The sequence below is a fragment of the Pseudomonas sp. JY-Q genome (genome assembly GCF_001655295.1).
Lineage (GTDB): Bacteria > Pseudomonadota > Gammaproteobacteria > Pseudomonadales > Pseudomonadaceae > Aquipseudomonas > Aquipseudomonas alloputida.
In genome coordinates this window covers 6054047-6109793 of sequence record NZ_CP011525.1, presented here as the reverse complement: position 1 = coordinate 6109793, position 55747 = coordinate 6054047, and the positions used below count along the sequence as shown (strand labels likewise).

The 55747-nt window shown below is 59.6% G+C and carries 57 protein-coding genes and 2 pseudogenes (2 of these 59 cut by a window edge); 33 read left to right on the top strand and 26 right to left on the bottom strand.

The window, feature by feature from the left end:
- On the top strand, nt 1–1566 hold the 3' portion of the coding sequence (locus AA098_RS27390; RefSeq protein WP_010951466.1) for an MFS transporter. Its footprint begins 54 nt before the window's first position; 1566 of the gene's 1620 nt are visible here — the last part of the coding sequence; the start codon falls outside the window, past its left edge; the stop codon is at nt 1564–1566.
- 174 nt (nt 1567–1740) lie between these two features.
- On the opposite strand, the gene AA098_RS27385 is transcribed toward AA098_RS27390, so the two are convergent.
- From AA098_RS27385 to glyQ, 4 genes are read right to left on the bottom strand one after another with little or no spacing between them, the layout of a single operon-like run.
- Nucleotides 1741–2526, bottom strand: coding sequence for a 1-acyl-sn-glycerol-3-phosphate acyltransferase (locus tag AA098_RS27385; RefSeq protein ID WP_010951467.1), 786 nt, complete (start codon nt 2524–2526; stop codon nt 1741–1743).
- 47 nt (nt 2527–2573) lie between these two features.
- Nucleotides 2574–3101 (bottom strand): D-glycero-beta-D-manno-heptose 1,7-bisphosphate 7-phosphatase, encoded by a 528-nt coding sequence (gene gmhB, locus AA098_RS27380; protein ID WP_003253129.1) that lies wholly within the window; start codon nt 3099–3101, stop codon nt 2574–2576.
- Between the two features lie 3 nt (nt 3102–3104).
- The gene (gene glyS, locus AA098_RS27375; RefSeq protein ID WP_003253127.1) at nt 3105–5159 is read right to left on the bottom strand and encodes a glycine--tRNA ligase subunit beta; all 2055 of its coding nucleotides are present in this window, start codon (nt 5157–5159) and stop codon (nt 3105–3107) included.
- A complete protein-coding gene (gene glyQ / locus AA098_RS27370; protein WP_003253126.1) occupies nt 5156–6103 on the bottom strand; it encodes a glycine--tRNA ligase subunit alpha in 948 nt (315 codons plus the stop codon). Before glyQ ends, glyS begins: the two co-directional genes overlap by 4 nt.
- Nucleotides 6104–6186: 83 nt before the next feature.
- Here glyQ and AA098_RS27365 point away from each other — a divergent pair, with 83 nt between their 5' ends.
- Nucleotides 6187–6738: a DNA-3-methyladenine glycosylase I gene (locus AA098_RS27365; RefSeq protein WP_003253123.1), complete on the top strand. Its 552-nt coding sequence runs from the start codon at nt 6187–6189 to the stop codon at nt 6736–6738.
- A gap of 41 nt (nt 6739–6779) precedes the next feature.
- Nucleotides 6780–7667: a lysophospholipid acyltransferase gene (locus AA098_RS27360; RefSeq protein ID WP_003253121.1), complete on the top strand. Its 888-nt coding sequence runs from the start codon at nt 6780–6782 to the stop codon at nt 7665–7667.
- A 97-nt stretch (nt 7668–7764) separates the two neighbouring features.
- On the opposite strand, the gene AA098_RS27355 is transcribed toward AA098_RS27360, so the two are convergent.
- The 5 genes from AA098_RS27355 to def are packed head-to-tail and all read right to left on the bottom strand — an operon-like array spanning nt 7765 to nt 12294.
- The gene (locus AA098_RS27355; RefSeq protein ID WP_060538151.1) at nt 7765–8079 is read right to left on the bottom strand and encodes a tetratricopeptide repeat protein; all 315 of its coding nucleotides are present in this window, start codon (nt 8077–8079) and stop codon (nt 7765–7767) included.
- 11 nt (nt 8080–8090) lie between these two features.
- On the bottom strand, nt 8091–9464 hold the full coding sequence (trkA, locus tag AA098_RS27350; RefSeq protein WP_003253117.1) for a Trk system potassium transporter TrkA: 1374 nt from the start codon (nt 9462–9464) through the stop codon (nt 8091–8093).
- A gap of 23 nt (nt 9465–9487) precedes the next feature.
- On the bottom strand, nt 9488–10798 hold the full coding sequence (gene rsmB, locus AA098_RS27345) for a 16S rRNA (cytosine(967)-C(5))-methyltransferase RsmB (RefSeq protein ID WP_003253115.1): 1311 nt from the start codon (nt 10796–10798) through the stop codon (nt 9488–9490).
- Nucleotides 10795–11727 (bottom strand): methionyl-tRNA formyltransferase, encoded by a 933-nt coding sequence (gene fmt / locus AA098_RS27340; protein ID WP_003253113.1) that lies wholly within the window; start codon nt 11725–11727, stop codon nt 10795–10797. The genes rsmB and fmt overlap by 4 nt, the downstream gene beginning before the upstream one ends.
- 60 nt (nt 11728–11787) lie before the next feature.
- The gene (def, locus tag AA098_RS27335) at nt 11788–12294 is read right to left on the bottom strand and encodes a peptide deformylase (protein WP_003253111.1); all 507 of its coding nucleotides are present in this window, start codon (nt 12292–12294) and stop codon (nt 11788–11790) included.
- Between the two features lie 206 nt (nt 12295–12500).
- On the opposite strand from def, the gene dprA reads away from it, so the two are divergent.
- From dprA to AA098_RS27315, 4 genes are all read left to right on the top strand, one after another.
- Nucleotides 12501–13598 (top strand): DNA-processing protein DprA, encoded by a 1098-nt coding sequence (gene dprA, locus AA098_RS27330; RefSeq protein WP_064615147.1) that lies wholly within the window; start codon nt 12501–12503, stop codon nt 13596–13598.
- Nucleotides 13599–13640: 42 nt separating this feature from the next.
- Nucleotides 13641–14198, top strand: a complete 558-nt coding sequence (locus AA098_RS27325) for an L-threonylcarbamoyladenylate synthase (RefSeq protein ID WP_003253107.1) — start codon at nt 13641–13643, stop codon at nt 14196–14198.
- A 133-nt stretch (nt 14199–14331) separates the two neighbouring features.
- Nucleotides 14332–14532: a hypothetical protein gene (locus AA098_RS27320; RefSeq protein WP_003253106.1), complete on the top strand. Its 201-nt coding sequence runs from the start codon at nt 14332–14334 to the stop codon at nt 14530–14532.
- A gap of 429 nt (nt 14533–14961) precedes the next feature.
- Nucleotides 14962–15276, top strand: a complete 315-nt coding sequence (locus AA098_RS27315) for a hypothetical protein (RefSeq protein ID WP_172835044.1) — start codon at nt 14962–14964, stop codon at nt 15274–15276.
- A 126-nt stretch (nt 15277–15402) separates the two neighbouring features.
- Here AA098_RS27315 and AA098_RS27310 read toward each other — a convergent pair whose 3' ends face one another.
- Nucleotides 15403–16380, bottom strand: a complete 978-nt coding sequence (locus tag AA098_RS27310) for an NADPH:quinone reductase (RefSeq protein WP_064615146.1) — start codon at nt 16378–16380, stop codon at nt 15403–15405.
- Between the two features lie 134 nt (nt 16381–16514).
- On the opposite strand from AA098_RS27310, the gene hemF reads away from it, so the two are divergent.
- Both hemF and aroE read left to right on the top strand, forming a co-directional pair.
- Entirely contained in the window at nt 16515–17426 is a 912-nt protein-coding gene (gene hemF, locus AA098_RS27305) for an oxygen-dependent coproporphyrinogen oxidase (protein ID WP_064615145.1), read from the top strand.
- 25 nt (nt 17427–17451) lie between these two features.
- Nucleotides 17452–18276 (top strand): shikimate dehydrogenase, encoded by an 825-nt coding sequence (gene aroE / locus AA098_RS27300; protein ID WP_003253098.1) that lies wholly within the window; start codon nt 17452–17454, stop codon nt 18274–18276.
- Nucleotides 18277–18404: 128 nt separating this feature from the next.
- Here aroE and AA098_RS27295 read toward each other — a convergent pair whose 3' ends face one another.
- From AA098_RS27295 to betC, 3 genes are all read right to left on the bottom strand, one after another.
- A complete protein-coding gene (locus AA098_RS27295; protein WP_064615144.1) occupies nt 18405–19970 on the bottom strand; it encodes a SulP family inorganic anion transporter in 1566 nt (521 codons plus the stop codon).
- 128 nt (nt 19971–20098) lie between these two features.
- On the bottom strand, nt 20099–21022 hold the full coding sequence (choX, locus tag AA098_RS27290) for a choline ABC transporter substrate-binding protein (RefSeq protein WP_003253093.1): 924 nt from the start codon (nt 21020–21022) through the stop codon (nt 20099–20101).
- Between the two features lie 14 nt (nt 21023–21036).
- Nucleotides 21037–22554 (bottom strand): choline-sulfatase, encoded by a 1518-nt coding sequence (gene betC / locus AA098_RS27285; protein WP_064615143.1) that lies wholly within the window; start codon nt 22552–22554, stop codon nt 21037–21039.
- A gap of 108 nt (nt 22555–22662) precedes the next feature.
- On the opposite strand from betC, the gene AA098_RS27280 reads away from it, so the two are divergent.
- Nucleotides 22663–23562, top strand: a complete 900-nt coding sequence (locus AA098_RS27280) for a LysR family transcriptional regulator (RefSeq protein ID WP_064615142.1) — start codon at nt 22663–22665, stop codon at nt 23560–23562.
- A 121-nt stretch (nt 23563–23683) separates the two neighbouring features.
- Here the strand turns inward: AA098_RS27280 and AA098_RS27275 are convergent, their stop codons facing one another.
- Entirely contained in the window at nt 23684–24301 is a 618-nt protein-coding gene (locus AA098_RS27275) for an NAD(P)H-binding protein (RefSeq protein ID WP_003253087.1), read from the bottom strand.
- Between the two features lie 52 nt (nt 24302–24353).
- Between AA098_RS27275 and AA098_RS27270 the strand changes: the two genes are divergently transcribed.
- Complete coding sequence (locus tag AA098_RS27270; RefSeq protein WP_003253084.1) at nt 24354–24686, top strand: DOPA 4,5-dioxygenase family protein; 333 nt, start codon at nt 24354–24356, stop codon at nt 24684–24686.
- 120 nt (nt 24687–24806) lie between these two features.
- Here the strand turns inward: AA098_RS27270 and trpA are convergent, their stop codons facing one another.
- Nucleotides 24807–25616: a tryptophan synthase subunit alpha gene (trpA, locus tag AA098_RS27265; RefSeq protein ID WP_047603773.1), complete on the bottom strand. Its 810-nt coding sequence runs from the start codon at nt 25614–25616 to the stop codon at nt 24807–24809.
- Nucleotides 25613–26830, bottom strand: coding sequence for a tryptophan synthase subunit beta (trpB, locus tag AA098_RS27260; RefSeq protein ID WP_004575268.1), 1218 nt, complete (start codon nt 26828–26830; stop codon nt 25613–25615). The genes trpA and trpB overlap by 4 nt, the downstream gene beginning before the upstream one ends.
- Before the next feature lie 110 nt (nt 26831–26940).
- Between trpB and AA098_RS27255 the strand changes: the two genes are divergently transcribed.
- A complete protein-coding gene (locus AA098_RS27255; protein ID WP_011953132.1) occupies nt 26941–27837 on the top strand; it encodes a LysR family transcriptional regulator in 897 nt (298 codons plus the stop codon).
- Here AA098_RS27255 and AA098_RS27250 read toward each other — a convergent pair.
- Entirely contained in the window at nt 27834–28157 is a 324-nt protein-coding gene (locus AA098_RS27250) for a YqjD family protein (protein WP_004575266.1), read from the bottom strand. The genes AA098_RS27255 and AA098_RS27250 overlap by 4 nt on opposite strands.
- 150 nt (nt 28158–28307) lie before the next feature.
- On the opposite strand from AA098_RS27250, the gene AA098_RS27245 reads away from it, so the two are divergent.
- Nucleotides 28308–28523 (top strand): dodecin, encoded by a 216-nt coding sequence (locus tag AA098_RS27245; protein ID WP_003253076.1) that lies wholly within the window; start codon nt 28308–28310, stop codon nt 28521–28523.
- Nucleotides 28524–28623: 100 nt separating this feature from the next.
- The gene (locus tag AA098_RS27240; RefSeq protein WP_003253075.1) at nt 28624–28845 is read left to right on the top strand and encodes a DUF1161 domain-containing protein; all 222 of its coding nucleotides are present in this window, start codon (nt 28624–28626) and stop codon (nt 28843–28845) included.
- 72 nt (nt 28846–28917) lie between these two features.
- On the opposite strand, the gene AA098_RS27235 is transcribed toward AA098_RS27240, so the two are convergent.
- Nucleotides 28918–29922, bottom strand: coding sequence for an LLM class flavin-dependent oxidoreductase (locus AA098_RS27235; RefSeq protein WP_003253072.1), 1005 nt, complete (start codon nt 29920–29922; stop codon nt 28918–28920).
- A 152-nt stretch (nt 29923–30074) separates the two neighbouring features.
- On the opposite strand from AA098_RS27235, the gene AA098_RS27230 reads away from it, so the two are divergent.
- Entirely contained in the window at nt 30075–30500 is a 426-nt protein-coding gene (locus tag AA098_RS27230) for an OsmC family protein (protein ID WP_003253070.1), read from the top strand.
- 75 nt (nt 30501–30575) lie between these two features.
- Nucleotides 30576–30809, top strand: a complete 234-nt coding sequence (locus tag AA098_RS27225; protein ID WP_003253067.1) for a DUF1161 domain-containing protein — start codon at nt 30576–30578, stop codon at nt 30807–30809.
- 35 nt (nt 30810–30844) lie between these two features.
- On the opposite strand, the gene AA098_RS27220 is transcribed toward AA098_RS27225, so the two are convergent.
- Both AA098_RS27220 and AA098_RS27215 read right to left on the bottom strand, forming a co-directional pair.
- Complete coding sequence (locus tag AA098_RS27220) at nt 30845–31258, bottom strand: hypothetical protein (protein ID WP_003253065.1); 414 nt, start codon at nt 31256–31258, stop codon at nt 30845–30847.
- A 55-nt stretch (nt 31259–31313) separates the two neighbouring features.
- Nucleotides 31314–31727: a hypothetical protein gene (locus AA098_RS27215; protein ID WP_003253063.1), complete on the bottom strand. Its 414-nt coding sequence runs from the start codon at nt 31725–31727 to the stop codon at nt 31314–31316.
- 85 nt (nt 31728–31812) lie between these two features.
- On the opposite strand from AA098_RS27215, the gene AA098_RS27210 reads away from it, so the two are divergent.
- Complete coding sequence (locus tag AA098_RS27210; RefSeq protein ID WP_064615141.1) at nt 31813–32886, top strand: aminopeptidase; 1074 nt, start codon at nt 31813–31815, stop codon at nt 32884–32886.
- A gap of 104 nt (nt 32887–32990) precedes the next feature.
- Here the strand turns inward: AA098_RS27210 and AA098_RS27205 are convergent, their stop codons facing one another.
- Entirely contained in the window at nt 32991–33641 is a 651-nt protein-coding gene (locus tag AA098_RS27205; RefSeq protein ID WP_003253059.1) for an HAD family hydrolase, read from the bottom strand.
- Nucleotides 33642–33700: 59 nt separating this feature from the next.
- Nucleotides 33701–34249, bottom strand: a complete 549-nt coding sequence (locus AA098_RS27200; RefSeq protein ID WP_003253057.1) for a gamma carbonic anhydrase family protein — start codon at nt 34247–34249, stop codon at nt 33701–33703.
- Between the two features lie 102 nt (nt 34250–34351).
- Here AA098_RS27200 and prlC point away from each other — a divergent pair, with 102 nt between their 5' ends.
- The 6 genes and pseudogenes from prlC (at nt 34352) to AA098_RS29410 (ending at nt 40157) form a co-directional block, all read left to right on the top strand.
- Nucleotides 34352–36403 (top strand): oligopeptidase A, encoded by a 2052-nt coding sequence (gene prlC, locus AA098_RS27195; RefSeq protein ID WP_256545107.1) that lies wholly within the window; start codon nt 34352–34354, stop codon nt 36401–36403.
- Nucleotides 36400–36681: a YheV family putative zinc ribbon protein gene (locus AA098_RS27190; protein ID WP_003253053.1), complete on the top strand. Its 282-nt coding sequence runs from the start codon at nt 36400–36402 to the stop codon at nt 36679–36681. Before prlC ends, AA098_RS27190 begins: the two co-directional genes overlap by 4 nt.
- A gap of 124 nt (nt 36682–36805) precedes the next feature.
- Nucleotides 36806–38800: a M3 family metallopeptidase gene (locus AA098_RS27185; protein ID WP_064615139.1), complete on the top strand. Its 1995-nt coding sequence runs from the start codon at nt 36806–36808 to the stop codon at nt 38798–38800.
- 70 nt (nt 38801–38870) lie between these two features.
- Nucleotides 38871–39098: pseudogene (locus AA098_RS29035) on the top strand (radical SAM protein); the annotation flags it as partial.
- 116 nt (nt 39099–39214) lie between these two features.
- Complete coding sequence (locus AA098_RS27180) at nt 39215–39895, top strand: hypothetical protein (protein ID WP_064615138.1); 681 nt, start codon at nt 39215–39217, stop codon at nt 39893–39895.
- Nucleotides 39888–40157, top strand: coding sequence for a hypothetical protein (locus AA098_RS29410; protein ID WP_156747535.1), 270 nt, complete (start codon nt 39888–39890; stop codon nt 40155–40157). The genes AA098_RS27180 and AA098_RS29410 overlap by 8 nt, the downstream gene beginning before the upstream one ends.
- Before the next feature lie 1355 nt (nt 40158–41512).
- Here the strand turns inward: AA098_RS29410 and AA098_RS27175 are convergent.
- Nucleotides 41513–43147 (bottom strand): hypothetical protein, encoded by a 1635-nt coding sequence (locus tag AA098_RS27175; protein WP_064615137.1) that lies wholly within the window; start codon nt 43145–43147, stop codon nt 41513–41515.
- Between the two features lie 244 nt (nt 43148–43391).
- On the bottom strand, nt 43392–45014 hold the full coding sequence (locus AA098_RS27170) for a recombinase family protein (protein ID WP_064615136.1): 1623 nt from the start codon (nt 45012–45014) through the stop codon (nt 43392–43394).
- A 38-nt stretch (nt 45015–45052) separates the two neighbouring features.
- Between AA098_RS27170 and AA098_RS27165 the strand changes: the two are divergent.
- The 3 genes and pseudogenes from AA098_RS27165 to AA098_RS27155 all read left to right on the top strand — a co-directional run.
- Nucleotides 45053–45889, top strand: a pseudogene (locus AA098_RS27165) (PA0069 family radical SAM protein); the annotation flags it as partial.
- Nucleotides 45890–46192: 303 nt separating this feature from the next.
- Entirely contained in the window at nt 46193–46912 is a 720-nt protein-coding gene (locus tag AA098_RS27160) for a carbonic anhydrase (RefSeq protein ID WP_003253046.1), read from the top strand.
- Nucleotides 46913–47104: 192 nt separating this feature from the next.
- Nucleotides 47105–48637: a SulP family inorganic anion transporter gene (locus tag AA098_RS27155; RefSeq protein WP_004575261.1), complete on the top strand. Its 1533-nt coding sequence runs from the start codon at nt 47105–47107 to the stop codon at nt 48635–48637.
- 147 nt (nt 48638–48784) lie between these two features.
- Here the strand turns inward: AA098_RS27155 and AA098_RS27150 are convergent, their stop codons facing one another.
- Entirely contained in the window at nt 48785–49426 is a 642-nt protein-coding gene (locus AA098_RS27150; protein ID WP_064615135.1) for a hypothetical protein, read from the bottom strand.
- A 369-nt stretch (nt 49427–49795) separates the two neighbouring features.
- On the opposite strand from AA098_RS27150, the gene coxB reads away from it, so the two are divergent.
- Genes coxB through AA098_RS27130 form a run of 4 tightly spaced genes read left to right on the top strand, consistent with a single transcriptional unit; the run spans nt 49796 to nt 54036 of the window.
- A complete protein-coding gene (coxB, locus tag AA098_RS27145; RefSeq protein WP_003253039.1) occupies nt 49796–50923 on the top strand; it encodes a cytochrome c oxidase subunit II in 1128 nt (375 codons plus the stop codon).
- A 43-nt stretch (nt 50924–50966) separates the two neighbouring features.
- On the top strand, nt 50967–52556 hold the full coding sequence (ctaD, locus tag AA098_RS27140) for a cytochrome c oxidase subunit I (protein WP_003253037.1): 1590 nt from the start codon (nt 50967–50969) through the stop codon (nt 52554–52556).
- Between the two features lie 9 nt (nt 52557–52565).
- A complete protein-coding gene (locus tag AA098_RS27135) occupies nt 52566–53132 on the top strand; it encodes a cytochrome c oxidase assembly protein (protein ID WP_003253035.1) in 567 nt (188 codons plus the stop codon).
- A gap of 16 nt (nt 53133–53148) precedes the next feature.
- Nucleotides 53149–54036: a cytochrome c oxidase subunit 3 gene (locus tag AA098_RS27130; RefSeq protein ID WP_003253033.1), complete on the top strand. Its 888-nt coding sequence runs from the start codon at nt 53149–53151 to the stop codon at nt 54034–54036.
- A gap of 31 nt (nt 54037–54067) precedes the next feature.
- Here AA098_RS27130 and AA098_RS27125 read toward each other — a convergent pair whose 3' ends face one another.
- Entirely contained in the window at nt 54068–54271 is a 204-nt protein-coding gene (locus tag AA098_RS27125; protein WP_003253030.1) for a twin transmembrane helix small protein, read from the bottom strand.
- Between the two features lie 52 nt (nt 54272–54323).
- Here AA098_RS27125 and AA098_RS27120 point away from each other — a divergent pair, with 52 nt between their 5' ends.
- The 3 genes in view from AA098_RS27120 to AA098_RS27110 are tightly spaced (at most 9 nt apart) and all read left to right on the top strand, a layout consistent with a single transcriptional unit that may run on beyond the window.
- Complete coding sequence (locus AA098_RS27120) at nt 54324–55061, top strand: SURF1 family protein (RefSeq protein WP_064615134.1); 738 nt, start codon at nt 54324–54326, stop codon at nt 55059–55061.
- Nucleotides 55030–55611, top strand: a complete 582-nt coding sequence (locus tag AA098_RS27115; protein WP_003253026.1) for a hypothetical protein — start codon at nt 55030–55032, stop codon at nt 55609–55611. Before AA098_RS27120 ends, AA098_RS27115 begins: the two co-directional genes overlap by 32 nt.
- 9 nt (nt 55612–55620) lie before the next feature.
- A protein-coding gene (locus AA098_RS27110) for a heme A synthase (protein ID WP_004575260.1) crosses the window boundary here: on the top strand, nt 55621–55747 show its 5' end (the start). It continues 953 nt past the right edge of the window; 127 of the gene's 1080 nt are visible here — the first part of the coding sequence; the start codon lies at nt 55621–55623; its stop codon lies off the right edge, out of view.

The window sequence follows — 55747 nt, the reverse complement described above, 5'->3', positions numbered from 1 at the left end:
GAAGAACGCAAGATCATTTTCGCGTCATCCCTCGGGACGGTTTTCGAGTGGTATGACTTTTTTCTCTATGGTGCGCTGGCAGCGGTCATCAGCAAGCAGTTCTTCGCTGGCGTGAACGATACCACCGCTTTCATCTTCGCCCTGATGGCCTTTGCTGCGGGCTTTCTGGTGCGGCCGTTTGGCGCGCTGGTGTTCGGCCGCCTGGGTGACATGATCGGGCGCAAGTACACTTTCCTGGTCACCATCGTGCTGATGGGCCTGTCTACTTTCGCTGTGGGGTTGTTGCCCACCTACGCCAGCATCGGCATCGCCGCACCGATCATCCTGGTGATCCTGCGCATGCTTCAGGGGCTGGCGCTGGGCGGCGAGTATGGCGGTGCAGCCACTTACGTGGCCGAGCATGCGCCGCCCGGCAAGCGTGGCTTACACACTGGTTTCATCCAGTCCACCGCAACGCTGGGCCTGTTGTTGTCGCTGTTGGTGGTGCTGGGTAGCCGGTATATCAGTGGCGACCAGTTCGAAACCTGGGGCTGGCGCTTGCCGTTCCTGCTGTCGATCGTGCTGCTGGCGATCTCCACCTGGATTCGCATGAGCATGCACGAGTCGCCGGCCTTTGTGAAAATGAAGGCTCAAGGCAAGGTCAGCAAGTCGCCCATCCGTGAGTCATTCACCTCCTGGCCAAACCTGAAAGTGGTGCTTACCGCCCTGTTCAGCATCAACGCGGGGCAGGCTGTGACCTTCTACACGGCGCAGTTCTACGTTCTGTTCTTCATGACCCAGATGCTGAAAATGGACTCGGCTCAGGCCAACACCCTGCTCATCATCAGCGTTGTGATTGGCGCGCCGTTCTTCGTGTTTTTTGGCTGGTTGTCCGACCGTATCGGCCGCAAGCCGATCCTGATGCTCGGCCTGTTGCTGGCCACGGTACTGTACTTCCCACTGTTCAAGGCGCTGAGCCACTACGCCAACCCGCAGATCGACGCTGCCAGCCGTCAGGCGCCGATCGTGGTCACCGCCGACCCGCAAGGCTGCACATTCCAGTTCGACCCAGTGGGCAAGGCTCGTTTTGACAGCCCGTGCGACAAGGTCAAGACCTTCCTGGTCAAGCAGGGCCTGCCGTACAGCTCGGTTAGCGTGGCCGGCAGTGAAGTGGTGGTGAACATCGGTGACAAGACCATCAACGGCTTTGATGAAACCGCCATGCGCGCTGCAATCGAGCAGGCTGGTTACCCGGCCAAGGCCGACCCTGCGCAGGTCAACCAGGTAATGGTGGTGGTACTGATCGTGGCGATGATCCTGATCGCGACCATGACCTATGGTCCGTTGGCGGCGGTGATGGTCGAGCTGTTCCCGACCCGCATCCGCTACACCTCGATGTCGCTGCCCTACCACATTGGTAATGGCTGGTTCGGTGGTTTCCTGCCTACCGTATCGTTCGCGCTGGTGGTCTATACCGGGGATATCTTCTACGGGCTGTGGTACCCGGTGCTGGTGACCGGGATCAGCCTGGTGGTTGGGATCTTCTGTCTGAGAGAAACCAAGGATGTAGATATCGACAAAGTCTGATGTCCACATGCCATAAAAAAACCGGCTGTAAAAGCCGGTTTTCTTATGCTTCAAAAAAACTTATGCACGATTTTCAGAAAAAATTCATACAAAGAAATAACTAGAAAATTCATACACTTAGGTATCAATTAAAGCATTTAATCCAAAAACTGCACACAAGTTATCCACAGAAGGTCAAGCCATCTGCTCCTGAGGTTTTTCCGCAGCTGGCGGCAGCGATCCCATGGCCCGCTGGGTCGCTTCGTTCCAAGCTGCAGCGCGGTCGTTGAGTTCGGCAATGGCACGTGGCCCCGTGCCGTTGGCGTACATCGGCTCACCAATTACCACTTCGATTGTACCGGCACGCTTGCCCCAACCGGTCTTGGGCCAGAACTTCCCAGCGTTGTGGGCAATCGGCAGCACCGGCAGCCCGGCATTCACGGCCAGGGCGGTACCGCCGCGCGAGAACTTGCCGATGGTGCCGAACGGTACACGGGTGCCTTCTGGGAAAATCAGCACCCACGTCTTCTGCTTGAGCAGTTCGTCACCCTTGCTCGCCACCTGGCGCAACGCTTCCTTGGGGTTGTCGCGGTTGATCGCGATGGGCCGCAGCATGGCCATGGCCCAGCCGAAGAACGGTACATACAGCAGCTCGCGCTTGAGCACCTGGCTAAGCGGCGAGAAGTACTGGGACAGGAAGAAGGTTTCCCAGGTGCTCTGGTGATTGGACAGAATCACGCAAGGCTCAGCTGGCACGTTCTCGGCGCCAGTGATCTTGTAGTCGATGCCCAGGATGGTGCGCACCAGAAACAGCGCGCAGCGGCACCAGTACACGTTGATGAACTTGTAGCGCTTGGGGAACGACAGGAACGGCGCGACGAAGAAGCTCAGCGAGCACCACAGCAGCGAACTGGTGCCCAGCAGCAGGTAAAAAAGAAAGATTCTGATCGCCTGCAGGATCGACATAGTGGCTTGTACCATTGCGGGGCATGCCCGCCTGAAGAAAAATGCGCCAGAAGGCGCACTGTTTAAATTAGTTCTCTGGCGATAGCTGCCAGATCGTCGAAAATCAGTGTAGTTTCCGGGACGCCTTTTTCCAGGGTCCGCTCGCCCTTGCCGGTCTTCACCAGCACGGGTTGTGCACCGACGGCCAGGGCGGCCTCCAGGTCACCTTTGCTGTCGCCGACGAACCAGACGCCTTCAAGGCCGATCTGGTAATGCTCGGCGATCGCCCGCAGCATGCCGGGCTTGGGCTTGCGGCAATCGCACCCTTCGTCCGGCCCATGCGGGCAATACACGATGTGGCCCACCTCGCCGCCCTGCTCGGCCACCAGCGCGCGCAGGCGCGCGTGCATGGCCTCAAGGGTTGCCAGCGGGTAGTAGCCACGGGCAATGCCGGACTGGTTGGTGGCCACGGCCACCGTCCAGCCCGCCTTGCTCAACTGCGCGATCGCATCGACCGAACCGGGGATCGGCACCCATTCTTCCAGCGTCTTGATGTACGCATCGGAGTCGTAGTTGATCACCCCGTCACGGTCGAGAATCAGCAGTTTCAAGGCTTACCCCAGCAGCGAAATGTCAGCCACGCCCAGGAACAGGCCGCGCAGACGGCTGAGCAGGGCATAACGGTTGGCACGTACCTTGGCGTCTTCGGCGTTGACCATGACCGCCTCGAAGAAGGCATCGACCGGGTCACGCAGGGCCGCCAGGCGGGCCAGCGATTCGCTGTACTGACGTGCCGCAGCCATCGGTTGCACGGCCTGGTCGGCCTGCTGGATGGCCGAGTACAGGGAGAACTCGTTGGCATTGTCGAAATACTTCGGCTCGACCTGCTCGGCGATGGCACCTTCGGCCTTGCTCAGCAGGTTCGACACGCGCTTGTTCACCGCGGCCAGGGCCTCGGCTTCCGGCAGTTTGCGGAACGCCTGCACGGCTTGTACGCGCTGGTCGAAGTCCAGGGCGGAGCCTGGCTGCAGTGCGCGTACCGACAGGTACGTGGCCACGTCGATGCCTTCGTCTTCGTAACGCGCGCGCAGGCGGTCGAAAATGAACTCCAGTACTTGCTCGGCCAGGCCGGGGGCCTTGACCTTGGCGCCGAACTGCTTGACCGCAAACTCGACTGCACCGGTCAGGTCCAGGTCCAGTTGCTTCTCGATCAGGATACGCAGCACGCCCAGAGCCGCACGGCGCAGGGCGTACGGGTCCTTGCTGCCGGTAGGCAGCATGCCGATGCCGAAGATACCCACCAGGGTGTCGAGCTTGTCGGCGATGGCCACGGCAGCACCGGTGAGGGTCTGCGGCAGCTCGGCGCCTGCACCGCGCGGCATGTACTGCTCGTTCAGGGCCAGGGCTACGTCTTCCGGCTCACCGTCGTTGAGCGCGTAGTAGTAACCGGCAACACCCTGCATTTCAGGGAATTCGCCGACCATCTCGGTGGCCAGGTCGCACTTCGACAGCAGGCCGGCACGGCCAGCGCGCTGGGCGTCGCCGCCGATCAGCGGAGCAATGAAGGCGGCCAGCCTGGAAACACGTTCCGCTTTGTCGTACACGGTGCCGAGCTGAGCCTGGAACACCACGTTCTTGAGGCGCTCGTTGAAGGTTTCCAGTGGCTGCTTCTTGTCCTGCTTGAAGAAGAACTCGGCGTCGGTCAGGCGCGGGCGCACGACTTTTTCGTTGCCTTGCACGATCTGCTTCGGGTCGCGGCTTTCGACGTTGGCCACGGTAATGAAGCGCGGCAGCAGCTTGCCTTCGCTGTCCAGCAGGCAGAAGTACTTCTGGTTGTCCTGCATGGTGGTGATCAGGGCTTCTTGCGGCACCTCGAGGAAACGCTCCTCGAACGAGCAAACCAGCGGCACCGGCCACTCGACCAGAGCGGTCACTTCGTCCAGCAGCGCCGGTGGCACGATGGCCGTGCCTTCCTGCTGCATGGCCAGCTCTGCGGTACGCTTGCTGATCAGCTCGCGGCGTTCGGCGAAGTCGGCAAGGACGTAGGCCTTGCGCAGGTCTTCGACATAGTTGGCCGGGGTAGTGATGACCACGGTTTCCGGATGATGGAAGCGGTGGCCACGGGATTCACGGCCGGCCTTCTGCGACAGAATGGTGCAGTCGACCACCTGGTCGCCCAGCAGCATTACCAGCCATTGGGTCGGGCGCACGAACTCTTCACGGCTGGCCGCCCAGCGCATGCGCTTGGGGATCGGCAGGTCGTTCAGCGAATCTTCGACGATGGTCGGCAGCAGGTCAGTGGTGGCCTTGCCCGGGATGTGCTGGGAGAAGCGCAGCTTGGGGCCGCTCTGGTCGATTTCGGCCAGTTCCACACCGCACTTCTTGGCGAAGCCCAGCGCAGCCTGGGTCGGCTCGCCTTCGGCGTTGAAGGCAGCCTGCAGGGGCGGGCCGTCGATGTTGATGCTGCGGTCAGGCTGCTGCACGTCCAGCTGGCGAATCAGCACGGCCAGACGACGCGGCGCGGCGTACACCTGCTTGCCGGCGTAGTTCAGGCCAGCAGCCTGCAGGCCTTTTTCGATACCGGCCAGGAAGGCGTCGCCGAGGCTGGCGAGGGCCTTGGGTGGCAGCTCTTCGGTGCCCAGTTCTACCAGAAAATCTTGAGCACTCATTGTGCAGCCTCCAGCTTAGCCAACACTTCGTCACGCAGTTCAGGGGTGGCCATCGGGAAGCCCAGGCGTGCGCGGGCTTGCAGATAGCTTTGCGCCACGTCCCGGGCCAGGGTACGTACACGCAGGATGTAACGCTGGCGCTCGGTTACCGAGATGGCGCGGCGGGCGTCCAGCAGGTTGAAGGTATGCGATGCCTTCAGGACCATTTCATAGGTCGGCAGCGGCAGCTCCAGCTTGATCAGGCGGTTGGCTTCGCTTTCGTAGAAATCGAACAGCTCGAACAGTTTGTCGACGTTTGCATGTTCAAAGTTGTAGGTCGACTGCTCCACCTCGTTCTGGTGGAACACGTCGCCATAGGTGACCTTGCCGAACGGGCCGTCGGCCCACACCAGGTCGTACACCGAATCGACGCCCTGGATGTACATGGCCAGGCGCTCCAGGCCGTAGGTGATTTCACCGGTGACCGGGTAGCACTCGATGCCGCCAACCTGCTGGAAGTAGGTGAACTGGGTCACTTCCATGCCGTTGAGCCAGATTTCCCAGCCCAGACCCCAGGCGCCGAGGGTCGGCGATTCCCAGTTGTCTTCGACGAAACGAATGTCGTGCACCAACGGATCCAGGCCGATGGCTTTCAGCGAGCCGAGGTACAGCTCCTGGAAGTTGGCCGGGTTCGGTTTGAGCACCACCTGGAACTGGTAGTAGTGCTGCAGGCGGTTGGGGTTTTCGCCATACCGCCCGTCGGCAGGACGACGGCTCGGCTGCACATAGGCGGCGTTCCAGGTTTCTGGACCCACGGCGCGCAGGAATGTAGCGGTGTGGAAAGTGCCGGCGCCTACTTCCATATCGTAGGGCTGAAGTACCACACAACCTTGAGCTGCCCAGTAGTTCTGCAGGGCAAGGATCAGGTCTTGGAAGGTACGCACGGCTGGCGTAGGCTGGCTCACGAAATTCACCTGTATCTGGGGATGCGGATGTAAAGAGCGGGAGTATAACCTGATTCGCCTCGCCCTCTACTCATTGGAGCCTTATGCCACGCTGCTTTTGGTGTACCGACGATCCGTTGTACCAGGCCTACCACGACCAGGAATGGGGGATGCCACAGCGCGACCCGGCGTTGCTCTTCGAGATGCTTTTGCTCGAAGGGTTCCAGGCAGGGCTTTCATGGATTACCGTTTTGCGCAAACGCGAGCGTTATCGCCAGGTGATGTACGGCTTCGACCCCGTAAAGCTGGCGGCCATGGGCGACGAACGCATCGAAGAATTGATGCAGGATGCAGGCATCATCCGCAATCGCCTCAAGCTCAAGGCTGCGCGGCGCAACGCCCAGGCCTGGCTGGCTGTGGATAACCCCGCCGAATGGCTGTGGTCGTTCGTCGGCGGCTCGCCAAAGATCAACCACTTCAAGGCGCGCGGCGACGTGCCAGCTGTTACCGATGAAGCCAAGGCAATGAGCAAGGCCTTGCAGAAAGCTGGCTTCACGTTCGTCGGTCCGACCATCTGCTACGCCTTCATGCAGGCCACCGGCATGGTCATGGACCACACCACCGACTGCGATCGCTACGCCGCCTTGTTGCGCTGAGGGGTTACAATGCGCGCCTTGCTGAAATAAGGAATTCGCCTGTGGAAAAGTTCAAGGGCGCCCTGATGGTCGGGGTGCTGCGCCTGTTTGCCAAGCTGCCCTGGGGCGCTGTGCAGCGTGTCGGCGCCGGTATTGGCTGGCTGATGTGGAAAATCCCCAACAGTTCGCGCAACGTGGTACGGATCAACCTGGCCAAGTGCTTCCCGGAGATGGACCCGGTTGCCCGTGAGCAACTGGTGGGCCAGGCGCTGCGGGATATCGGTAAATCTTTTGTCGAAAGTGCCTGTGCCTGGATCTGGCCGCCACAACGCTCGCTGGAGCTGGTCAAGGAAGTGCATGGCCTGGAAGTGCTGGAGCAGGCTTTGGCCTCAGGCAAAGGAGTGGTCGGCATCACCAGCCACCTGGGCAACTGGGAAGTGTTGAACCACTTCTACTGCAACCAGTGCAAACCGATCATCTTCTACCGCCCGCCGAAGCTGAAGGCGGTGGATGATCTGCTGCGCGAGCAGCGCGTGCAGATGGGCAATCGCGTGGCACCGTCGACCAAGGAAGGCATCCTCAGCGTGATCAAGGAAGTGCGCCGTGGTGGCCAGGTGGGTATTCCTGCCGACCCGGAGCCGGCGGAATCGGCGGGCGTGTTCGTGCCGTTCCTCGGCACCCAGGCGCTGACCAGCAAGTTCGTGCCGAACATGCTGGCCGGTGGCAAGGCGGTAGGTGTGTTCCTGCATGCGCTGCGGTTGCCGGATGGCTCGGGCTTCAAGGTGTTCCTGGAGGCGGCGCCAGAGGAGATGTACAGCACCGACGTGAATGTGTCGGCGGCGGCGATGAGCAAGGTGGTCGAGCGCTATGTGCGCGAGTACCCCAGCCAGTACATGTGGAGCATGAAGCGCTTCAAGAAGCGCCCGGCTGGCGAGCCGCGCTGGTATTAAGCCATTCACCGTCCTCTGTAGGAACGGGTTTACCCGCGAATGCGATGTTGGATTCACCGACGCATTCGCGGGTAAACCCGCTCCTACAGGGACCGCGTCAAGCCGATGTCTTGTTCAGCTTCTTGAGAAAAACGGTCATTTCTTTTTCGGCCTGCTTGTCACCATGGGCCTGCGCCGCCACGATCCCGTCTTCCCACGCCTTGCGCGCCGCCGCCAGGTCGCCCTGCAACTGATAGGCCTTGCCCAGCAGCTTCCACGCTGCCGAGTATTTCGGATCCTGCTCTACGCAGCGCGCCAGGTGCACCGCTGCTTCAGCGCCGTTGCCTTCATCCAGCCAGGCCTTGCCCAGGCCAAACCTCAGCAGCGGGTTATCCACACCTTTGGCCAGCATCTTCTCCAGCGATTCGCGCATGCCCTCTTCTCCTAGAAGAAACTCAAGCCGACGTGGAACAGCTTCTCCACATCACGAATGTGCTTTTTATCCACAACGAACAGGATCACATGGTCACCCGATTCGATCACGGTGTCGTCGTGGGCAATCATCACCTCTTCGTCACGGATGATCGCGCCGATGGTGGTTCCCGGTGGCAGGGCAATGTTCTCGATCGCCTTGCCGACCACCTTGCTCGACTTCGAATCGCCATGTGCCACCGCCTCGATCGCTTCGGCCGCACCGCGGCGCAGCGAGTGCACGCTGACAATGTCGCCCCGGCGCACGTGCGCCAGCAGGGTACCGATGGTGGCCAGCTGCGGGCTGATGGCAATGTCGATATCACCGCCCTGCACCAGGTCGACATAAGCCGGGTTGTTGATGATGGTCATCACCTTGCCTGCGCCCAGGCGCTTGGCCAGCAGCGACGACATGATGTTGGCTTCGTCATCGTTGGTCAGGGCCAGGAAAATATCGGCGTCGGCGATGTTCTCTTCGAGCATCAGGTCTTTGTCCGAAGCGCTGCCCTGCAGCACCACCGTGCTTTCGAGGGTATCGGAGAGGTGCCGACAACGCGCCGGGCTCATCTCGATGATCTTCACCTGATATCGGCTTTCGATGGCTTCCGCCAGGCGCTCGCCGATCTGCCCGCCGCCCGCGATGACAATGCGTTTATTGGTCTCGTCGATGCGGCGCAGTTCGCCCATCACCGCACGGATATCCTTCTTCGCGGCAATGAAGAACACCTCGTCGTCGGCTTCGATCACCGTGTCGCCACGCGGGGTGATCGGCCGGTCGCGACGGAAGATGGCTGCCACGCGGGTGTCGACGTTGGGCATATGCGCACGGATCTGGCGCAATTGCTGGCCGACCAGCGGGCCGCCATAGTAGGCCTTCACTGCCACGAGCTGGGCCTTGCCCTCGGCGAAGTCGATCACCTGCAGCGAGCCTGGGTGTTCGATCAGGCGCTTGATGTAATTGGTCACCACCTGCTCGGGGCTGATCAGAACGTCGACCGGGATATGGTCGTTGTCGAACAGCTCTTCGCGGGTCAGGTAGGACGATTCGCGCACCCGTGCAATCTTGGTCGGGGTATGGAACAGCGAATAGGCCACCTGGCAGGCAACCATGTTGGTCTCGTCACTGTTGGTTACCGCCACCAGCATGTCGGCGTCGTCGGCACCGGCCTGGCGCAGCACCGTCGGCAGTGAGCCGCGGCCCTGGACGGTGCGGATGTCCAGGCGGTCGCCGAGGTCGCGCAGGCGGTCGCCGTCGGTGTCGACCACGGTAATGTCGTTGGCTTCGCTGGCCAGGTGTTCAGCCAGCGTACCGCCTACCTGCCCTGCGCCGAGGATGATGATCTTCATGCGCTACTCCCTATCCTTTGTTCTTATCCGCGCGAGGCGGCGATCTTGATCAGCTTGGCATAGTAGAAACCGTCGTGGCCGCCTTCCTGGGCCAGCAGCTGACGGCCGTGGGGCTGGCGCAGGCCGGCTTCGGTCGCCAGGTCCAGCTCACGGGCGCCCGGGGTGCGGGCGAGGAAGGCTTTGATCACTTCAGTGTTTTCGGTCGGCAAGCTGGAGCAGGTGGCGTATAGCAGCATGCCGCCCACTTCCAAGGTCGGCCACAGGGCATCGAGCAGCTCGCCTTGCAGCGTGGCCAAAGCCGGGATGTCGTCGGCTTGGCGGGTCAGCTTGATGTCCGGGTGGCGGCGAATCACGCCGGTGGCCGAGCACGGCGCGTCGAGCAGAATGCGCTGGAATGGCTTGCCGTCCCACCAGCTGGCAGTGTCGCGGGCATCGCAGGCGATCAGCTCGGCGTCCAGCTGCAGGCGGTCGAGGTTTTCTCGCACGCGGGTCAGCCGCTTGGCTTCGAGGTCGATGGCCACCATGTGCGCCAGGCCAGCCTCGGCCTCCAGCAGGTGGCAGGTTTTGCCGCCCGGTGCGCAGCAAGCATCGAGCACGCGTTGACCGGGGGCCAGTTCCAGCAGGTCGGCAGATAGCTGCGCAGCTTCGTCCTGGACGCTCACCCAGCCTTCGGCGAAGCCTGGCAGGCCGCGCACGTCGCAGGCTTCGGCCAGCACGATGCCATCCCGGCTGTACTGGCATGCGCTGGCGCCGATGCCGGCTTCGGCCAGCAGTGCCAGGTAGGCATCGCGGCTATGGTGACGGCGATTGACCCGCAGAATCATCGGTGGGTGGGCATTGTTGGCGGCGCAGATGGCTTCCCACTGCTCTGGCCAGAAAGCTTTCAGCGCTTTTTGCAGCCAGCGCGGGTGCGCGGTACGCACCACCGGGTCGCGCTCCATGCCGGCGAGCAGCTCCTCGCCTTCGCGCTGTGCACGGCGCAGTACGGCATTGAGCAGGCCCTTGGCCCACGGCTTCTTCAGTTTGTCGGCACAGCCCACGGTCTCGCCGATGGCGGCATGGGCCGGAATGCGCGTGTAGAACAGCTGGTACAGGCCAACCAGCAGCAGCGCCTGAACATCGGCATCGGCTGCTTTGAAGGGTTTTTGCAGCAGCTGTGCGGCCAGCAGGTCGAGGCGTGGCTGCCAGCGTGCGGTGCCGAACGCCAGGTCTTGGGTCAGGCCGCGGTCGCGTTCATCTACCTTGTCCAGTTGCGCCGGCAGCGAACTGTTCAGCGAAGCCTTGCCGCTGAGCACAGCAGCAAGCGCACGGGCGGCGGCGAGGCGTGGGTTCATTGGCCCAGCACCTTGCCGGCGGCGAACTTCTCGCGGCGGCTGTTGAACAGGTCACTGAAGCTCAATGCCTTGCCGCCAGGCAGTTGCAGGCGGGTCAGGCTCAGGGCTTGGTCACCGCACGCAACGACGAGGCCGTCCTTGCTGGCGGAAAGTATCTCGCCCGGGGCGCCTTGGCCTGTGGACAGGTTGGCGGCCAGCACCTTGACGCTTTCACCGTCCAGCATGCTGTGGCACACCGGCCATGGGTTGAAGGCGCGGATCAGGCGTTCCAGCTCGACGGCCGGGCGGGTCCAGTCGATACGCGCTTCGTCCTTGTTCAGTTTGTGCGCGTAGGTGGCCAGCGCATCGTCCTGTATTTCGCCTTGCAGCGAACCGTCAGCCAGGCCGGCGATGGCCTGAACGACTGCGGGCGGGCCCATTTCGGCCAGGCGATCGTGCAAGGTGCCGCCGGTGTCCTCGGCGCTGATCGGGGTGACGACCTTGAGCAGCATCGGGCCGGTGTCCAGGCCGGCCTCCATGCGCATCACGGTCACGCCGCTTTCAGCGTCGCCAGCTTCCACGGCACGCTGGATCGGCGCGGCACCGCGCCAGCGTGGCAGCAGGGAAGCGTGGCTGTTGATGCAACCCAGGCGCGGGATATCCAGCACCACCTGCGGCAGGATCAGGCCGTAGGCGACCACTACCATCAGGTCTGGTTTCAGTGCGGCCAGTTCGGCCTGCGCATCGGCATTGCGCAGGGTCTGCGGCTGGAACACCGGGATGTCATGGGCCACGGCCAGTGCCTTGACCGCACTTGGCATCAGCTTTTGGCCACGGCCGGCCGGGCGGTCGGGCTGGGTGTAGACGGCCACGATCTCGTAGGGGCTGTCGAGCAGGGCCTTGAGGTGTTCGGCGGCAAACTCTGGAGTGCCTGCAAAGACGATGCGCATGGAGTTCTCGCTTCAAAAAAGAAAAAGGCTTGCCGGAGCAAGCCTTCAGGAAGGTGGGGATCAGGCTTGCTGGCGATGCTGCTTTTCCAGCTTCTTCTTGATCCGGTCGCGCTTGAGCTGCGACAGGTAGTCGACGAACAGCTTGCCGTTGAGGTGATCGAATTCGTGCTGTACGCACACCGCCAGCAGGCCTTCGCATTCCAGTTCGAACGGCTTGCCGTCGCGGTCCTGGGCCTTGACCCGGACACGCAGCGGACGGTCGACGTTCTCGTAGAAGCCCGGTACCGACAGGCAGCCCTCCTGGTACTGGCCCATGTCATGGGTCAGCTCTTCGACCGACGGGTTGATGAAGACGCGCGGTTCGCTGCGGTCTTCGCTGAGGTCCATGACCACAACCTGCTTGTGCACGTTCACCTGGGTAGCGGCCAGGCCGATGCCAGGGGCTTCGTACATGGTTTCAAACATGTCGTCGATCAGCTGACGCAGGGCGTCGTCGAACTCCGTCACCGGTTTGGCGAGGGTGCGCAGGCGCGGGTCCGGGAATTCGAGAATGTTCAAGATGGCCATAAGGTCAGGCAGTCACTGTGCGTTCGGTTGAAAACTGAGCACACATAATAAAGGGAAACGGGGATTTCGGCACCTGGCAAGCTCGTCTAGGGTGACTATGGGCTTGATAGCCCCCAATCAATGGACAGCTTTTCAAAGTGTTACTCACAGAGTTATCCACAGGTTGTGCCACGTAGATGGCCCTGTTTCGATCAAGGACGATCCCCATGCCCAGTTACCATTCGTCGCTCTGCCCGCCTGCTGAACTGGAGGCCCGATTACGCCTGCATCGCTTGCCCGAGACAGGATTGCGACGTTTTCGCACCTTGCTGGATGCGTTCGGCAGCGCCTCTAGTGCGCTTAGCGCTCCCGGTTCGGCCTGGCGAGCGTTGGGCATCCCCCAGGCTACCATCGATGCCCGGCGCAGTGCCGAGGTACGCGAGGGCGCGCTCGCCGCAATGGCCTGGTTAGAGCGCTCTGGCCAGCATTTGCTGATGTGGGACGGCCCAGACTACCCAGCCTTGCTGGCAGAAATCGACGATGCCCCGCCGCTGCTTTTTGTCGCTGGCGAACCTGCCTTGCTCGATCGTCCTCAGCTGGCGATCGTGGGCAGCAGACGTGCCACACCCCCGGCGCTCGACACCGCCCGGGCATTTTCCCGCTACCTCGCGCAGGCTGGTTTCACCATTACCAGCGGGCTGGCGGTAGGTGTCGACGGTGCCGCTCATCGGGCCGCGTTGCAGGCTGGCGGCGGCACGATTGCCGTGCTCGGTACGGGGTTGCAAAAACTTTATCCACAGCGCCATCGGGACCTTGCGCAGGCGATGATCGACAACGGCAGCGCGCTGGTTTCCGAGTATCCCCTGGATGCCGGGCCGCTGCCTGGCAACTTCCCACGGCGCAACCGCATCATCAGTGGCCTGTCGCTAGGTGTACTGGTGGTTGAGGCGAGCCTCGCCAGCGGCTCGCTGATCACGGCGCGCCTGGCCGCAGAGCAAGGCCGTGAGGTGTACGCCATTCCGGGCTCCATTCATCACCCGGGGGCCAAGGGCTGCCACCAGCTGATTCGTGATGGGGCGCTGCTGGTGGAAACTGTGGAGCAGATCCTGGAAAGCTTGCAGGGTTGGCAGAACCTGCCGCCTGCGGTTGTGGACAGATTCGACCACCCCCTGCTCGCCCTGCTGCATGCCGCACCCCAAACCAGTGAAAGCCTGGCCCACTGCAGCGAGCAGCCGCTGGCCGACGTGCTGGCGCAGTTGACCGAGCTGGAGCTGGAAGGCCGGGTCAGCAATGAAGCCGGGCGTTGGTTTGCCCGCGCGGGCTAAGTACACTGCGCACAAGCAAGGTATTCAGGCGGAGAAACAGCAATGGTGAGCAGTTTTCGTGTGCAACAAGCCGCACGTGAGATCCGGGCAGGCGCGGTGATTGCCTACCCGACGGAAGCGGTCTGGGGCCTGGGCTGCGACCCATGGAACGAGGACGCGGTGTATCGCCTGCTGGCGCTGAAGTCGCGTCCTGTGGATAAAGGGCTGATTCTGATCGCTGACAACATCCGTCAGTTCGACTTCCTGTTCGAGGACTTCCCCGAGGACTGGATCGACCGCATGGGCAGCACCTGGCCGGGGCCGAACACCTGGCTGGTGCCGCACCAGGACCTGTTGCCCGAGTGGGTGACCGGGCAGCATGACACGGTGGCGCTGCGGGTCAGTGATCACCCGGTGGTGCGTGAGCTGTGCGCGCTGGTGGGGCCGCTGATTTCCACCTCGTGCAACCCCGGCGGGCGCCCAGCGGCGAAGACCCGCTTGCGGGTTGAGCAGTACTTCCATGGCCAGTTGGATCTGGTGCTTGGCGGTGCGCTGGGCGGGCGGAAAAACCCGAGTGTGATTCGCGACCTGGCAACCGGCGAAGTCGTTCGCCCGGGTTGATACCAATCCACAGGCCTGGCTAGGGTCTTGGGCCCCTGTGGGAGCGGGCGCGCCCGCGAAGAATACAACTCGGTGCCTGGCACGGGCTTCGCCCGTGTTCGTGGGCATGCCCGCTCCCGAAAGTGTCACGCACATGACTGCCCTTCGCAGCACGTTTGGTCGCGATGATGGCTATGGTAACGAGGTCTTCGATGAGGCGATTTTTGAACTGACGGCCCGCAAGCCCAAGGCAGAGCTCTATTCCATCATCCCGAAAGGGGATAGAAACAAGCCAAAAAATAAAGGCCGCTTAAGCGGCCTAAATGGCGGGGATGCACTCGCCCGGATAACTTGAAACTCAACCGGCGCACCAGCACTTCCTCAAGCAGAAATGCTACGTTTCCGAATCTGTACGGTCAAGCCGGGATCTTTTTCTCGCGTGCTGTAGATGGGCCTTCTGTGGCTTTCTAGGTGATCAGGGTTTTCTGATTATTGCCAAAATGTCTGTCCAGCTGGGCACTTCGGAAATATCCTACGACCCGCGTCCTCTGCCATCACCTTCTCAGTGGGAACCTCTGCCCCTAGGCTCAAACCGTCGCCGAACAACTTGGCGATCGGGTGTGGTAACCCGGGTTCTGGGTGATCTTGGCAGTCCATGGCGGCTGTTCGCAGGAGGCTTCGTGCCTGCTGGGTTTTAGATCTCCCACCCGGTTTACCACCCTGCGTACAGCTGCCACCCATTCGTGTGGTAACGACTGGGTGGGCCATGAAGCGAGATCTAGTGATGAAGAAGATTGTTCCTGATCCACCCCTACCCTGCACCTCCACCCGCCCCTTCGGCCGCTGCGATGCCGGCCACGATCCACTCTTCACCGTCAACCCAAACATTTCTGCCGAGGACGCTCTGGTCCACGTAGCCCTGTACCTGCGCAGCGCTTACGAAACCGGCTACAAAGCTTTGGACTACATGCGTGAAGAAGGCCGTGGCATGTTCTGGTCGAACCTGCATGCGATTGAGATGGCAGAGGGTGTGATCGAGGCGATACTCGATGGCATCGAGTCGACGCCATCGCCGTCACGCCCAGCCTCCAAGGCATAGCGCTGCTATCGAGGTCGACGCAGTACCTGTGGGAGCGGGCTTGCCCGCGAACACCGGCAAAGCCGGTGCCATCCATTGCGGTGGCTTCTTCGCGGGTAAACCCGCTCCTACAGGGATGTGTGTGGCTCAGGGGATTAGTACAGTCGATCCTACAGTCCGCCGCGCCGACAGCTCTGCCTGCGCCTTGGCCGCCTCGCTCAGTGGATACCGCTGCTGGATATCCACAACCAGCTTCCCGCTCGCAATCATCGCAAACAGGTCATCGGCCATGGCCTGGGTGTTCTCGGCATTGTTGGCATAGGTGGCCAAGGTCGGCCGGGTGACATACAGCGAGCCCTTCTGCGCCAGGATCCCCAGGTTCACCCCGCTCACCGCACCGGAAGCGTTGCCAAAGCTCACCATCAACCCGCGCGGGCGCAGGCAGTCCAGCGAGGTCAGCCAGGTGTCGGCACCCACGCCGTCATACACCACCGGGCATTTCTTGCCGTCGGTCAGCTCCAGTACGCGCTTGGCCACATCTTCATGGCTGTAGTCGATGGTCGCCCATGCCCCCAGCGCCTTGGCCCGTTCGGCCTTCTCGGCAGAGCTCACGGTGCCTATCAGCTTGGCGCCCAGGGCCTTGGCCCATTGGCAGGCCAGCGACCCTACACCACCGGCTGCGGCATGGAACAGGATCACATCGCCCGCCTTCACTTCATGGGTCTGCTTTAGCAGGTACTGAACGGTCAAACCCTTGAGCATCACCGCTGCCGCCTGCTCGAAGCTGATGGTGTCCGGCAGTTTGACCAGGTTGGCTTCCGGTAGCGTATGCACCTCGCTGTAGGCGCCCAGCGGGCCACCGGCATGTGCCACACGGTCTCCTACCTTCAATCGGGACACGCCTTCGCCCACGGCCTCTACCACACCTGCCGCTTCGGTACCCAGGCCAGAAGGCAGGGACGGCGGCGCATACAGCCCGCTTCGGAAGTAGGTATCGATGAAGTTCAGGCCGATCGCATGGTTACGCACACGCACCTGCTGTGGCCCGGGCGGGGTGGGTTCGAATTCCACAAACTGCAGCACTTCCGGGCCGCCATGCTGGCTGAACTGGATACGCTTGGCCATCTCGCACTCCTGTAGTCGGGATCGGGAAAGGCCTTCTATCGGACGCCTTTGCTTGGTCGTCGTCAACTGCGGCGCGCGCGCTGGCGGTGGTATGCTACGCGGCGAATTCTTCCCTGCCCGTTCCTGGTGACCCGATGACTAGCCGCACCGAGGCCGTGAAAGCCTACCTGCTCGACCTGCAAGACCGCATCTGCTCTGCCCTCGAAACAGAAGACGGCGGTGCCCGCTTCGTCGAGGACGCCTGGGTGCGCGAAGCCGGTGGCGGGGGCCGCACGCGGGTTATCGGTGAGGGCAACGTGATCGAAAAAGGCGGGGTCAACTTCTCCCATGTGTTTGGTGCCGGCCTGCCGCCGTCGGCCAGTGCCCACCGCCCCGAGCTGGCAGGCCGTGGCTTCGAAGCCTTGGGCGTGTCGCTGGTGATACACCCGCACAACCCGCATGTGCCGACTTCCCACGCCAACGTTCGCTTCTTCATCGCCGAAAAGGAAGGTGAAGAGGCCGTATGGTGGTTCGGCGGCGGCTTTGACCTGACGCCATACTATGGCAACGAAGAAGACTGCGTTCATTGGCACCGAGTGGCCGAGCAGGCCTGCGCGCCGTTTGGCGCCGATGTGTACCCACGCTACAAGGCCTGGTGCGACCGCTACTTCCACCTCAAGCACCGTGGTGAGCCACGTGGTATCGGCGGCTTGTTCTTCGATGACCTGAACGAGTGGGACTTCGACACGTGCTTCGCCTTCATCCGCGCCATCGGCGATGCCTACATCAACGCCTACCTGCCGATTGTCCAGCGCCGCAAGAACACGCCCTACACCCCGCAACAGCGCGAGTTCCAGGAATACCGCCGCGGCCGCTACGTGGAGTTCAATCTGGTCTACGATCGTGGCACCCTGTTCGGCCTGCAATCCGGTGGCCGTACCGAGTCCATCCTCATGTCGCTGCCGCCTCAGGTGCGCTGGGGCTACGACTGGAAGGCTGCACCCGGCAGCGAAGAAGCGCGCCTGACCGAGTATTTCCTGCAGGACCGCGACTGGCTCGGCCAGTAAGCCTGTGGATAACCAAGGAGCCGTCATGGACCAGTACGTCGTTTTTGGTAACCCCATCGGCCACAGCAAGTCGCCGCTGATCCACCGCCTGTTCGCCGAGCAGACCGGTCAGGACCTGGAATATGCCACGCTGCTGGCGCCGTTGGACGAGTTCAGCGACTGCGCGCGTGGCTTCTTCAAGCAAGGCAGTGGCGGTAATGTCACCGTGCCGTTCAAGGAAGAGGCCTACCGCCTGTGCGACAGCCTGACCCCGCGTGCCCGGCGCGCAGGCGCAGTGAACACGCTGAGCAAGCTGGCTGATGGCACCCTGCAGGGCGACAACACCGACGGCGCTGGCTTGGTGCGCGACCTGACGGTGAATGCCGGGGTCGAGCTGGCTGGCAAGCGCATTCTCATCCTCGGTGCCGGTGGCGCCGTGCGCGGCGTGCTGGAGCCTATTCTGGCGCACAAGCCGCAGTCGCTGGTGATTGCCAACCGTACCGTGGAAAAGGCCGAGCAGCTGGCGCGCGAGTTCGATGAACTGGGGCCGGTGGTGGCCAGCGGGTTTGCCTGGTTGCAGGAGCCTGTGGATGTAATCATCAACGCCACCTCGGCGAGCCTGGCCGGGGAGTTGCCGCCTATTGCCGACAGTCTGGTCGAGGCGGGTCGTACGGTTTGCTACGACATGATGTATGGCAAGGAGCCGACGCCGTTTTGCCAGTGGGCTACCAAGCTGGGGGCTGCCAAGGTATTGGATGGGCTGGGGATGCTGGCTGAGCAGGCGGCTGAGGCCTTCTTTATCTGGCGTGGCGTGAGGCCGGATACGGCGCCGGTGTTGGCTGAACTGCGCCGGCAACTCGCTCGGGGCTGAGATGGCCGGGGCCGCTTTGCGGCCCTATCGCGACGCAAGGCCGCTCCCACAAAGTAAGTCGTACGCCGATCCTCTGTGGGAGCGGCCTCGTGTCGCGATGGGCTGCAAAGCAGCCCCAGGACCCAACCTCATTCCTCAAACCGGATCGGGCACAACTCCACCCCTTCCAGCTTCTGCAACTCCTCGATCACTTGGGGCCTGGCCCGGTGCAAGGTCAAACTCCCCCCCAATCGCCGCAACCTTCGTGCCTCACGGTGCAACATATCCACACCCGAGTAATCGATGAAATTCACCTGCCGAGCATCGATCACTACATGCGGCCCTTGGCAGCGCTGCAAGCGCACCTGCAGGTAATGCGCCGCACCAAAGAAAATCGACCCACCTACCCGCAAGACATCCGCGTCCCCTTCACGGCTTTGTTGGATCCGTGGTCGTGAGGTGCGCTTCAAATAGAAGAACAGCGAAGCCAGCACCCCGGCATAGATGGCTGTCTGCAGCTCCAGCAGCAATGTCGCTGCAGCTGTCAGCGCCATCACCAGAAACTCCGAGCGGCTGACCCGGAACAATGCACGGATCCCTCGGTGGTCCACCAACCCCCAGCAGATCAGCAAAATGCTGCCGGCCATGGCCGGTATCGGCAGGTGCGCGATCAGGCCGGCGCCGGTCACGGCGAACAACGCCACCCACACCGCAGAAAACACCCCGGCCATCGGTGAGCGGGCGCCCGCCTCGTAGCTCAGGCCCGAGCGGGTGAAGGAGCCGGCAGACAGGTAACCAGAGAAAAATGCACCGGCAATGTTCGACAGGCCCTGTGCGCGTATTTCCTGGTCCGGGTCGATCAGCTGTTCTGAACGTGCCGATAGCGAGCGAGCAATCGACAGGCTGGTGACCAACCCCAGCATGCCTACCGCCACGGCGCTGGGCAGCAGACGCAGCATGAGCTCCACGTCCAGCAAAGGCAGCGGGCTGAAAGGCGGGAGTTGCCCGGTGAACGCTGCCACCCGCGGCACATGGCCAAAGAAGCCCGGCACCAGCCAGGCCAGCAAGCTGACCAGGATCAGGCTTATCAACAGGCTCGGCCAGCGTGGGCGCCAGAGCTTGAAGGCCACGCCGATCACTACGGTGGCCAGGCCCAGCAGCAAGGAAGGCAGGTCGACCTCGCCTGCGTGGCTGGCCAGGTCTTGCACGGTCTTCAGCGCGGTGGCCTGGCTGGGCAGTGCCATGCCCAGCAGGTTAGGTAACTGCCCCAAGGCAATGACGATGGCGGCACCTAGCGTGAAGCCGAGCACCACGGAATGGGAGACGAAGTTGACCAGCGCGCCGAAGCGCAACAGCCCGAGCAGCAGCTGGAAAATGCCGCCAAGGAAGGTCAGCAGCAACACCAGCGTGATGTAGTCAGCGCTACCGGCCACGGCCAGCGGGCTGATGCTGGCGTAGAGCACGATGGAAATGGCGGCTGTCGGGCCGCAGATCAGGTGCCAGGAAGAGCCCCACAGGCAGGCGATCAGTACCGGCACGATGGCGGCGTAAAGCCCGTATTCGGCGGGCAGGCCGGCGATCAGGGCGTAGGCGATGGATTGCGGCAGGGCGAGGATGGCGCCGCTCAGGCCTACCAGCAGGTCCTGGCGCAGGCTGCGGCCCGATTGGCGGGGAAGCCAGCTGAGGAAGGGCAGCAGGTGGATGATGCGATGCATGAGATATTCACATTTCCGAAGGTCCACTGTCCCCTTGTAGGCGCGGGTTTACCCGCGAATACGGCGGTACATTCACTGCAGCATTCGCGGGTAAACCCGCTCCTACAAGGGGCGCGTCGTGTCTGAGATTACAGTTTGGCTTTGACGGCCTCCAGGGCATCACCATCGGCCTTGGTGGTAACCCCGGCCAACCACCCATCCAACCGTTCAGGGTGCGCTTTCACCCAGGCCTTGGCCGCTTCATCGAAGCTGATCTTCTTGTCCACAACCTCTGCCATGATGCTGTTTTCCATGTCCAGTGTGAACTTGAGGTTACCTAGCAGCTTCGCCGCATTCGGGCAGGCTTGTGGATAACCCTTGCGGGTCAGCGTGTATACCTCGCCCTTGCTGCCGAACCATTTTTCACCACCGGTCAGGTAATGCATTTTCAGTTTCACGTTCATCGGGTGCGGGGTCCAGCCAAGGAAGGTGATGAATTGCTGCTTCTTCACCGCCCGGTCGACCTGGGCCAGCATCGCCTGCTCGCTGGACTCCACCAGCTTCCACTGGCCGAGGTTGAATTCATTCTTGTCGATGATTGCCTTGAGCGATAGGTTGGCCGGGGCGCCGGAGCCGATTCCGTACAGCTTTTTGTCGAACTGCCCGGCGTGTTTTTGCAGGTCAGCGAAGTCCTTCACCCCGGCATTCCACACATAGTCGGGCACTGCGAGGGTGAACTCGGTTCCCTCCAGGTTGCGCGACAGCTGCTGCACGTCGCCGTTGGCGATGAACTTGTCATGGAAGCCTTGCTGCGCCGGCATCCAGTTGCCGAGGAAGGCGTCAACCTGGCCGTCCTTGAGGCCGCCGTAGATGATCGGTACGGCCAGGCTGTCGATCTTCACCTGGTAACCCAGGCTTTCCAGTAACAGGCGTGCCACGGCATTGGTCGAGGCAATATCACTCCAGCCGGGGTCGGCCATTTTCACGGTACTGCATTGCGCATCGCTGTCTGCGGCGTGGGCCGTGGTGGCGCTCAGGGCCAGGACGAACACGGCGGCGGAGAACTTGTGCATGGCGGCCTCTCTTCTCAATCCAGGGGGGCGGGCTGTGGATAACGTGCCTTGCGCTCGAGGTCATCGAGATCGATGTGGTTGCGCATGTACTGTTGGCTGGCGTCCACCAGTGGTTGGTGATCCCAGCTTTTCAGCTTGCCGATGGCCAGCGCTTCGGCCACCAGCCGGCGGCGGCGCTGGCTGGCCAGCACCTGCTGGCGCAGGCTGGGGATGTCCCAGCGCTGTTGTGCTTCATCGACAAATGCCTGCAGCAGCACCTGGTGGTCCGGGCTGCCGGTGAGGTTCTCCCGCTCGTGCGGGTCGCGGCTCAGGTCATAGAGTAGGCATGGGTCGTCTTCGCTGTACACGAACTTGTAGGGCCCGCGGCGGATCATCATCAGCGGGCCGACGGTGCCTTCGGCCATATACTCGCCGATCACCTCGTCGTGACCGCCCTGCCCTTGCAGGTGGCCCAGCAGTGAGCGGCCGTCCAGCTGCAGGTCTTTATCCACAGCGCCGCCAGCCAGTTCGACCAAGGTTGGCAACAGGTCGCAGGTCGACACCGAGGCAGTGACCCGGCCCGCTGCGAAGCGCTTCGGCGAATGGATCAGCAGCGGCACCCGCGCCGACATTTCTAACCAGTGCATTTTGTACCAGAGGCCACGCTCGCCAAGCATGTCGCCGTGGTCGCCGGAAAACACGATCAGTGTGTCATCGGCCAGGTTGCATTCCTCCAGGGTCTGCAGCAATTGGCCAATATTGTCATCGATATAGCTGCAAGCGCCGAAGTAGGCGCGGCGGGCGTCGCGGACCTTGTCCACAGGCAGCGGCTTGTTCCACAGGTCGTAGACTTTCAGCAGGCGCTGGGAGTGCGGGTCGAGTGCTGCCTGGCTGAACTCGGCACGGGGCATGGGGATATCCACACCTTCGTAGCGGTCCCAGTAGCGTTTGGCAATGGTGTAGGGGTCGTGCGGGTGCGTCATCGAAACGGTCAGGCAAAATGGCCGGCCATCGTTTTCGCGCACATGGTCGTACAGGTACTGGCGCGCCTTGAACACCACCTCCTCGTCGAAATCCAGCTGATTGGTGCGCACGCACGGACCGGCCTGCAGCACCGAGGACATGTTGTGGTACCAGCTTGGACGCACATCGGGTTCGTCCCAGTTCACCGCCCAACCGTAGTCGGCCGGGTAGATGTCGCTGGTCAGGCGTTCTTCGTAGCCGTGCAACTGGTCCGGGCCGCAGAAGTGCATCTTGCCCGACAGCGCGGTGCGGTAGCCCAGGCGACGCAGGTAATGGGCGTAGGTCGGCACATCGGCAGGGAAGTCGGCCGCGTTATCGTAGGCGCCAATGCGGCTGGGCAACTGACCGCTGACCAGGGTGAAGCGTGATGGCGCGCACAGTGGGCTGTTGCAGTAGGCCGAGTCGAACACCACGGCTTGCTCGGCCAGGCGGCCGAGGTGCGGCATCTTGATGGGCGAAGGGCCGTAGATGGGCAGCAAGGGCGCGGCCATCTGGTCGGCCATGATGAACAGGATATTCGGACGCGTCATGGTGGCTCCCATCGTTGAGGGTTATGCGAACTGCTTGCCTACCAAGATGCGACTGTGGATAACATGGGTAAAGCCCATGGCGGGCAATGACTGGGATTAGCCAAGCTTATGTTTGACCACCTTGCCGGGTTGTCGCTGGATACCCTGCGCGTATTCGAGGCTGCTGCACGCCTGCGTGGCTTTACCGCTGCGGCGCTGGAGTTGGGTACCACGCAGCCGGCAGTGAGCCAGCAGGTGAAGCGCTTGGAGGCACAGTTGGGCACGCGCCTGTTTGACCGCATTTACCGGGGCATCGAGCTGACCGAGGCTGGCCAGGTGCTGTTCGAACAGGTGCATCAGGGGCTGCAGACCATGGATGACGGTATTGCCCAGGCCAGCGGGCGCGGCCAGCGCGAAGTGCTGCAGGTCGCCACCGACTTTGCCTTTGCGGCGTTCTGGCTGATGCCAAGGCTGCAGCGCTTTCATCAGGCTTATCCACAGGTGGATGTGAGCCTGGTGACGGGTGAGCGCAGCCAGGGCATGTTGCGCCCGGACATCGATGTGGCGGTGCTGTTTGGCGATGGACGCTTTCACCAAGGAGAAAGCCGCTGGCTATTCGATGAGGAAGTGTTCCCGGTGTGCAGCCCCCATCTGATTCATGGCAAAGCCTTGTCAGCTGTGGCTTTGCAACGATTGCCGCTGCTGCATCTGAAGGGCGAGCAGGCCAGCCGCTGGTTTGACTGGACGGGGGTATTTCGTGGGTTTGGTGTGGACAGCCCACCGCCGGCGGGGCAGTTGCGGTTTGATAACTATACCTTGCTGATTCAGGCAGCGATTGCCGGGCAAGGGGTGGCGATTGGCTGGGCTCACCTGGTGGATGGATTGGTGGAGCAAGGGTTGCTGTGTCGGCCGCTGGAGGGGAGTTTGCGCTCGGAACGCGGCTATTACGCAGTTTTGCCGCCGCGCAAGCGGCGTGGGGCGTTGATCGAGCGGTTCGTGGATTGGTTGGAGCAGGAGCGCAGCCTTTGAGATTTTGGGGCCGCTTTGCGGCCCATCGCGACACAAGGCCGCTCCCAAAAAGACACTGCGCACGCCGGCCCATGTGGGAGCGGCCTTGCGTCGCGATGGGCTGCGCAGCAGCCCCGGCAACCTAGACCACGAAGTTCAGATGCTCGCCCCGGTGCAAGTCCAGCTCCAGCATGTCCACCATCCCCGCTGCGATCCTGGCCAAGCGCCGCAACGGCTCAGCCAGCCCAGGCTCCAGCGTCCCTTCGGTATTGCGAAAATGCTCCATGCCCAACCCGGCCAGTTCCTGCGGTGCATTGATCAGCGTCCAGTGCAACGCACTGCGCTGCAACCCATCAACCACTTGGGCCACGCAATCCCGCTCCATCTCGCTGTACTTGCTCGGCTCATCCAGCACATCGAAATCGCCCACAAGCAGCAGCCGGCGTATAGTCGTATGCGCAAGCCCCGCCACCAGCGCCTCGCTCAAGCGTGCCTGCCCCGGCAGGTCACCCGGCGCCAGCGCTGGTAACAGGGCGATCACCGCCGAGCCGCCCGCTGCGCCCTGCTCCGCCTGGTGGGCATCACCCAGCCCCCCTATCTTGAAGTGCAGGCCCGGGCGCGGTGAATGGCGGTTGAGGTCGTCCACCACGGCGATGACTTCGTGCTGGCGCGACAGCAGCTCGACCATCAGGGCATTGCCCAGGCTGCTTTCAGGCCCGAACAGGACCAGTTTGAACACTGGGGTTTCGGCGTTTTTCACTGCATCACTCCCGTTGCAGGTGGTGATGGTTGGACCGCAATCAGGAGTTATCGTGCAGAGGATCAAGGGTTACCACGCCCACGTTTATTACGACGCAGCCACCATGGAGCAGGCCCGGGAACTGTGCGAGGAGGCGGCGCGGCTGTTCCCCGTGACCATGGGGCGCATGCACCAGAAACCGGTTGGGCCGCATCCGGACTGGAGTTGCCAGCTGGCGTTCGGGCCCGAAGTGGTGGGGGTGGTGTTGCCTTGGTTGGCGCTGTACCGCAAGGGCCTGGTGGTATTCATGCATCCGGAAACCGGGGATGAACTGGCGGATCACCGGGATCATGCGATCTGGATGGGGGCCGTGCGGCCCTTGAATCTGTCGATTTTTGGGGGCTAGGCGGGGGTAGCCTGTGCTGGCCTCTTCGCGGGTGAACCCGCTCCTACAACGATATCGCAGAGCCAGAGGGTGGCGCTGGCCCCGTAGGAGCGGGTTTACCCGCGAAGCAGACGACGCGGTTTAGCGGCGTGCGCCACGTACCCCTTCAGCCAATGCCGAGCACAGGCTCAATACATCGGTCACCGCCTGATCGGCGCTTTGGGCTTGGGCGATCTTGTCGACCAGTGCCGAACCCACCACCACGCCATCGGCCAGGCGGGCAATGTTCGCAGCCTGTTCCGGCGTGCGAATGCCGAAGCCAACGCTGATCGGCAGATCGGTATGCCGGCGCAGGCGGGCAATGGCTTCGGTCACATGCTCGGTGGTCGCCGAACCTGCACCGGTTACACCAGCCACCGACACGTAGTAGACGAACCCGGAGCTGCGCTCCAGCACGCGCGGCAGGCGCGCGTCGTCGGTGGTCGGGGTGGTCAGGCGGATGAAGTCGATGCCTGCAGCCTGGGCCGGGGTAGCCAGTTCGGCGTCGTGCTCTGGCGGAAGGTCGACGATGATCAGGCCATCGACGCCCGCGGCCTTGGCTTCAGCCACGAACGTGTCCACGCCAAAGCGGTGGATAGGGTTGTAGTAACCCATCAGCACGATCGGCGTGGTCTGGTTATCCACACGGAATTCGCGAACCATCTGCAGGGTCTTGGCCAAGGTCTGGCCAGCTTCAAGGGCGCGCAGGGTGGCCAACTGAATGGCCACGCCATCGGCCATCGGGTCGGTGAACGGCATGCCCAGCTCGATCACGTCGGCGCCAGCAGCCGGCAGGCCCTTGAGGATCTGCAACGAGGCGTCGTAGCCCGGGTCGCCAGCTGTGACGAAGGTGACCAGTGCCGAGCGGCCTTCGGCCTTCAGCTCGGCGAAGCGTTGTTCAAGACGGCTCATGCGTGTTTCTCCTGGGCGGCCATGTGGTTCATGACGGTTTGCATGTCTTTGTCGCCGCGGCCCGACAGGCACACGACCATCAGGTGGTCCTTGGGCAGCTTCGGTGCGCGCTTGATCGCTTCGGCCAAGGCGTGGGAGCTTTCCAGGGCTGGAATGATGCCTTCCAGACGGCAGGTTGCGTGGAACGCATCCAATGCTTCGTCATCGGTGATGCTGACGTACTCGACGCGCTTCACCTCATGCAGATAGGCGTGCTCCGGGCCGATGCCCGGGTAGTCCAGGCCTGCGGAAATCGAGTGGGCATCGGTGATCTGGCCGTCTTGGTCCTGCAGCAGGTAGGTGCGGTTGCCGTGCAATACGCCCGGTACGCCGCCGTTCAGGCTGGCGGCATGCTTGTCGGTGTGTACGCCGTGGCCACCGGCTTCAACGCCGATGATCTGCACGCTCGGCTCTTCGAGGAATTCATGGAACAGGCCCATGGCATTGGAACCGCCGCCGACGCAGGCAACCAGGCTGTCTGGCAGACGGCCTTCCTTCTCTTGCAACTGGGCACGGGTCTCTTTGCCGATGATTGACTGGAAATCGCGGACCATGGCGGGGTACGGGTGTGGGCCAGCCACGGTGCCGATCAGGTAGAAGGTGTCTTCGACGTTGGTAACCCAGTCACGCAGGGCTTCGTTCATGGCGTCTTTCAGGGTGCCGGTGCCGGCGGTAACCGGCACGATCTCGGCGCCCAGCAGCTTCATGCGGAACACGTTCGCCTGCTGGCGCTCGATGTCGGTGGCGCCCATGTAGATCACGCAAGGCAGGCCGAAGCGCGCGGCGACTGTGGCGGTGGCTACACCGTGCATGCCGGCGCCGGTTTCGGCGATCAGGCGCTTTTTGCCCATGCGCTTGGCCAGCAGCACTTGGCCGATGCAGTTGTTCACCTTGTGCGCGCCGGTATGGTTGAGCTCTTCACGCTTGAAGAAAATCTTCGCCCCGCCGCAATGCTCGGTCAGGCGCTCGGCGAAGTACAGCGGGTTGGGGCGGCCGATGTAGTCGCGCTGAAAATAAGCCAGCTCTTCAAGGAACTTGGGGTCTGCCTTGGCCGCTTCGTATTCGCGGGCCAGGTCCAGCACCAGTGGCATCAGGGTTTCGGCCACGTAGCGGCCGCCGAACGAGCCGAACAGGCCATTGGCGTCGGGGCCGGGGCGGTATTGGGACTGGGTCATGGGGCGCTCCAAGGCGTAGTGAATGAGTGATGGGCTTTACTCTAACCACGGCAAGCTCGGCTGAAAACCGATAAGATTGCGTAAACTTGTCAGAAAAACTCACAGGTAAAATGGCCCACGACCTCCCTCCCCTCAATGCCCTGCGCGCCTTCGAGGCTGCAGCCAGGCTCAACAGCGTCAGCCAGGCGGCGGAAGCGCTGCACGTCACCCACGGCGCTGTCAGCCGGCAGATCAAGGTGCTTGAGGAGCATCTGGGCGTAGCCCTGTTCGTCAAGGACGGGCGTGGCATCAAACTCACAGATGCCGGTGTGCGTCTGCGCGATGCCAGCGGTGAGGCCTTCGACCGGCTGCGCAGCGTGTGCTCCGAGCTCAGCCGTGATGTGAGCGAGGCGCCATTCGTGCTGGGCTGCTCGGGCAGCCTGCTGGCGCGGTGGTTTATCCCGCGGCTGGGGCGGTTGCAGGCGGATTTGCCTGAGCTGCGCTTGCACCTGTCGGCGGGTGAGGGCGACCTTGACCCGCGGCGGCCTGGGCTGGATGCGTTGCTGGTGTATGCCGAGCCACCGTGGCCGGCGGACATGCAGGTGCACGTGCTGGCCGAAGAATGCATCGGGCCGGTGCTCAGCCCACATTTCGCAGGTTTCCAGCGCTTGCAGGGGGCGCCCGCCAAGGCATTGTTGGGCGAAGCCTTGCTGCACACCACTTCACGCCCGCAAGCGTGGCCTACCTGGGCGGTGCAACAGGGCCTGGACCCGACGGCCATTCACTATGGTCAGGCTTTCGAGCACCTGTATTACCTGCTGGAGGCTGCCGTGGCCGGATTGGGCGTGGCGATTGCACCGCAGCCACTGGTCGCCGATGACCTGCGGGCGGGCCGTTTGAGTGCGCCTTGGGGCTTCTCACCTACCCAGGCGGCGCTGGCATTGTGGGTGCCACGGCGCGCCGCAGACGGGCGCGCCGAGCAGTTGGCGCAGTGGTTACGGGCGGAACTTGCGCGGCAGAGCGCTTAGTTTCGCTTGCATATCAGGTAGGCCGCCAGCAGGCCCAGCGCACCAATGGCCACACCGGCGGTGGTGTATGGGTGTTCCTGGGCGTAGTCCCGGGTGGCTTTGCCGGTCTGGCGGGTGCGCTGCTTCACTTCCTCGTACGCATCGCTGAGTAGGCTGCGCGAATGACGCAGTGCGCTTTCAGCGTTGCTGCGGATTGCCTTCACCGACTTCTGGGACTCTTCCGACGCATCATGCTTGAGGTGTTCCAAGCTTTTCAGAAGGCTCTCGATCTCCGCTTCCATGCTTTCCAGGGATGTTTTACGCAGCGAGTTGCGGTGCATGTTGACTCTCCTTTGCAGTATGGGCTGTAAGGATTGCGACCCTTGGGCTGCGTGAAAGTGCGATCGAACTTTCGCTGACAGTGACTGCTCGCAGGTAAACCAGGCCTGCGCTGCTAGGCTGAATCTCACTGTCAACCATGGAGAGCACTCATGACCGATCATCACACCTACAAGAAAATCGAACTGGTCGGGTCTTCGCCCACCAGTATCGAAGAGGCGATCAACAATGCTTTGGCCGAAGCCGGTAAAAGCATCAAGCACCTGGAATGGTTCGAAGTGGTCGATACCCGCGGCCATATCCGCGACAACAAAGCGGCGCATTTCCAGGTCACGCTGAAGGTCGGCTTCCGTATCGCCAATAGCTGAAACAACGTTGGGTTGTATGATCCCGGCGTGATGAGGTATTCAGAAAAGGGGCGCCTTGGTGGGGCCCCTTCTGATTTCATCTGCACAAGGAACGCGAGTGATGAACAAACTGATTCTGGCGCTGGGCCTGATGACCCTGGCCGGTGGTGCGCTGGCAGCGGGCAAACCGTGCGAGGAACTGAAGGCGGAAATTGCGGCCAAGCTGGATGCCAAGGGCGTCACTGGCTACAAGCTGGAGATCGTCAAGAAAGGCGACCCGGCGGGCAAGGTCATTGGTAGCTGTGAGGCCGGGACCAAGGAGATTGTTTACCGCCGCGGCTAATGCGTTTGCCCTTTCGCGGACTTGCCCGCTTCCACAGTCAACCTATGGGAGCGGGCGAGCCCGTGTCGAGGGTCACTCGGCCTTGAGGGCCTGCGCCATCAGCTCATATGACCGAATGCGGTCCGCATGCTCATACAGGTCACAGGTAAAGATCAGCTCATCCGCACCCGTCTGTTCCAGCAGCACTTCTACCTTGGCCTTTACCTTCTGCGGGCTGCCGATCATGGCCAGCCCCAGGAAGCTGGCCACCGTCTCCCGTTCATGGGGCAACCACAGCCCATCCATGCTTTCCACGGGTGGCTTCTGCATCAGGCTCTGTCCGCGAATCAGCGCCAGGATGCGCTGGTAAACCGAGGTGGCCAGGTATTCGGCCTTCTCGTCGGTCTGCGCCACCACCATGGGGATGCCCAGCATCACATACGGCTTATCCAGCGTGGTCGAGGGCCTGAAGTGGTTGCGGTACACGCGAATGGCCTCGTGCATGTAGCGTGGCGCGAAATGCGAGGCGAAGGCGTAGGGCATGCCGCGCATACCCGCCAGCTGGGCACTGAACAGGCTGGATCCCAGCAACCACATCGGCACGTCGGTGTCGTGCCCCGGCACGGCGATCACTTTTTGATCATCAGTGCGTGGCCCGAGGTAGCGCGAAAGCTCCTCGACATCGTCCGGGAAGTCATCTGGGCCGCCAGCGCGGTCGCGTCGCAGGGCATAGGCCGTCATCTGGTCCGAACCCGGCGCACGGCCCAGACCAAGGTCGATACGCCCCGGATACAGGCTGGCCAAGGTGCCGAACTGCTCGGCGATCACCAGTGGCGCATGGTTGGGCAGCATCACCCCGCCAGAGCCCACGCGAATACGTGAGGTGCCACCGGCCAGGTAGCCGATCAGCACCGACGTCGCCGAACTGGCGATGCCGTCCATGTTGTGGTGCTCAGCCACCCAGAAGCGGTTATAGCCAAAGCGCTCGACATGCTGCGCCAGGTCCAGCGAGTTGCGCAGCGATTGCGCGGGGCCGGCGTCGGCGCGCACGGGCACCAGGTCCAGGGTGGAAATCTTCAGGTCACGCAGCTGCGTCATGGGGCCTCCGCAAGAATGATTGGCCAGAGGCCTTTTTGATTCTGTATGGGCGCATTCGTTGGATTCAATGCCTGCAATCTAATTGCGCTGAACTTGCAGCAGGCGGCAGGCCTCTGAACCGTAGGTAAGCAACCCAGTGACCAGGAGGCATCATGAAAAAGACAGCATCGGCGATCTGGCAAGGTGGCCTGAAGGATGGAAAAGGTCTGCTTTCTACCGAAAGCGGCGCACTCAAGCAGAACCCTTATGGCTTCAACACACGTTTCGAGGGCACGCCCGGTACCAACCCGGAGGAACTGATCGGCGCGGCCCATGCCGGTTGTTTCTCGATGGCACTATCCATGATGCTCGGCGAGGCGGGGCTGACTGCGGAGCGGATCGACACGGCTGCAGAGGTGACGCTCGACAAGCAAGCTGACGGTTTTGCCATTACCGCTGTGCACTTGGTGCTCAGGGCCAAGGTACCGGGGGCCAGCGAGGCTCAATTCCTGGAGATTGCCAACAAGGCGAAGGAAGGCTGCCCGGTGTCCAAGGTTTTGAATGCGAAGATCAGCCTGGATGCGGCGTTGGTGGGGTGAAACGGTGCAACGGTGGTGGTTTGCTGTAGTCTAAAGAACGTCGGCAGCGCCACTGCCCTTTCCAGGAGCCGTTCCATGATTCGCGTAGCTATCGCTGTGTTGGCTTCCCTTGTCGCCACGTCTGCGCTGGCGGCCGTCAAGCCTTGCGAGGAGCTGAAAACCGAGATCGAGGCCAAGATCCAGGCCCAAGGGGTTTCGTCCTATACGCTGGAGATCGTGCCCAACAGCGAGGTCAAGGACCAGAACATGGTCGTCGGGACCTGCGATGGCGGGACGAAGAAGATCATTTATCAAAAGAATGATCGATAAGCACCAAGGCCCGGGGTTGCTAGGCAGCCCCACATTCACGGTATGCAGAACACTTCGCTAGGCTCGTTCACCACCACCTTGCGGTCGGCGTCATACAGCAGCACCTGCGGCTCCATTACCGGCGCCCGCGCTTCCAGGCGATAGCGTTCGCCGGCCTTGAAGTTGTCAAAGCGTACGGTCAGGTAGCAGGTTCGGTCCCTGGGCTCGGACATGATGCCGCCCGAGTAGATTTCATAATCGAAGCGCACCACCAGTTCGTGCTTGCCCGGCGTCACCTGAAAATATCGGCCATCGTCCAGACGCTTGCCGTCGAGGCGGTCGGCCATGATCACCCGGCCGGGGGTCATGGTGTACAGATCGACCCAGGCCTGCTTGGGGTCGACGGGCGGCAAGGGGCTGGCGCAAGCCCCCAGTGCACTGAGGGCGATCAGCATCATGGGCTGGCGCATGGCAAAACTCCCACTTGCGATTTACAAGTAACAAGCATAGCGCCGTTTGTGCGGTTCAGGTGCGCTGACAACCCGCCGGCAGCCCTTGACCCAGCAGTTTTTGCTGGTGGTCGTAGAGTTTGATCCAAGGGCGGAAGCCAATGCTGCCGGCTTGCAGCTGATAACGCTGCCCGGCGCTGAAGTCCTTGAAGGTCAGCTTGACCTGGCAATCGCGCCACAATGGCTCCTCGACGGGGCCGATATTGCTGGGGTTAACTGGAAACTGATAGCGCACGGTCAGTTCGTGGCTGCCGGGTTGAACCTCGAAATAGCGGCTGTCAGCCCAGTCACGCTCATCTACCTGCACGGCGTCCAGCGACGTATTGTCGTAACGGGTGAGGTCGATCCAGGCCTGGTTCGGGTCTGGGTCTGGCAAGGTTGAACAGGCAGAGATCAACAACAGTGAGCCGGCGACCAACAATGCACGCATGGCGAAACTCCCCCTTGGCGAGATAGTCTTGGAGCGAAATGGTGTTGAGCGAGTCAGACAGTCCCGGATGCTTCGACTTTTTCTTATGCAGCGCTCAGGCCTTGGGGCACTCGACCGCATTTTCACCCGTTTGGTTCCGCTGCTTGCGGCGCTCCTGCTGAACGGTTGCAGCAATGCCGCCTACTACGGGCAGCTGGCGCAGGGCCAGTGGCAGTTGCTGCGGGCGCGGCAGCCTGTAGCGCAGGTATTGGCCGACCCTGCTACCCCCGCACCCTTGCGCGCGCACCTGCAACAGGCCGAACAGGCGCGGCTGTTTGCCAGCCAGCAATTGAAACTGCCAGACAACCGCAGCTACCGGGTATACGCCGACCTTGGACGCCCCTACGTGGTGTGGAATGTGTTCGCCACGCCCGAGTTGTCGTTGCAACCGGTAACGCACTGCTTTCCGATTGCCGGGTGCGTGGCGTACCGCGGCTACTACCAGCAAGGCGCGGCGCGAGGCGCGGCGGCGTTGATGCGTCAGGATGGCCTGGATGTGTACGTGGGCGGCGTGGAAGCTTATTCGACCCTGGGTTGGTTCGATGACCCGATTTTGTCGTCGATGGTGGGCTGGGGCGATGAGCGCCTGGCTACGTTGATCTTTCATGAATTGGCCCACCAGCGCTTCTATGTGCAGGACGATACCGAGTTCAATGAGTCGTTTGCCTCGTTCGTCGAGCAGGAAGGCACGCGGCAATGGCGTGCGGCGCGTGGGCTGGCGGCGGTTGGCGGGGATCAGGGAAAGCAGCGCGACCAGTTTATCCGCCTGGTGTTGGCCAGCCGTGAGCGATTGCAGGCGATTTATGCGGGGCCGTTGGATGATGCACACAAGCGCCGGGCCAAGCAGGCCGAGTTTGAGCGTTTGAGGCGTGAATACCGGCAGGTGCGTGATGGCCAGTGGGGCGGTGACAAGCGCTATGACGCCTGGATGTATGGGCCGATGAATAATGCCAAGTTGTTGCCGTTCGGGCTATATGACCAGTGGGTGCCGGCGTTTGCGGCGCTGTTTCGTGAGGTGGGTGGGGATTGGGTTCGGTTTTACGCGCGGGTCGAGCATTTGGGGCGGTTGCCGATTGAAGCAAGGAAAGCGGCGTTGCAGGGTCTGATGGTTAGCCTTTGAGATTTTGGGGCCGCTTTGCGGCCCATCGCGCCACAAGGCCCACAAAGGCCCTGCGGACGCCGATCGATGTGGGAGGACCGGCTGCAAAGCAGCCCTGCTGGCCCTCAAGCCTTGCTAAAAGCCTGATGCAAATCGGCTACCGTGGCGAAGTGGAAAGCGGGTTCTTCTGCCATCAGCTCTTCCTGGCTGCCAAACCCGTACCCCACCGCGACGGCCTGCAGCCCGTTGCTGCGCGCGCCGATCAGGTCATGCTTGCGGTCTCCGATCATCAGGGTGTGCGCCGGGTCCAGACCTTCTTCATCCAGCAAATGGCGAATCAGCTCGACCTTGTTGGTGCGCGTGCCGTCCAGCTCACTGCCGTAGATCACCTTGAAGTGATGATCGAAAGCAAAGTGCCGAGCGATTTCGCGGGCGAACTCCCACGGTTTGGAGGTGGCAATGTACAGCGTGCGGCCCTGCCCGTTCAGGGCCTCAAGCAACTCCGGCACACCTTCGAACACGAGGTTTTCGTAAAGACCGGTCACGCGGAAGCGCTCGCGGTAGAAGTTCACCGCATCCCAGGCCTTGGCTTCGTCGAAGCTGTAGAACTGCATGAAAGCCTGCAGCAGGGGTGGGCCGATGAAGTGTTCGAGGCGGGCCAGGTCCGGTTCGTCGATGCCCAGCTTGGCCAGGGCGTACTGGATCGAGCGAGTGATGCCCAGGCGTGGGTCGGTCAGGGTGCCGTCGAGGTCGAAGAGGATGTTTTGCTGATGCATGTACAGGGTTCCACTTGAGTGCTGCGTGGCCTTCTTCGCGGGCGTGCCCGTGAATGCGGTCATTCAGATTGATCGTAGCCTTCGGCCAGGTGCTGGTCCTTGAGCTTCACGTAGTTGCCGGCGCTGTAGGAGAAAAATGCGCGCTCCTTGTCGTTCAGCAGCCGGGCCTGTTTTACCGGGCTGCCCATGTACAGGTAGCCACTGACCAGGCGTTTGCCCGGCGGCACCAGGCTGCCGGCGCCAATGATCACTTCGTCCTCGACGATGGCACCATCCATGATGGTGCTGCCCATACCCACCAGGATACGGTTGCCCAGGGTGCAGCCATGCAGCATCACCTTGTGCCCGATGGTCACTTCGTCGCCGATGATCAGCGGGAAACCGTCCGGGTTGAAAGGCCCGGCGTGGGTAATGTGCAGCACGCTGCCGTCCTGCACGCTGGTGCGCGCGCCAATGCGGATGCGGTGCATGTCGCCGCGCACCACGGTCAACGGCCAGACCGAACTGTCTTCACCGATCTCCACGTCGCCCAGCACCACCGCCGAACGGTCGACGAAGGCCCTGGGCCCAACTTTCGGAGTGTGTTGCTGGAAGCTGCGAATGGCCATGATAGCGTCTCTCATCTGTGCCGATAGGCAGGCTGCCTGCTGCGGTCGGCGTCGATTGTAATTAAGATGGGGCAGTGTTTCTTCTGCCAAGGTATCCAAACCGTGACTGCGAACAACCCGCTTCTGCAATCCCACGATCTGCCGCCCTTCTCGCAAATTCGTGCCGAACACGTGTTGCCGGCGATCGAAGCGATCCTGGCCGACAACCGTAAAGCCATTGCCGAGATCCTCGAAAAGCAGGGCAAGAACCCTACATGGGCCGGCCTGGTGCTGGCCATGGACGAACTGAACGACCGCCTGGGCGCCGCCTGGAGCCCGGTCAGCCACCTCAATGCGGTGTGCAACAGCGCCGAGCTGCGCGAGGCTTACGAGTCTTGCCTGCCAGCCCTGAGCGCCTACTCTACCGAACTGGGCCAGAACCGCGCGCTATTCGAAGCCTATCAGGCGCTGATCAATAGCCCTGAGGCTGCCGGCTTCGACGTGGCGCAAAAGACTATCCTCGAGCACGCCCTGCGTGACTTCCGCCTGTCGGGTATCGACCTGCCGGCGGACAAGCAGCAGCGTTACGCCGAAGTGCAGAGCAAGCTCAGCGAGCTGGGCAGCCGTTTCTCCAATCAGCTGCTCGACGCCACCCAGGCATGGACCAAGCATGTTACCGACGAAGCTGCGCTGGCCGGCCTGACCGATTCGGCCAAGGCGCAGATGGCCGCTGCAGCCCAGGCCAAGGGCCTGGACGGCTGGCTGATCACCCTCGAGTTCCCCAGCTACTATGCGGTGATGACCTACGCCAGCGACCGCGCCCTGCGCGAAGAGCTATACGCCGCCTACTGCACCCGCGCCTCCGACCAGGGCCCGAAGGCCGGCCAGTTCGACAATGGCCCGGTGATGCGCGAAATCCTCGACCTGCGCCAGGAGCTGGCCGAACTGCTGGGCTACAAGAACTACGCCGAGCTGAGCCTGGCCACCAAGATGGCCGAGTCCAGCGACCAGGTGCTGAGCTTCCTGCGTGACTTGGCCAAGCGTTCCAAGCCGTTCGCCGCCCAGGACCTGCAACAGCTCAAGGCCTACGCTGCCGAACAAGGCTGCCCCGAGCTGGCCAGCTGGGATGCCGGCTACTTTGGCGAGAAGCTGCGCGAGCAGCGCTACAGTGTGTCGCAGGAAGCCCTGCGCGCCTACTTCCCGATCGACAAGGTGCTGGGCGGCCTGTTCAGCATCGTGCAGCGCCTGTACGGCATCGAAATCGCCGAGCTCAAGGGCTTCGACAGCTGGCACCCGGACGTACGCCTGTTCGAGATCAAGGAAAATGGTCAGCACGTTGGCCGTTTCTTCTTCGACCTGTACGCCCGCGCCAACAAGCGTGGCGGCGCCTGGATGGACGGCGCCCGTGACCGTCGCCGCACTGCCGGCGGCCAGCTGCAGAGCCCGGTGGCCAACCTGGTGTGCAACTTCACCCCGGCCGCGCCCGGCAAGCCCGCCTTGCTGACCCATGATGAAGTCACCACCCTGTTCCACGAATTCGGTCACGGCCTGCACCACATGCTGACCCGCATCGAGCATGCCGGCGTGTCCGGCATCAACGGCGTGGCCTGGGATGCGGTCGAGCTGCCAAGCCAGTTCATGGAAAACTGGTGCTGGGAGCCGGAAGGCCTGGCACTGATTTCTGGTCACTACGAAACCGGCGCCGCCCTGCCCCAGGACCTGCTGGACAAGATGCTGGCCGCGAAAAACTTCCAGTCGGGCATGATGATGGTGCGCCAGCTGGAGTTCTCGCTGTTCGATTTCGAGCTGCACGCCAGCCATGGCGACGGCCGCAGCGTATTGCAGGTGCTCGAAGGTGTGCGTGACGAGGTGTCGGTCATGCGCCCGCCGGCTTACAACCGCTTCCCCAACAGCTTTGCGCACATTTTCGCGGGCGGTTACGCGGCGGGCTACTACAGCTACAAGTGGGCCGAAGTGCTGTCGGCTGACGCCTTCTCGCGCTTCGAGGAAGAAGGCGTGCTGAACGCCGAGACCGGCCGCGCCTTCCGCGAGGCGATCCTGGCCCGTGGTGGTTCGCGCGAGCCGATGGAGCTGTTCGTCGACTTCCGTGGCCGTGAGCCTTCCATCGATGCATTGCTGCGCCACAGTGGTCTCACCGAGGACGCTGCAGCATGAGTGAGGTAGCTGTGAACAAGACCAAGAAGCGCTTCATTGCCGGTGCCGTGTGCCCGGCGTGCAGCGAGCCCGACAAGCTGATGATGTGGAACGACGACGGCGTACCGCACCGCGAGTGCGTGGCTTGCGGCTTTACCGACACCCTCAACGAGCAGGGCTTGTCGGTGCCGAAGGAACTCGGCACCCGGGTCAACCACCTGGCGCCGAAAGCGGCGCCGGCCAAGGTGCAGACCGTGCAGTTCTTCCCAAATCCGAAGCTGAAAAAGCCGGCTGAGTGATCCTGTCGTGCCGCCCGGGTGCAATGCCCGGGCAGGCATGGACAGGTGTTAGATCGTCAGGCCACCTGGCGCACGCGGGCCATGCAAGCTCTCTTGCTCATATCTATCAGCAAGGTGATGCACCATGGCCAACCCTCTTCTGCAAGATAGCCATATCCCCGTCGATTACTCTTCCATCACCCTCGAAAACATGCAGGCGGCGTTCGCTGCCGTGCTGTTGGCGCACGAGCAAGGTGTCGAACGCATCATCCTGGACCAGCGGGCCATGCCCACCTGGGATGACATGGTGCTGGCGTTGGATGGGCTGGATAGCCGGCTGCTGGCAGTGTTGTATGCCGCCTCACCACTGGTCGGCCGGGATACGGCGTGGGCCAACGCCATCATTGATTTCTACGGGAAAGTGACGGCGCGCTTCGAGCAAAAATTCGCCAACACGGTTTTGCATGATCTGTATGCACGCTTGGCCGGCAGTGACATCGGCAAGCAACTGGATGTCGGGAAGCGTGCCACTTTGCGTTGGCACCTGGACAAGTTCGCCGCTAGCGGGGCGTTACTCGACACCGCAGGCAAAGCGCATCTGGCAGACCTTCAAACGCAGATTGGCACTGCACGCGAGGCGTTCCGCAGCAACATCGACCGGCCTGGGTTGAACATCACCGATGAAGCGGAGCTGAGCGGCATCCCGCAGCGGGTACGTGACGAATTGGCTGCAAGCGCACAGCAAGCAGGTAAGCAGGGGTGGTTGATTGCGTGTGACACGGTGACTACGCGTGAGGTGCTCAAACATGCTGCCAACCGCCAGCTCCGTGAGCGTGTGTACCGGGCTTTTCACGCCCGTGGCGTCAGCCATGATCGGCAACAGGACAACCGCATGTATCTGCAGCAACAGGCGCAATTGCTTGAGGAGAAGGCCCTCCTGCTCGGTTATTCCGGCCATCTGGAGCAGAGCCTGCAGGTGAAGAGTGCGGGTTCGGTAGCCCAGGTGCGCGGCTTTCTCCACGATCTGGCCGATCATGTGCGACCTGCCATGTTGCGGTGGCGTTCGCAGGTGGAGTGTTGGGCTGCCGAGCAGGGCCTGGGCAAACCCCAACCCTGGGATTTCGAGTACCTGCGGTGTGCTTCGCGCAGCGAGTTTCCTGCCGAAGCGCTGCGCGATTATTTCCCGCTGAATACCGTTGTCAGTGCGTTGCAGCAATTGGCGCAGACGTTGTTTGGTGCAGTGCTGCAGCCCAAAGCGCTGCCTGTCTGGGATGACAGCGTGCAGCCGTTCGAGGTGTGGCAGGACAGCGCTTTCATTGGCTTTCTGTATCTGGATGCCGTGCAACACGCAGGCAAGCAGCCAGACGCGGTGTTCACCACCTATGTAAGGAATCGCCGGGTCGATGCAGAGGGTATCTGCCAGGCAGCCTCGGTGGTGGTGTTCAGTGATGTGCCGCAAGCGCTGTCAGGTTCGCAGCCGTTGCTCGATCATTTGTCACTGCGCAAGCTGTTCCATGAATTCGGCCATGCCCTGCACCACCTGCTGGTACGTACGACGAACCACGTCATGTCCAATGTGACCGAGCTGGGCACCGATGGTGTGGAGTTGTTCGGCAAGCTGTTCGAACGTTGGGTCTGGGACGCGGACTACCTGGTGGCGATCTCGGCGCGCACGCACGACGGCCACCAACTATCCCGCGAGCAAGCCGATGAGTGCCTGCGGCAGCTACGGCAGCAGGGCGTGGAGGAGATCGCGGGTGATCTGTGCCTGGCGCTGTTCGACATGGACCTGCATGGCACACCAAACGATGGCAGGACCTTTGAACAGCGACTGGGTGATGCCCGCGCGCGTTGCGGTTACTGGCCACTCGCTGACTTTGAACATCCGGCGCATGCCTTCGACCACCTTGTGAACGGCTACGATGCGGGTTACTACGCCTATCTGTGGTCGGATGTGCATGCCTTCGATGTGTTCACCCGCTTCGAAGCCGAGGGCCTGTTGAACGGAGCCACGGGGCGGGCACTGCAGGAAGCACTGTTCGCCCCAGGGGCATCGCGCCCATTGCGTGAAGGCATCGAGGCGTTTCTCGGGCGGCAATCGAGCCAGGCAGCGTATCTCAGCTGGCATGGCCTGAAGTAGTCAGACCAGAGGTGCTGGAAAGATCCCGGCATGCGCGATACTGTATATGAATACAGTATTCAGGTGAGCCATGATTCCTCCAGCACCGCAAAAGGGCCGTGGCACGGCGCACAATCCACACAACCGCTTTGCCCCTGGTCATTCGGTGGCGGAAGATGATGGCTGGTACCAGGAAGTGCCGCAAACCCAGGGTACCGAGGTGCGGATCGAGACAGCCAAGTCGGTGATCAGCCGCAACACTTCACCCGACCTCCCTTTCGATCGCTCCATCAACCCCTACCGTGGCTGCGAACATGGCTGGCTATGCTCTGCGATAGGTTCCTGTGCAATCATAGTGACAGCTTTGTTGGGTTCCGGTGAGAATGTCGCTCTCTGGGGGAATCCCACCTTGCCAATTTGAGGAAGGAATGCGATATGTTAAGGATTAAAATATCGACGCTTATAGGTGCTATTTTTATTTCTGTTTCTTCTGTATTACATGCGGCTGAACTTGTATTCAATGATATCCAAGAAGATAACGCTCTTTGTCCGTATATGGGTAAGAATTTGTGTTATGCAATAACTATGGATGGCCCAATTCAGGTATCAGATACTGAGAAAGTTTTGGGCTTAATTGAGAAGATGGGTAAAGTCAATGGGCTGACTTCTCGACTCGGTTATGTATATCTGAATTCTCAAGGTGGTGATGTTCATGAAGCAATTAAACTGGGACGTTTACTGAGAGAAAACAAGGTTCAGACATTAGTTGGGGCAAATGACAGGTGCTATTCTGCCTGTGTTCTTGTTTTGGCTGGTGGTGTGGCTCGCCTCCCAACTGGTGAGATTGGTATCCACTCTTTTTACTCATTAGCGTCTACCAAGAAGGGTTTCAATTACGAGGTAGAAGAGCAAAAGTATAAAGGTGTAGCGAAAGAAATTGAGCAATATCTTAGAGATATGAGAGTATCTGTTAGGTTGCTTGATGAAATGATGAATACGCCGTCCGCCACTATGCGGGTTCTTAGCTTAGATGAGCAGCAATCAACCTCTCTTTTTGGAGTGGACCCAATATTTCATCAGTATCTGGTTGCAAATGGATATATGAAAAATGAATGAAGATTTTTCTATTGAAGATTGGATTGAATGCACCATAAAACGAGAGCTTGCAGGTTACTTGGTAAGTGTCGATGCAAGCGGACAGGATGTAAAAGTTGTTTTATGCAACGCAGAAGGAAAACAATACACGCCTAGGATGGTCTTTGAAAAAAAGAAAATCAAGACACAACAAGACTTGATTGCGAAGATCAGAACAATCAAAATACATGCTTCTATTACTCAAGATTTTAATGCACCCCAATCATGGGAAAATGGCGAATAATAGACATAGATGATCGGGGCGGCCGAAGGTGCGGGGACTTGCTACCCGTGCCTTTGGCTGCCGAGTTGTTGCGGCGATAACAATTGATAGAGCAAGAGCTATGGCGTGCAGTAGCTCGCCTATTCTGGCTGTCGCTCCGCTATGTATGAAGCAAGTGGCGTGGATGGCCTTAGTGGGCCATATACTCGAAAATGGTCATAAACTCAAAACATACCTTTTTGAGAATTTTTCATAAGCTCTCATACGTATTATCATTCAACGCTATTTTCAACAAAAAACCAAAATATTTTTTATGGTTTTATATCATTTTTTTGATTATTCGATTTTTTGCACCATCAGATTATGGCTTAAATACGGCATAAATCGTTGTCAATAGTAAAGTGTAAATATATTTACGGTCGGACCTTGTTTTGATTTATGGTTGAACCCTAATGTGCAAATTGACAAATTTCACTTAATTGCCTTTTGCAACTAACTCGCTAAAAAAATATCGAAAAATCCAAAAAATCGCTCTCAGTTTAATTTCGATTCAAAAGGTGTGGGTATGGTCACGTTAAAAAATGAAAATTTTCAAACCCTGCTTCTTCGTTCGAAAAAATGAAAACCATAAATATGGCTCACAGAAATAGGCCTTTTAAGCGTTTTTTAGTTTCATTGGTGATTTACTATCACTAGAACAAGAAACACCAGCAAATGACCGAATTTTGAAGTGAGGGAGGAAAATGGGCAGGATCAGTGTAAGTAGGGGGTAATGTGATTGAGTGTAGGGAACGGGTGGGTGTGTTAGATGTATGTATGTCATACGTGTGTATGTGTATACGTGCCTACATGCGTGTCTTGAAAACCCTAAGGGGTTTTCGCTTTTATCTTTTCCAGCCTTGCCCTTCGCTTTTATTCTTACCAGAATAAAGCTCGGGCAAAGCTGGTCTTCCTGACTTTATCATTTAAAATCAGTTCCGCTTACCTGAACTTTTTAGCTCGGGGTCTAAATATGTAATACTCATTTTAGACTTTGAACACTTAATGGTTGTATTAGCACCACACCGGAACCCTGTTCAACATATATTTCTATATGGCTGGCGGGTTGAGAAATTTCCAGTATCCCCGTTTTACTTCTCTTCGCTTGAACAACGAAACAATCACTGTATTTCCTACATTGTTCAAGGCGTGAATACTGATTTTCTTATAGTTATGTGATTTTTAAGGCAGGAGAGACTTGAAGATATAAAATTATGTGATATAACTTTAATTACAAGTTGAAACTGCCTCACTCAGTATCAACGCCGAACCCTAAATGCTGAATACATTTGGGGTTCACCTTTTTATGTTGTATCACATAGTTAGATAAAGTCAAATTAAGGTCCGAAAACTCTTCTCTTAACTTTGGTGGCGGTAGATTTAATGGCATGCTTTGTGTCGTGAAGCACAAGGCTAGTTTTTTCTCCAAAAGTAAGGCGTGTAGATATTAAGTCATCCAGTTGTTCACGTTTAAAACGTTCAGCATTTGCTTCTAAAAAGTCGATCCTCTCCTTTCGTGTCATCTGCTTCAATGCGTCTAAATTCTTTTCTTTGTAAGCATTAAAGGCCATTCGTATGTCTCTTTGCTCGCTTTGTCGAAAAGCAATGACATCAATAGCTAAATCAACATCTTGGATTGCTTTATATTTGTCTTGGCTGCTCTTGATTGCCACTTCAAGTTTTTGATAGTTTCTCAAAGTTTTTTTGTATCTATCATCAAGGTTTTTTAGCTCTTTGACGCCCTTCTCAATTTCCCTATTCTGTTTGTTGAGTGTTGTAGTGTTTGTCCTAACCTCGGTCTTAAGATTTTCATTTTCTTCTTTGAGTAATTTGTTATCTGCTCTGCTTTGCTCAAGAATGGGTTTTATTTCTTGTATGTGGTTTTCAGCGTCAGCAATCGCTGACTTAGTTTGTGACAATAAATTAAAGCCCCTCATTATCTTGGCCTTATGTGCGTCCTTTGCTATTGCTTCAAGTTTTTCTTTATGCTCCTTTGTTTTTTCATGTATAGACGCTTCTATGTTGTAACCGAACTCTTTCAGCCTTTTGTTAACATATCCATAGACAAGACGCTGGTAGGTTTCGCCTATCTTTTGTGATGCTTTGAATGAGTTGTTTTCAATTGCTGGCTCCCCCTTGGTTTTTAGATATCTATTAACTAAATCAAGCTGGGCTTGCACCAAGTCATATTTGCCAGTATTTGAGTTCTTTCCAGATATAAAAATGTGAGGGTGGACACCAATGTTCATTTGGCTCTCACTTAATACCTCGTCGCCATGAAATACGCAGGTTTTTATCTCGTAAGCAGGTAGGTACTTTTTGTGGAAATCGTGAATTATACGCAAGTAGTCAATGGGTTTGACTTCGTTGACATTGTTACGAGTTGGAAATTTGAAAAAGCATTCCTGCACCACTGTTTTGCTTTTATGCAATGAGTTATTGCCCGCTGCAATAACCTCGTTGTGTAGTTCTATGTAGGTTCCGATAGCCTTCTTTTTGTCGTTCGCACGCTTAACGCCAATCGCATCAACCTGATCCACTAGAGAAGGGGAAAGGGTGCTGTTCTGGGCTTCCAGAATGCTCGTCAGAAGAGTTTTGAGGGCTTCTGGCTCATCAGCTTTGGATAGCAGCTTTTTGAGCTTATAGGCGTATTTTGAGCGGTCGTCTTTAAGTTTCGATAGGTCTTCGTGTGTGTCCACATCACTCTGAACCGATGACATTATGTCATTGACAAGATTTTGTCTGTCTGCAAGCTGTAGACTGTCCAGTCTAATTATTTTGTTATTATGAATGATAAAATTTCGATGAGATAAGTCTTGATTGAATTCAAGTTCTTTTTTCATCACAGTGCGAAGGCTGTGATTAAGTGAACTTTTCAATTGAGATAGTCCAGCGGTCTTTTTTACTCTGCCCTGCTGGGCGGAGTAGTTCATCCTCTTCCATAGCATAGTAGTATTTTTTAGTTCATTCATTAAGTCCTCATAGGTTGTTATCTTTTGATTTATGCTTCTGCCCTTCCGGCAGGAACCCGTGAAATACTCGCAAGCGAAGCGTCTTTCCGCAGGAAAGTGTGAGGATTTCATCAACGGGTTGATAAAACTTCGTAGTTTTAGCTAATTACAAGTTACCATGTATTATAATGTTTTCAAGTTTAAGGTATGCACGCAGAAAATAGCCATCTATAACGGCGGCTAAATCTGGGTGTAAAAATTTTGCTTACTCCATTGGATTAATCCAGTCCTTATCATAATTGCCGATTTCAATGTTGTCGAAATTATCATAATCATGATTTTTCGGGTATTCTAATGCGGAACCATTTTCGTCCACAAAACGAAGCATTTCATTGAAGAACTCGATTTCTAATGTAGTGTTTAGAAAGTCAATTCGAATATGTTTAATTATTTTCTTGAGTTCATTGTTATACTTTATTCTCTTCTCGACTGCTTCTTGTGTTCTGTCGTAAATAATTTTCGCCACATCATTTTCTTTTAGACCTTCGAAAGATTGCTCGGAAGCATATATTTTATTAAGTTCTTTTGTTTTCGTTTCTATCGCTGCTTCTAAATTGCTGCGTGTGCTTTCAAAATCCGTGACAATTTCATTGTAGGTAGATGGTATGGCTTCTCCTTGCAAAATCATACGCTTCAAATCTTCTTTGAAATCTGCAATGCGTGGAATCAATTTGTCTTTCTGTGACACAAGCTTTGATAGCTCGGTTTTGAGTTCGTCTGCCTTGGTGTTTTCTTCAAGAAGTGCTGAGATATTTAAGTTATTAGTGAAGGCAAAGAACATCTCAAAAAGCTTCTTGCCACGAATTGACTGCTGCCCAAAGTGACTATTTAAATCGCATTTGCCCGTCATTGAGTTGGTACAGATAAAATAGTCCCTTTCGCCTTTGTTCATGTATCTAATTGTGCCGCCGCACCATTTGCAATAGATTAGGTCACGAAAGACGTTATACCGTTGGTTTGAATACCTACCCGAGAAGGGCTTTCGAGACTTTATGACTTCTTGCACTTGATAGAAAAGCTTTTCATCGACTACAGCTGGATAATAATTTGGGATAGCATCGCCTTCATCTTTACGTTTGAGATTCCCATTCTCGTCATAATGTATTTTTTGTGGCGAGTGTTCACCAATCAATTTTCGGTTGGAAAGCAGATATTGAGTTTGATGTATGGCAAGTTTTTCATTGAAAAGCTCGTTATATTTCTTTGTGGCTTCTTGCAAGCCCGATGACAAAGAAATCTTGAAAAGCGTGTTGATACGCTCGACTTTTTCAGCGTCAATTACAAATGCGTTATTTTCGACTTTTAGCCATGTAGGCACTTTTTTGGTGACGATTTCGCCACTACGCATTTTCTCGCGGTTTCGATTCCAAGCGTCAATTGAAAAATCACTTTTTCGTTTACTTTCGGCGTTGGCCCTTCCGAACTCAACAAGAGCATTAACCCAATCACCTAAGTTTAGATTATCTCTCTCATAAACCTTGTTTGCGTCAAGAATGACAATTCTTATTCCCGCCATAAGAAGGTCGGAAAAAATTTGATTACTCCTGACAATTTTATCGCGTGATAGCCGGTCGAAGTTTTCAATAAGTAGATATGAACCTTTTTCGATCTCACCTAAACGAACCTGCTGCAAGAACTGACCTAACACACCTTCTGTGGCGTTTAGACCACGAAAGCCGGACGTTTTGGGGTCTTCAAGATGACGGTCTACTTCAAGGCCGTGCTTAGCGACGAAGGCGTCTATAAGCTCGTTTTGACGTGCTCGGGTGCTGCCGTCCTCCTGCCGGGTCGATGAAAAGCGGACGTAGGGGTAACATTTTTTGGTCATTTTTTAATCAACCCGATTGCATGGAACCAATAACATAGCATGTCTGTATCTACTGCTATGCCCGCCCCTCACACGCCTACTGGGACCTTTCTCCCGGCCTGGATTTCGAGACCAAACTGATTGCCAAGACCAACGCCGCCGAGGTGCTGGCACAGCAATTGAGCAAACCGGGCTACGTGTGCGCGCCGATCAATCTGGGCTCCAACACCGACCCGTACCAGCCGATTGAGCGCGAACAGTTACTGACTCGGCGCTTGCTCGAAGTGTTACTGCGTTTTCGTCACCCGGTGACCATTGTCACCAAGGGTTCACTGGTGCTGCGCGACCTCGACCTGCTGGCCGAGATGGCCCGCCAGCGCCTGGCACGGGTGATGATCAGCCTGACCACGCTGGACGACGGCCTCAAGCGCGTGCTCGAACCCCGAGCGGCCTCACCCGGTGCGAGGTTGAGGGCCATCCGGGTATTGCGTGAAGCGGGCGTACCGGTGGGTGTTTTGTGTTCGCCGATGATTCCGATGATCAACGACAGTGAGCTGGAACGCCTGCTGGAGGCGGCGAAGGAGGCCGGTGCGCAAAGTGCGGCGTACATGATGCTGCGCCTGCCGCTGGAGGTGGCGCCGTTGTTTGAGCAGTGGTTGCAGGATCATTACCCGCAGCGGGCAGCGCATGTGTTGAGCCTGATCCGCCAGAGCCGTGGTGGCGAGCTGTATGACAGCCGGTTCGGTGTGCGCATGCGTGGTGAAGGGGTGTTTGCCGAGTTGCTGGCGCAGCGCTTTGCCAAGGCAATGAAACGGCTGGACTTCGAAGGGCGCGAGGCGCAGGCGCTGGATTGCTCGGCGTTCTGCCCGCCGGGTGGGCAGATGGCGCTGTTCTGACATGAACCCGCCCCACCAAGGGCTGCGCATTGCTCACAACGCAACTAATAACAACCAATAATTGCGCTAATACATATTGGCAGCTGATGTTTTTTTGCTATTATCCAGTTCCCGCCTTTTTCATCTGGAACGCCCGTTCTAGAGCCTTCGAATTAAGTTTCAGTTAAGTTTTCCCCGCTAGCGTAGGTAATAAGTCCGCAGCGACTGTGATCTATGGCCCGTGCGTGTCATCTAAAACCCTGCATAGCCTGAATCTTTCACCGGTAAAATGGATTTACCTACACACCGTCAAGAGGATGAATCATGCCCGTCAAGGACCCATCCAAGGTCGTACCGCAGGTCCCCGCGGAAAGCGCCGATGCTGCCCTTAAGCACATCGTCGACGGCTTCCTGCGCTTTCACCATGATGTTTTCCCAGATCAGCAAGAGCTGTTCAAGAAGCTCGCCACCGCGCAAACACCACGCGCCATGTTCATCACCTGTGCCGATTCGCGCATCGTTCCCGAGCTGATCACCCAGAGCTCGCCAGGCGACCTGTTCGTGACCCGTAACGTGGGTAACGTGGTACCGCCTTATGGCCAGATGAACGGCGGCGTTTCCAGCGCCATCGAGTACGCCGTAATGGCGCTTAAAGTTCACCACATCATCATCTGTGGCCACTCTGACTGTGGCGCCATGCGTGCGGTACTCAACCCGCAGTCGCTGACCAAGATGCCTACCGTTGGCGCCTGGTTGCGCCACGCTGAAGTGGCCCGCACCGTGGTCGAGAACAACTGCTCCTGCGGCAGCGAACACGAGACGATGCAAGTGCTGACCAAAGAGAACGTCATCGCCCAGCTGCATCACTTGCGCACCCATCCTTCGGTGGCTTCGCGCCTGGCAGCCGGTGAGCTGTTCATTCATGGTTGGGTGTACGACATCGAGACCAGCAAGATCGAAGCCTACGACGCCGCCAGCGACAGCTTCCTGCCCTTGGCCGCGGGTGAACCCGTTCCCTGCGCCACTCCGAGAGGCCGCTACTAAGCGACCCGTCCGCCGCTAGAACCTTGATAGCCGGCTGCACCCTGCAGGGGTGTGGCACGGCATTCGGCTGCCTTGAATTCCCTGACTGCCCTGCCGGCGTGCTCGCTGGCGGCCCGCGCCTGCGCGCTTGTCAGGGGCAAACGTGCCCACGGCCAGGGGAATGGCCGTGCGACTAGAGAAAGGAGAAACACGGTGAACATTACACAGTTGAAAGCGGCCCTGCCGCGTGAGTTGCTGGCGTCGGTGGTGGTCTTCCTGGTGGCCCTGCCGTTGTGCATGGGCATTGCGATCGCTTCTGGCATGCCGCCGGCAAAAGGCCTGATTACTGGGATTATCGGCGGCATTGTCGTCGGTTTCCTTGCTGGGTCGCCGCTACAGGTCAGCGGCCCCGCTGCCGGTCTGGCGGTACTGGTGTTCGAGCTGGTACGCCAGCACGGCATGGCCATGCTCGGGCCAATCCTGTTGCTGGCCGGCCTGTTGCAGTTGCTGGCCGGTCGCTTGCGCCTGGGCTGCTGGTTCCGCGTGACCGCGCCGGCGGTGGTTTACGGCATGCTCGCCGGGATTGGCGTGTTGATCGTGCTTTCGCAGGTGCATGTGATGTTCGACACCGCGCCGCAACCGTCGGGCCTGCAGAACCTGCTGGCGTTCCCGGCAACGTTGTCGGCAGCCCTGCCACAGGAGAGCACCGGCGCTGGCTGGATGGCCGGGGCGCTGGGCCTGGGGACCATCGCCATCATGTGGGGCTGGGAGCGCTTGCGGCCGCAGCGGCTGCGTTTCGTGCCGGGTGCATTACTCGGCGTGGCCAGCATGACCGCTATCAGCCTGTGGCTGGCCTTGCCGGTGAACCGCGTGCAAGTCCCGGCCGACCTGTCCGAGGCCATCGACTGGCTTCGTCCGGCGGACCTGATGCAGCTGGCCGACCCTGCCCTGTTGGTCGCCGCTTTTGCCCTGGCGTTCATTGCCAGCGCCGAAACCTTGCTGTCGGCCGCAGCAGTGGACCGCATGCACAGCGGCCAGCGCTCGGACTTCGACCGCGAACTGTCGGCTCAGGGCATCGGCAACATGCTGTGCGGGGTGCTGGGTGCCCTGCCGATGACCGGGGTAATCGTGCGCAGCTCGGCCAACGTCCAGGCCGGGGCGCAAACCCGGGCCTCGGCAATCTTCCATGGCTTGTGGTTGCTGGCCTTCGTGGTGGCGCTGAGCAGCGTGCTGCAGCAGATCCCGGTTGCGAGCTTGGCGGGGGTGTTGGTGTTTACCGGGGTCAAACTGGTCGACTTCAAGGCGTTTCGCGGGCTGGGCCGTTATGGGCGCATGCCGATGTTCACCTACGCGGCGACTGCGCTGGCGATCATCTTTACCGACCTGCTGACCGGTGTGCTGCTGGGCTTTGCCCTGACCTTGCTGAAGCTGGCGTTCAAGGCGGCGCGGCTGAAGATCAACCTGGTGAGCCTGGCCAAGGATGGGCACATGGAACTGCGCCTCAGTGGCGCGGCGACCTTCCTGAAGGTGCCGGCGCTGACCCAGGTGCTGGATACCGTACCGGCGGGCACCACGCTGCATGTGCCGCTGGGGAACTTGAGCTATATCGACCACTCGTGCCTTGAGTTGCTGGAGGACTGGAGCCGCAGCAATTCTGCCAATGGGTCACGGTTGCTGATAGAGCAGCGGCGCCTGAAGCGTCGGATCGAGGGGCGGTTGCGGACTACGGCGGGGGTTGGGGCGTAGGAGCGGGTTTACCCGCGAATACGGTAGCGGCGGAAACGGTGATCGGCGGGTGGAGATAGGCCAGCAGGGCCGGCCCTTTCGCGGGTGAACCCGCTCCTACGACGGCCTGCGCCGAACCACCGATGCACCTAGGCCGTTACAGGTCTATCAGGCCGGCTGACCCAGCTCGACACCCAGTTGGCGCGACAGGCACGGCCAGCGCTTCCACGCCTCGCCAGTTGCCGGGCTGCTCAGCTTCTCTCGATAAGCCTCCACCGATTCAACCGCAAAGCTCTCATCATTGAGCATTTCGTCGACCGAGTGGTGCACCACTTCATCCAGCTGGTTGGCAAAGCTTTCGCCAATCAACTGGTGGGCAATCAGGTTGGCGACCGTGGTGTCGACCGGAATCAACGGCTGCTGGAAGTAGCGAATGTACAAGTCATTCACCTCTTCCACCAGGCGGTGCGCCAGGTAGGCTTCATCCAGCAGGCAGTCCAGGCCTACATGCCCTTGCATCACGCTGGGCGGCTGCAGGAAGTAGGCTTCGGCAATTTTCAGTACAGGTTTGATCTGCGATTCGATCCCGGCTTCGCGGGCGACCTCGTGGGCGGCCTCCAGCAGTTCCGGAACCTGATCGATGTAGGCGCTGACGAAGCGCGCCAAAGTACCCTGGGCGTCCTGCTCAGGCAGTTGGATCGAGGGGTGCAGATGGGGCAGTTGCAGCTCGAGACGCTGTTTCAATTGGCCGGTCTGGCCTTCATGTTGATGGGCTTGGCTTACCTGCTCGCGTACAGCAGCGATGTTCATGACAACTCCAGGGACATTACGTTTCAAACGGAAGACACTAAATTAGCTCGGTATACAGAATACCTAAGACGTATTTGTTATAAACCGCGCAAACGTGTGCCATGTCTGGCATAACCAGATGCCATTATTTAGCCATGACCTCTCAAGCGCGCGGTTTTCAGGCTATCTGGCTATTTCGTGAAGTTCATTTCACAGGCTTCATTGCGTGCCATTGGTCGCTGTCTATACTCCCGGTGAACGTGATTCGTTGATGAGGCCCGACTGCTTTTAGCAGGGGCTCGGTCGTCGAAGCCATGCAGTCTTGACCGCCGTTCCCTCTTGCCGCAGGCCACGCCTCCGGGACAACAAGAATTAGAAGGGGAACCCGCAATGATGCGACATCCACATGTCTGGATGGGCCTCCTGTTGTGGTCGGTTTTTGGCCAGGCAAACGCCGCCTGGACCGTGAACATGCACCCAGGGGCGACGGAAGTCTCCAACGCCGTCTTCGACCTGCACATGACCATCTTCTGGATCTGCGTGATCATTGGCATCGTGGTGTTTGGCGCGATGTTCTGGTCAATGGTCATCCACCGCCGCTCCACCGGCCAGCAGGCTGCGCATTTCCACGAGCACACCTGGGTGGAAATCCTCTGGACGGTAGTTCCCTTCCTGATCCTGGTGGCCATGGCCATCCCGGCCACCAAGACGCTGATCGACATCTACGATGCCAGCGATTCGGACATCGACATCCAGGTCACGGGGTACCAGTGGAAATGGCACTACAAGTACCTGGGCCAGGACGTGGAGTTCTTCAGCAATCTGGCCACCCCCACCGACCAGATCCACAACAAGGCGCCCAAGGATGAGCATTACCTGCTGGAAGTCGACCAGCCGCTGGTGCTGCCGGTGGGCGCGAAAGTGCGCTTTCTGGTCACTGCTGCCGACGTGATCCACTCCTGGTGGGTGCCAGCCTTCGCGGTCAAGCGCGACGCCATCCCAGGCTTTGTCAACGAAGCCTGGACCCGGATCGAAAAGCCAGGCATCTACCGCGGCCAGTGTACCGAGCTGTGCGGCAAAGACCACGGCTTCATGCCGGTGGTGGTCGAGGTCAAGTCCAAGGCCGATTACGACACCTGGCTTGGCGAGCGCAAGGCTGAAGCCGCCAAGCTCAAGGAGCTGACCAGCAAGGAATGGACCCTGGAAGAGCTGGTGGCGCGAGGCGACAAGGTCTACCACACCACCTGCGTGGCCTGTCACCAGGCCGAAGGCCAGGGCCTGCCGCCAATGTTCCCGGCGCTCAAAGGCTCGAAGATTGCCACCGGGCCGAAGGAAGGCCACCTGAGCATTGTCTTCCATGGCAAGCCCGGCACGGCCATGGCCGCTTTCGGCAAGCAGCTGTCGGAAGTCGACATCGCTGCTGTGGTCACCTACGAGCGCAATGCCTGGGGCAACAACAAAGGCGACATGGTGACGCCGAAGGACGTGCTGGCGCTGAAGCAGGCAGAAGCCAAGTGAACCGGGTTACTCGCGGCAATCAATGGATTGCAGGAGACAGGACATGAGTGCAGTGATCGACGACCACGCCCACGGCCATGACCATGCGCACGGCCCGGCCAAGGGCCTGATGCGCTGGGTGCTGACCACCAACCATAAAGACATCGGCACGATGTACCTGTGGTTCAGTTTCATCATGTTCCTGCTCGGTGGCTCGTTTGCCATGGTGATCCGCGCTGAGCTGTTCCAGCCGGGTTTGCAGATCGTGGAGCCGGCGTTCTTCAACCAGATGACCACCATGCATGGCCTGATCATGGTGTTTGGCGCGGTGATGCCGGCCTTCGTCGGCCTGGCCAACTGGATGATTCCGCTGATGATCGGCGCGCCCGACATGGCCCTGCCACGGATGAACAACTTCAGCTTCTGGCTGCTGCCGGCGGCCTTCCTGCTGCTGGTATCGACCCTGTTCAGCCCGGGCGGAGGGCCGAACTTTGGCTGGACGTTCTACGCACCGCTTTCCACCACCTATGCGCCAGCCAGCGTCACCTTCTTCATCTTCGCCATCCACCTGATGGGTATCAGCTCGATCATGGGGGCGATCAACGTGATTGCCACCATCCTCAACCTGCGTGCCCCCGGCATGACGCTGATGAAAATGCCGCTGTTCGTCTGGACCTGGCTGATTACCGCGTTCCTGCTGATTGCGGTGATGCCAGTACTGGCCGGCGTGGTAACCATGATGCTGATGGATATCCACTTCGGTACCAGCTTTTTCAGTGCCGCAGGTGGCGGTGACCCGGTGCTGTTCCAGCATGTGTTCTGGTTCTTCGGTCACCCTGAGGTTTACATCATGATCCTGCCCGCCTTCGGTGCGGTCAGCTCGATCATCCCGGCGTTCTCGCGCAAGCCGCTGTTCGGTTATACCTCGATGGTGTATGCCACCGGCGCCATTGCCTTCCTGTCATTCATCGTCTGGGCCCACCATATGTTCGTGGTCGGCATCCCGGTGGTCGGCGAGTTGTTCTTCATGTACGCCACCATGCTGATTGCCGTGCCCACCGGGGTGAAGGTATTCAACTGGGTCAGCACCATGTGGGAAGGTTCGCTCACCTTCGAAACGCCGATGCTGTTCGCCATCGCCTTTGTCATCCTGTTCACCATCGGTGGTTTCTCCGGGTTGATGCTGGCGATCGCCCCGGCGGACTTCCAGTACCACGACACTTACTTCGTGGTGGCGCATTTCCATTACGTACTGGTGCCTGGTGCAATTTTCGGCATCTTTGCCTCGGCCTACTACTGGCTGCCGAAATGGACTGGCCACATGTACGACGAAACCCTCGGCAAACTGCACTTCTGGCTGTCGTTCATCGGCATGAACATGGCCTTCTTCCCCATGCACTTCGTAGGCTTGGCCGGCATGCCACGGCGCATCCCCGACTACAACCTGCAGTTCGCCGATTTCAACATGGTGTCGTCGATCGGCGCGTTCATGTTCGGCGCCACGCAGATCTTCTTCCTGTTCATTGTCATCAAGTGCATCCGCGGTGGCGCGCCGGCACCGGCCAAACCCTGGGATGGCGCCGAGGGCCTTGAGTGGTCGATACCCTCGCCTGCGCCCTACCACACCTTCCAGACACCCCCGGAAGTGAAATAGGAACCCGCCATGAACGGCCTGTCGGTGAAACGCCTGGTAACGCGCCTGTTGATGCTGACGGTGGTGATGTTCGCCTTCGGCTTCGCGCTGGTGCCGATCTACGACGTCATGTGCAAAGCGTTCGGTATCAACGGCAAGACCGGCGGCCAATACGAAGGTAGCCAGGTCAGTGACCCGACGCGTGCTGTGCGGGTGCAGTTCATGTCGACCAATGCCAGCGACATGGTCTGGGACTTCTACTCCACTGCCGACCAGCTGGAGGTCAACCCGGGGGCGGTGAACCAGATGATCTTCATTGCCCACAACCCGACCGACCGGCCGATGAGTGCGCAGGCAATACCCAGCATTACCCCGGCCGAGGCCGCGGCCTACTTCCACAAGACCGAGTGCTTCTGCTTTACCCAGCAGGTGCTGCAGCCCGGCGAACGCATCGAGATGCCGGTGCGCTTCATCGTCGACCGCGACCTGCCGGCCAGCGTGAAGCACCTGACACTGGCCTACACCTTGTTCGACATCACCGCTCGCCACCCGCCGGTCGCGCACGTTGCGGCGCAGGACGTCCAGGGCGCCCGTTAAGGGAAGGAGAACAGCAATGGCAAGTCATGAGCACTACTACGTTCCGGCGCAGAGCAAATGGCCGATCATCGCCACCATCGGCATGTTCATCACGGTATTCGGCCTGGGCACCTGGTTCAACGACATGAAGGCGGGCCACCCGGATTCGCACGGGCCGCTGATCTTCTTCGTGGGTGCGTTGTTTCTGGCCTACATGCTGTTCGGCTGGTTTGGGTCAGTGGTCAAGGAGAGCCGCGCCGGGTTGTACAGCCCGCAGCTGGATCGCTCGTTCCGCTGGGGCATGAGCTGGTTCATCTTCTCTGAAGTGATGTTCTTCCTGGCGTTCTTCGGCGCGCTGTTCTATGTCCGCGTACTGGCGGGGCCGTGGCTGGGAGGCGAAGGGGCCAAAGGTGTTGCGCACATGCTGTGGCCAACGTTCGAATTCACCTGGCCGCTACTGCACACCCCCGACCCCAAGCTGTTCCCGCCGCCCAAGGAAGTGATCGACCCGTGGCATCTGCCGCTGATCAACACCATCCTGCTGGTCAGTTCCAGTGTGACAATCACCATTGCCCACCACGCCTTGCGCCGTGACCACCGCGGGCCGCTGAAATTCTGGATGGCGCTGACCATTGTTCTGGGCATCAGCTTTATCGCGCTGCAGGCCTTCGAGTACCACGAGGCCTATACCAAGCTGGGGCTGACACTGGGCTCAGGGATCTACGGTGCGACGTTCTTCATGCTTACCGGGTTTCACGGTGCCCACGTGACATTGGGCACGATCATTCTGATTGTGATGTTCGTGCGTATTCTGCGCGGGCATTTCAACCCAGAAAAACACTTCGGCTTCGAGGCAGCCAGTTGGTACTGGCACTTCGTCGATGTGGTGTGGGTGGGGTTGTTCATCTTTGTCTATGTGTTGTGAATACGAAACCCTGTAGGGGTGGGTGAGCGCTTCAGAAAGGGGCGTGGGAGACCAGCTGACCGCTGATCAAGCCCCAGGCGACCAGGCCTATGGTCAGGGCTGCCAGGGTCACCCGTACGGTCAGGGCCTTGAGCAGGCGGGTCGAGTTTTCATCATCCTTGACCAGAAACACCAGGCCACTGAACAGGCTGGCAATCGTGGCCAACAGCATCAGGACAATCGCGGCCTTGAGCATGGCGTTACTCCGGGGGGGATGCGGTGATGTGGATAAGTATAGCGAGGCGCCCGTGAGGCCGTTTCGCCCAGGCTGGGTACCGACGCTGGTGGTGCTTGCACTGCTGCCAGGGTTGATTGCGCTTGGTTGCTGGCAACTCGGCCGCGCCGAGGAAAAGCGCGTGCTGCTGGCCACCTATGCGGAACGGCGGGTTGAAGCGCCGATCGCCACCGCCCAGCTCCTCTCGAAAGAAGACAACGCCTTCCGCCGTGTGCACCTGTATGGCCGCTTCGACGCCGAGCACAGCGTGCTGCTGGACAACCGCATGCGCGACGGCAAAGCCGGTGTCGAGCTGCTGCAGCCCTTCCACGACCAAGCCAGCGGCCTGTGGTTGCTGATCAATCGTGGCTGGCTGCCATGGCTGGACCGCCGGGTGCCGGTGCCCTTCGAAACCCCTGCCCAGGCCTTGGCGCTGGATGCCTCTGTGTATGTTGCGCCCGGTAGCACCTTCCAGCTGCACCCGGACCCCATCGGTGGGCAATGGCCGCATCTGTTGACCGCTATCGATGCTGCGCTGCTATGGCAACAGCTTGATCGCGAAGGCTTCGCCCAGGAATTGCGCCTGGAGCCGGGCCCTGCGAGCTATCGCCTGGACTGGCCGGTTGTGGCCATTAGCCCCGAAAAACACGTGGGCTACGCCGTGCAGTGGTTTGCCCTGGCTACCGCTCTGGTTCTGCTCTACCTCTACTTCGGCTGGCACCAAAACAAGGAGAAACGCCATGGCCACCGCCACTCCACTGGACGTGCCTGAACGTAGCAAGCCCAGAGCCCGTGGGCGTTTGCAGCTGTTACTGATCCTGCTGGTGGTGCTTGGGCCGATGGTTCTGGCCACCAGTATGTACAAGCTCAAATTCTGGGTGCCGGAAGGCCGCAGCTACCATGGCGCCATGATTGGCAATGGGGAAAGCCGTGCCGATCTCGGCGTGGCGGGCCAGGACGAGCGCTGGCAATTGCTGGTCAGCGCGCCCCAGGCCTGCACCGAAGACTGTCAGCGCCTGGTGTACCTGGCTCGGCAGATTCAGGTCGGGCTGGGGCGTGATGCCAGCCGCGCCAGCCATGCGCTGGCCGCCGCCCAGCCGCTGAGCGCCGACTATCAGGCACTGCTTGGCCGCGAGTACCCGCAGTTGCAGCGCTACCCGCTGGATGCGCAACGTTATCAGCAGAAGGTTGTCGAGCCCGGCCCGCAGCTGTGGATCGTCGACCCGCACGGCAACCTGGTGCTGCGCTACGACGGCAAGGTCAACGGCAAGCACGTGCTGGATGACCTGCGCCACCTGCTCAAGCTGTCCAACATCGGCTAGGAGCCTGCCATGGCCAGACCTGGATTTCGCCTTGCTGTGTTCGCCACCCTGCTGGCACTGCTGGTCGTCCTGCTCGGTGCCTATACCCGCCTGACCCACGCCGGCCTCGGTTGCCCCGACTGGCCCGGGTGCTATG

What these genes read in the sequence shown, in the direction of transcription:
- betC (WP_064615143.1), bottom strand. Translation starts at nt 22,554, where the DNA reads ATGACGCGTCCGAATATCCTGTTCATCATGGCCGACCAGATGGCCGCG.
- AA098_RS27200 (WP_003253057.1), bottom strand. Translation starts at nt 34,249, where the DNA reads ATGGCCATTCGCAGCTTCCAGCAACACACTCCGAAAGTTGGGCCCAGG.
- AA098_RS27175 (WP_064615137.1), bottom strand. Translation starts at nt 43,147, where the DNA reads ATGAATGAACTAAAAAATACTACTATGCTATGGAAGAGGATGAACTAC.
- AA098_RS27225 (WP_003253067.1), top strand. Translation starts at nt 30,576, where the DNA reads ATGATTCGCGTAGCTATCGCTGTGTTGGCTTCCCTTGTCGCCACGTCT.
- AA098_RS27315 (WP_172835044.1), top strand. Translation starts at nt 14,962, where the DNA reads ATGAAGAAGATTGTTCCTGATCCACCCCTACCCTGCACCTCCACCCGC.
- trpB (WP_004575268.1), bottom strand. Translation starts at nt 26,830, where the DNA reads ATGACCCAGTCCCAATACCGCCCCGGCCCCGACGCCAATGGCCTGTTC.
- AA098_RS27135 (WP_003253035.1), top strand. Translation starts at nt 52,566, where the DNA reads ATGAACGGCCTGTCGGTGAAACGCCTGGTAACGCGCCTGTTGATGCTG.
- AA098_RS27365 (WP_003253123.1), top strand. Translation starts at nt 6,187, where the DNA reads ATGCCACGCTGCTTTTGGTGTACCGACGATCCGTTGTACCAGGCCTAC.
- AA098_RS27150 (WP_064615135.1), bottom strand. Translation starts at nt 49,426, where the DNA reads ATGAACATCGCTGCTGTACGCGAGCAGGTAAGCCAAGCCCATCAACAT.
- AA098_RS27215 (WP_003253063.1), bottom strand. Translation starts at nt 31,727, where the DNA reads ATGCGTGCATTGTTGGTCGCCGGCTCACTGTTGTTGATCTCTGCCTGT.
- AA098_RS27325 (WP_003253107.1), top strand. Translation starts at nt 13,641, where the DNA reads ATGGTGAGCAGTTTTCGTGTGCAACAAGCCGCACGTGAGATCCGGGCA.
- glyS (WP_003253127.1), bottom strand. Translation starts at nt 5,159, where the DNA reads ATGAGTGCTCAAGATTTTCTGGTAGAACTGGGCACCGAAGAGCTGCCA.
- AA098_RS27180 (WP_064615138.1), top strand. Translation starts at nt 39,215, where the DNA reads ATGTTAAGGATTAAAATATCGACGCTTATAGGTGCTATTTTTATTTCT.
- def (WP_003253111.1), bottom strand. Translation starts at nt 12,294, where the DNA reads ATGGCCATCTTGAACATTCTCGAATTCCCGGACCCGCGCCTGCGCACC.
- AA098_RS27220 (WP_003253065.1), bottom strand. Translation starts at nt 31,258, where the DNA reads ATGCGCCAGCCCATGATGCTGATCGCCCTCAGTGCACTGGGGGCTTGC.
- AA098_RS27295 (WP_064615144.1), bottom strand. Translation starts at nt 19,970, where the DNA reads ATGCATCGCATCATCCACCTGCTGCCCTTCCTCAGCTGGCTTCCCCGC.
- AA098_RS27185 (WP_064615139.1), top strand. Translation starts at nt 36,806, where the DNA reads ATGGCCAACCCTCTTCTGCAAGATAGCCATATCCCCGTCGATTACTCT.
- AA098_RS27245 (WP_003253076.1), top strand. Translation starts at nt 28,308, where the DNA reads ATGACCGATCATCACACCTACAAGAAAATCGAACTGGTCGGGTCTTCG.
- AA098_RS27125 (WP_003253030.1), bottom strand. Translation starts at nt 54,271, where the DNA reads ATGCTCAAGGCCGCGATTGTCCTGATGCTGTTGGCCACGATTGCCAGC.
- ctaD (WP_003253037.1), top strand. Translation starts at nt 50,967, where the DNA reads ATGAGTGCAGTGATCGACGACCACGCCCACGGCCATGACCATGCGCAC.
- coxB (WP_003253039.1), top strand. Translation starts at nt 49,796, where the DNA reads ATGATGCGACATCCACATGTCTGGATGGGCCTCCTGTTGTGGTCGGTT.
- hemF (WP_064615145.1), top strand. Translation starts at nt 16,515, where the DNA reads ATGACTAGCCGCACCGAGGCCGTGAAAGCCTACCTGCTCGACCTGCAA.
- AA098_RS27210 (WP_064615141.1), top strand. Translation starts at nt 31,813, where the DNA reads ATGCAGCGCTCAGGCCTTGGGGCACTCGACCGCATTTTCACCCGTTTG.
- AA098_RS27205 (WP_003253059.1), bottom strand. Translation starts at nt 33,641, where the DNA reads ATGCATCAGCAAAACATCCTCTTCGACCTCGACGGCACCCTGACCGAC.
- trkA (WP_003253117.1), bottom strand. Translation starts at nt 9,464, where the DNA reads ATGAAGATCATCATCCTCGGCGCAGGGCAGGTAGGCGGTACGCTGGCT.
- AA098_RS27130 (WP_003253033.1), top strand. Translation starts at nt 53,149, where the DNA reads ATGGCAAGTCATGAGCACTACTACGTTCCGGCGCAGAGCAAATGGCCG.
- AA098_RS27355 (WP_060538151.1), bottom strand. Translation starts at nt 8,079, where the DNA reads ATGCGCGAATCGCTGGAGAAGATGCTGGCCAAAGGTGTGGATAACCCG.
- AA098_RS27115 (WP_003253026.1), top strand. Translation starts at nt 55,030, where the DNA reads ATGGCCACCGCCACTCCACTGGACGTGCCTGAACGTAGCAAGCCCAGA.
- AA098_RS27255 (WP_011953132.1), top strand. Translation starts at nt 26,941, where the DNA reads ATGGCCCACGACCTCCCTCCCCTCAATGCCCTGCGCGCCTTCGAGGCT.
- AA098_RS27310 (WP_064615146.1), bottom strand. Translation starts at nt 16,380, where the DNA reads ATGGCCAAGCGTATCCAGTTCAGCCAGCATGGCGGCCCGGAAGTGCTG.
- AA098_RS27240 (WP_003253075.1), top strand. Translation starts at nt 28,624, where the DNA reads ATGAACAAACTGATTCTGGCGCTGGGCCTGATGACCCTGGCCGGTGGT.
- trpA (WP_047603773.1), bottom strand. Translation starts at nt 25,616, where the DNA reads ATGAGCCGTCTTGAACAACGCTTCGCCGAGCTGAAGGCCGAAGGCCGC.
- AA098_RS27320 (WP_003253106.1), top strand. Translation starts at nt 14,332, where the DNA reads ATGACTGCCCTTCGCAGCACGTTTGGTCGCGATGATGGCTATGGTAAC.
- AA098_RS27235 (WP_003253072.1), bottom strand. Translation starts at nt 29,922, where the DNA reads ATGACGCAGCTGCGTGACCTGAAGATTTCCACCCTGGACCTGGTGCCC.
- AA098_RS27170 (WP_064615136.1), bottom strand. Translation starts at nt 45,014, where the DNA reads ATGACCAAAAAATGTTACCCCTACGTCCGCTTTTCATCGACCCGGCAG.
- AA098_RS27385 (WP_010951467.1), bottom strand. Translation starts at nt 2,526, where the DNA reads ATGGTACAAGCCACTATGTCGATCCTGCAGGCGATCAGAATCTTTCTT.
- AA098_RS29410 (WP_156747535.1), top strand. Translation starts at nt 39,888, where the DNA reads ATGAATGAAGATTTTTCTATTGAAGATTGGATTGAATGCACCATAAAA.
- choX (WP_003253093.1), bottom strand. Translation starts at nt 21,022, where the DNA reads ATGCACAAGTTCTCCGCCGCCGTGTTCGTCCTGGCCCTGAGCGCCACC.
- AA098_RS27280 (WP_064615142.1), top strand. Translation starts at nt 22,663, where the DNA reads ATGTTTGACCACCTTGCCGGGTTGTCGCTGGATACCCTGCGCGTATTC.
- rsmB (WP_003253115.1), bottom strand. Translation starts at nt 10,798, where the DNA reads ATGAACCCACGCCTCGCCGCCGCCCGTGCGCTTGCTGCTGTGCTCAGC.
- AA098_RS27230 (WP_003253070.1), top strand. Translation starts at nt 30,075, where the DNA reads ATGAAAAAGACAGCATCGGCGATCTGGCAAGGTGGCCTGAAGGATGGA.
- fmt (WP_003253113.1), bottom strand. Translation starts at nt 11,727, where the DNA reads ATGCGCATCGTCTTTGCAGGCACTCCAGAGTTTGCCGCCGAACACCTC.
- AA098_RS27160 (WP_003253046.1), top strand. Translation starts at nt 46,193, where the DNA reads ATGCCCGTCAAGGACCCATCCAAGGTCGTACCGCAGGTCCCCGCGGAA.
- AA098_RS27250 (WP_004575266.1), bottom strand. Translation starts at nt 28,157, where the DNA reads ATGCACCGCAACTCGCTGCGTAAAACATCCCTGGAAAGCATGGAAGCG.
- AA098_RS27190 (WP_003253053.1), top strand. Translation starts at nt 36,400, where the DNA reads ATGAGTGAGGTAGCTGTGAACAAGACCAAGAAGCGCTTCATTGCCGGT.
- dprA (WP_064615147.1), top strand. Translation starts at nt 12,501, where the DNA reads ATGCCCAGTTACCATTCGTCGCTCTGCCCGCCTGCTGAACTGGAGGCC.
- aroE (WP_003253098.1), top strand. Translation starts at nt 17,452, where the DNA reads ATGGACCAGTACGTCGTTTTTGGTAACCCCATCGGCCACAGCAAGTCG.